This window comes from Halanaerobium kushneri, assembly GCF_900156285.1.
Taxonomy (GTDB): Bacteria; Bacillota; Halanaerobiia; order Halanaerobiales; family Halanaerobiaceae; genus Halanaerobium; species Halanaerobium kushneri.
The window spans coordinates 1-57,671 of sequence record NZ_FTNC01000010.1; the positions used below are offsets into that span (position 1 = coordinate 1).

General features: G+C 33.6%; 55 protein-coding genes, 2 pseudogenes and 1 riboswitch (1 of these 58 running past the window's edge). Of the genes and pseudogenes, 5 read left to right on the plus strand and 52 right to left on the minus strand.

The genetic code is table 11. The features are described from left to right. From BW929_RS08015 to BW929_RS08060, 11 genes are all read right to left on the minus strand, one after another. Window positions 1-278: transposase zinc-binding domain-containing protein (locus BW929_RS08015; protein ID WP_200805226.1), on the minus strand; the 278-nt coding region annotated here is incomplete at its 3' end. Window positions 279-515: 237 nt separating this feature from the next. Further along, window positions 516-616: riboswitch (purine riboswitch) on the minus strand. Between the two features lie 81 nt (window positions 617-697). Continuing rightward, window positions 698-1,915 carry an ABC transporter substrate-binding protein gene (locus BW929_RS08020; RefSeq protein WP_076544856.1) on the minus strand — a complete coding sequence of 406 codons (1,218 nt, stop codon included), beginning with the start codon at window positions 1,913-1,915 and terminating at the stop codon, window positions 698-700. Window positions 1,916-1,985: 70 nt separating this feature from the next. Continuing rightward, complete coding sequence (locus tag BW929_RS08025; RefSeq protein ID WP_200805227.1) at window positions 1,986-2,939, minus strand: branched-chain amino acid ABC transporter permease; 954 nt, start codon at window positions 2,937-2,939, stop codon at window positions 1,986-1,988. A 4-nt stretch (window positions 2,940-2,943) separates the two neighbouring features. Next, the gene (locus BW929_RS15465) at window positions 2,944-3,297 is read right to left on the minus strand and encodes a branched-chain amino acid ABC transporter permease (protein WP_234978080.1); all 354 of its coding nucleotides are present in this window, start codon (window positions 3,295-3,297) and stop codon (window positions 2,944-2,946) included. Between the two features lie 5 nt (window positions 3,298-3,302). Then, on the minus strand, window positions 3,303-3,878 hold the full coding sequence (locus BW929_RS15470; protein ID WP_234978081.1) for a branched-chain amino acid ABC transporter permease: 576 nt from the start codon (window positions 3,876-3,878) through the stop codon (window positions 3,303-3,305). A 4-nt stretch (window positions 3,879-3,882) separates the two neighbouring features. After that, window positions 3,883-4,581: an ABC transporter ATP-binding protein gene (locus BW929_RS08035; protein WP_084566132.1), complete on the minus strand. Its 699-nt coding sequence runs from the start codon at window positions 4,579-4,581 to the stop codon at window positions 3,883-3,885. A gap of 12 nt (window positions 4,582-4,593) precedes the next feature. After that, complete coding sequence (locus BW929_RS08040; RefSeq protein ID WP_076544858.1) at window positions 4,594-5,352, minus strand: ABC transporter ATP-binding protein; 759 nt, start codon at window positions 5,350-5,352, stop codon at window positions 4,594-4,596. Window positions 5,353-5,648: 296 nt separating this feature from the next. Then, window positions 5,649-6,530: a glycine betaine ABC transporter substrate-binding protein gene (locus BW929_RS08045; protein ID WP_076544859.1), complete on the minus strand. Its 882-nt coding sequence runs from the start codon at window positions 6,528-6,530 to the stop codon at window positions 5,649-5,651. Between the two features lie 232 nt (window positions 6,531-6,762). Continuing rightward, window positions 6,763-8,811 (minus strand): methyl-accepting chemotaxis protein, encoded by a 2,049-nt coding sequence (locus BW929_RS08050; RefSeq protein WP_076544860.1) that lies wholly within the window; start codon window positions 8,809-8,811, stop codon window positions 6,763-6,765. A 33-nt stretch (window positions 8,812-8,844) separates the two neighbouring features. Then, complete coding sequence (locus tag BW929_RS08055; RefSeq protein WP_076544861.1) at window positions 8,845-9,441, minus strand: HD-GYP domain-containing protein; 597 nt, start codon at window positions 9,439-9,441, stop codon at window positions 8,845-8,847. Continuing rightward, window positions 9,404-10,411, minus strand: a complete 1,008-nt coding sequence (locus tag BW929_RS08060) for a GGDEF domain-containing protein (protein WP_084566134.1) — start codon at window positions 10,409-10,411, stop codon at window positions 9,404-9,406. The genes BW929_RS08055 and BW929_RS08060 overlap by 38 nt, the downstream gene beginning before the upstream one ends. Window positions 10,412-10,601: 190 nt before the next feature. On the opposite strand from BW929_RS08060, the gene BW929_RS08065 reads away from it, so the two are divergent. After that, entirely contained in the window at window positions 10,602-11,753 is a 1,152-nt protein-coding gene (locus BW929_RS08065) for a PQQ-dependent sugar dehydrogenase (protein WP_076544862.1), read from the plus strand. 127 nt (window positions 11,754-11,880) lie between these two features. Continuing rightward, window positions 11,881-13,014 (plus strand): hypothetical protein, encoded by a 1,134-nt coding sequence (locus BW929_RS08070; RefSeq protein WP_076544863.1) that lies wholly within the window; start codon window positions 11,881-11,883, stop codon window positions 13,012-13,014. An 89-nt stretch (window positions 13,015-13,103) separates the two neighbouring features. On the opposite strand, the gene BW929_RS08075 is transcribed toward BW929_RS08070, so the two are convergent. From BW929_RS08075 to BW929_RS08105, 6 genes are all read right to left on the minus strand, one after another. Beyond that, window positions 13,104-14,795 (minus strand): glycoside hydrolase family 13 protein, encoded by a 1,692-nt coding sequence (locus BW929_RS08075; RefSeq protein WP_076544864.1) that lies wholly within the window; start codon window positions 14,793-14,795, stop codon window positions 13,104-13,106. A gap of 36 nt (window positions 14,796-14,831) precedes the next feature. After that, complete coding sequence (locus BW929_RS08080; RefSeq protein WP_076544865.1) at window positions 14,832-15,668, minus strand: carbohydrate ABC transporter permease; 837 nt, start codon at window positions 15,666-15,668, stop codon at window positions 14,832-14,834. Continuing rightward, window positions 15,668-16,552, minus strand: coding sequence for a carbohydrate ABC transporter permease (locus BW929_RS08085; protein WP_076544866.1), 885 nt, complete (start codon window positions 16,550-16,552; stop codon window positions 15,668-15,670). The genes BW929_RS08080 and BW929_RS08085 overlap by 1 nt, the downstream gene beginning before the upstream one ends. 91 nt (window positions 16,553-16,643) lie before the next feature. After that, window positions 16,644-17,909: an ABC transporter substrate-binding protein gene (locus tag BW929_RS08090; protein ID WP_076544867.1), complete on the minus strand. Its 1,266-nt coding sequence runs from the start codon at window positions 17,907-17,909 to the stop codon at window positions 16,644-16,646. A gap of 128 nt (window positions 17,910-18,037) precedes the next feature. Beyond that, window positions 18,038-19,195 (minus strand): LacI family DNA-binding transcriptional regulator, encoded by a 1,158-nt coding sequence (locus BW929_RS08095; protein WP_084566135.1) that lies wholly within the window; start codon window positions 19,193-19,195, stop codon window positions 18,038-18,040. A gap of 19 nt (window positions 19,196-19,214) precedes the next feature. Next, window positions 19,215-20,195, minus strand: coding sequence for a LacI family DNA-binding transcriptional regulator (locus BW929_RS08105; protein ID WP_076544868.1), 981 nt, complete (start codon window positions 20,193-20,195; stop codon window positions 19,215-19,217). Between the two features lie 221 nt (window positions 20,196-20,416). Here BW929_RS08105 and larE point away from each other — a divergent pair, with 221 nt between their 5' ends. Then, window positions 20,417-21,259, plus strand: a complete 843-nt coding sequence (gene larE, locus BW929_RS08110) for an ATP-dependent sacrificial sulfur transferase LarE (RefSeq protein ID WP_076544869.1) — start codon at window positions 20,417-20,419, stop codon at window positions 21,257-21,259. Between the two features lie 118 nt (window positions 21,260-21,377). Here larE and BW929_RS08115 read toward each other — a convergent pair whose 3' ends face one another. The 17 genes and pseudogenes from BW929_RS08115 to BW929_RS08195 all read right to left on the minus strand — a co-directional run bounded on the left by BW929_RS08115 (window position 21,378) and on the right by BW929_RS08195 (window position 37,319). Further along, window positions 21,378-21,782 (minus strand): MerR family transcriptional regulator, encoded by a 405-nt coding sequence (locus BW929_RS08115; protein WP_076544870.1) that lies wholly within the window; start codon window positions 21,780-21,782, stop codon window positions 21,378-21,380. Window positions 21,783-21,829: 47 nt separating this feature from the next. Then, window positions 21,830-22,816: an aldo/keto reductase gene (locus BW929_RS08120; RefSeq protein ID WP_076544871.1), complete on the minus strand. Its 987-nt coding sequence runs from the start codon at window positions 22,814-22,816 to the stop codon at window positions 21,830-21,832. A gap of 54 nt (window positions 22,817-22,870) precedes the next feature. After that, a complete protein-coding gene (locus BW929_RS08125; protein ID WP_076544872.1) occupies window positions 22,871-23,632 on the minus strand; it encodes a carboxymuconolactone decarboxylase family protein in 762 nt (253 codons plus the stop codon). A 20-nt stretch (window positions 23,633-23,652) separates the two neighbouring features. Further along, window positions 23,653-24,867, minus strand: coding sequence for an MFS transporter (locus BW929_RS08130; RefSeq protein WP_200805228.1), 1,215 nt, complete (start codon window positions 24,865-24,867; stop codon window positions 23,653-23,655). Between the two features lie 316 nt (window positions 24,868-25,183). Then, window positions 25,184-26,020 carry a carbohydrate ABC transporter permease gene (locus tag BW929_RS08135; RefSeq protein ID WP_076544873.1) on the minus strand — a complete coding sequence of 279 codons (837 nt, stop codon included), beginning with the start codon at window positions 26,018-26,020 and terminating at the stop codon, window positions 25,184-25,186. A 26-nt stretch (window positions 26,021-26,046) separates the two neighbouring features. After that, a complete protein-coding gene (locus BW929_RS08140; protein ID WP_076544874.1) occupies window positions 26,047-26,934 on the minus strand; it encodes a carbohydrate ABC transporter permease in 888 nt (295 codons plus the stop codon). Between the two features lie 80 nt (window positions 26,935-27,014). Then, complete coding sequence (locus tag BW929_RS08145) at window positions 27,015-28,265, minus strand: ABC transporter substrate-binding protein (protein ID WP_076544875.1); 1,251 nt, start codon at window positions 28,263-28,265, stop codon at window positions 27,015-27,017. A gap of 113 nt (window positions 28,266-28,378) precedes the next feature. Further along, window positions 28,379-30,334, minus strand: a complete 1,956-nt coding sequence (locus BW929_RS08150; protein WP_076544876.1) for a glycoside hydrolase family 127 protein — start codon at window positions 30,332-30,334, stop codon at window positions 28,379-28,381. Window positions 30,335-30,400: 66 nt separating this feature from the next. After that, window positions 30,401-31,441, minus strand: a complete 1,041-nt coding sequence (locus BW929_RS08155) for a LacI family DNA-binding transcriptional regulator (protein ID WP_076544877.1) — start codon at window positions 31,439-31,441, stop codon at window positions 30,401-30,403. Between the two features lie 136 nt (window positions 31,442-31,577). Continuing rightward, on the minus strand, window positions 31,578-32,465 hold the full coding sequence (locus BW929_RS08160) for a LysR family transcriptional regulator (RefSeq protein WP_076544878.1): 888 nt from the start codon (window positions 32,463-32,465) through the stop codon (window positions 31,578-31,580). A 76-nt stretch (window positions 32,466-32,541) separates the two neighbouring features. After that, a pseudogene (locus BW929_RS15625) lies at window positions 32,542-32,706 on the minus strand (alpha-isopropylmalate synthase regulatory domain-containing protein); the annotation flags it as partial. Next, a pseudogene (locus tag BW929_RS08170) lies at window positions 32,678-32,971 on the minus strand (iron-containing alcohol dehydrogenase); the annotation flags it as partial. The pseudogenes BW929_RS08170 and BW929_RS15625, both read right to left, overlap by 29 nt. Window positions 32,972-33,025: 54 nt before the next feature. Next, a complete protein-coding gene (locus BW929_RS08175; RefSeq protein WP_076544880.1) occupies window positions 33,026-33,574 on the minus strand; it encodes a cyclophilin-like fold protein in 549 nt (182 codons plus the stop codon). Between the two features lie 27 nt (window positions 33,575-33,601). Beyond that, window positions 33,602-34,039: a cupin domain-containing protein gene (locus BW929_RS08180; RefSeq protein WP_076544881.1), complete on the minus strand. Its 438-nt coding sequence runs from the start codon at window positions 34,037-34,039 to the stop codon at window positions 33,602-33,604. 127 nt (window positions 34,040-34,166) lie between these two features. Next, window positions 34,167-35,084 (minus strand): aldo/keto reductase, encoded by a 918-nt coding sequence (locus BW929_RS08185; RefSeq protein ID WP_076544882.1) that lies wholly within the window; start codon window positions 35,082-35,084, stop codon window positions 34,167-34,169. Between the two features lie 83 nt (window positions 35,085-35,167). After that, a complete protein-coding gene (locus BW929_RS08190; RefSeq protein WP_143414025.1) occupies window positions 35,168-36,190 on the minus strand; it encodes an alpha/beta hydrolase in 1,023 nt (340 codons plus the stop codon). Window positions 36,191-36,401: 211 nt separating this feature from the next. After that, complete coding sequence (locus BW929_RS08195) at window positions 36,402-37,319, minus strand: AraC family transcriptional regulator (protein WP_084566137.1); 918 nt, start codon at window positions 37,317-37,319, stop codon at window positions 36,402-36,404. A gap of 252 nt (window positions 37,320-37,571) precedes the next feature. On the opposite strand from BW929_RS08195, the gene BW929_RS08200 reads away from it, so the two are divergent. After that, on the plus strand, window positions 37,572-39,329 hold the full coding sequence (locus BW929_RS08200) for a glycoside hydrolase family 2 protein (protein WP_076544883.1): 1,758 nt from the start codon (window positions 37,572-37,574) through the stop codon (window positions 39,327-39,329). A gap of 112 nt (window positions 39,330-39,441) precedes the next feature. Here BW929_RS08200 and BW929_RS08205 read toward each other — a convergent pair whose 3' ends face one another. From BW929_RS08205 to BW929_RS15565, 12 genes are all read right to left on the minus strand, one after another. Beyond that, the gene (locus BW929_RS08205) at window positions 39,442-40,341 is read right to left on the minus strand and encodes a permease (RefSeq protein WP_076545005.1); all 900 of its coding nucleotides are present in this window, start codon (window positions 40,339-40,341) and stop codon (window positions 39,442-39,444) included. Window positions 40,342-40,394: 53 nt separating this feature from the next. Further along, a complete protein-coding gene (locus BW929_RS08210; protein ID WP_076544884.1) occupies window positions 40,395-41,408 on the minus strand; it encodes a DUF362 domain-containing protein in 1,014 nt (337 codons plus the stop codon). A 42-nt stretch (window positions 41,409-41,450) separates the two neighbouring features. Further along, complete coding sequence (locus BW929_RS08215; RefSeq protein WP_084566138.1) at window positions 41,451-42,314, minus strand: aldo/keto reductase; 864 nt, start codon at window positions 42,312-42,314, stop codon at window positions 41,451-41,453. Between the two features lie 99 nt (window positions 42,315-42,413). Next, a complete protein-coding gene (locus BW929_RS08220) occupies window positions 42,414-43,580 on the minus strand; it encodes a MalY/PatB family protein (protein ID WP_076544885.1) in 1,167 nt (388 codons plus the stop codon). Beyond that, window positions 43,577-44,470, minus strand: coding sequence for a DUF3737 family protein (locus tag BW929_RS08225; RefSeq protein WP_076544886.1), 894 nt, complete (start codon window positions 44,468-44,470; stop codon window positions 43,577-43,579). The genes BW929_RS08220 and BW929_RS08225 overlap by 4 nt, the downstream gene beginning before the upstream one ends. Before the next feature lie 106 nt (window positions 44,471-44,576). Further along, the gene (locus BW929_RS08230; RefSeq protein WP_076544887.1) at window positions 44,577-45,329 is read right to left on the minus strand and encodes a carboxymuconolactone decarboxylase family protein; all 753 of its coding nucleotides are present in this window, start codon (window positions 45,327-45,329) and stop codon (window positions 44,577-44,579) included. A 109-nt stretch (window positions 45,330-45,438) separates the two neighbouring features. Then, window positions 45,439-45,879 (minus strand): flavodoxin, encoded by a 441-nt coding sequence (locus BW929_RS08235; RefSeq protein WP_076544888.1) that lies wholly within the window; start codon window positions 45,877-45,879, stop codon window positions 45,439-45,441. Window positions 45,880-46,231: 352 nt separating this feature from the next. Beyond that, window positions 46,232-47,191 carry an NAD-dependent epimerase/dehydratase family protein gene (locus tag BW929_RS08240; RefSeq protein WP_076544889.1) on the minus strand — a complete coding sequence of 320 codons (960 nt, stop codon included), beginning with the start codon at window positions 47,189-47,191 and terminating at the stop codon, window positions 46,232-46,234. A 162-nt stretch (window positions 47,192-47,353) separates the two neighbouring features. Next, entirely contained in the window at window positions 47,354-48,589 is a 1,236-nt protein-coding gene (locus BW929_RS08245; RefSeq protein ID WP_076544890.1) for an anaerobic sulfatase maturase, read from the minus strand. A 19-nt stretch (window positions 48,590-48,608) separates the two neighbouring features. Further along, complete coding sequence (locus BW929_RS15475; protein WP_076544891.1) at window positions 48,609-49,067, minus strand: RNA polymerase factor sigma-54; 459 nt, start codon at window positions 49,065-49,067, stop codon at window positions 48,609-48,611. A gap of 6 nt (window positions 49,068-49,073) precedes the next feature. After that, the gene (locus BW929_RS15480) at window positions 49,074-49,478 is read right to left on the minus strand and encodes an RNA polymerase factor sigma-54 (RefSeq protein WP_327077769.1); all 405 of its coding nucleotides are present in this window, start codon (window positions 49,476-49,478) and stop codon (window positions 49,074-49,076) included. A gap of 11 nt (window positions 49,479-49,489) precedes the next feature. Beyond that, window positions 49,490-49,573, minus strand: coding sequence for a hypothetical protein (locus tag BW929_RS15565; RefSeq protein ID WP_327077770.1), 84 nt, complete (start codon window positions 49,571-49,573; stop codon window positions 49,490-49,492). A 285-nt stretch (window positions 49,574-49,858) separates the two neighbouring features. Here BW929_RS15565 and BW929_RS08265 point away from each other — a divergent pair, with 285 nt between their 5' ends. Continuing rightward, window positions 49,859-51,040 carry an IS256 family transposase gene (locus BW929_RS08265; protein WP_076544894.1) on the plus strand — a complete coding sequence of 394 codons (1,182 nt, stop codon included), beginning with the start codon at window positions 49,859-49,861 and terminating at the stop codon, window positions 51,038-51,040. A 315-nt stretch (window positions 51,041-51,355) separates the two neighbouring features. Here the strand turns inward: BW929_RS08265 and BW929_RS08270 are convergent, their stop codons facing one another. The 6 genes from BW929_RS08270 to BW929_RS08295 form a co-directional block, all read right to left on the minus strand. Beyond that, window positions 51,356-52,111, minus strand: a complete 756-nt coding sequence (locus BW929_RS08270) for an ABC transporter permease (protein ID WP_076544896.1) — start codon at window positions 52,109-52,111, stop codon at window positions 51,356-51,358. A gap of 81 nt (window positions 52,112-52,192) precedes the next feature. Further along, entirely contained in the window at window positions 52,193-53,107 is a 915-nt protein-coding gene (locus BW929_RS08275; RefSeq protein ID WP_076544897.1) for an ABC transporter substrate-binding protein, read from the minus strand. Between the two features lie 39 nt (window positions 53,108-53,146). Then, a complete protein-coding gene (locus BW929_RS08280; protein WP_076544899.1) occupies window positions 53,147-53,755 on the minus strand; it encodes a UbiX family flavin prenyltransferase in 609 nt (202 codons plus the stop codon). A 29-nt stretch (window positions 53,756-53,784) separates the two neighbouring features. Further along, window positions 53,785-54,648, minus strand: coding sequence for a 4-hydroxybenzoate octaprenyltransferase (locus BW929_RS08285; protein ID WP_084566140.1), 864 nt, complete (start codon window positions 54,646-54,648; stop codon window positions 53,785-53,787). Further along, entirely contained in the window at window positions 54,623-56,077 is a 1,455-nt protein-coding gene (locus tag BW929_RS08290) for a menaquinone biosynthesis decarboxylase (protein ID WP_076544902.1), read from the minus strand. Before BW929_RS08290 ends, BW929_RS08285 begins: the two co-directional genes overlap by 26 nt. Before the next feature lie 190 nt (window positions 56,078-56,267). Then, window positions 56,268-57,671, minus strand: the 3' portion of a protein-coding gene (locus BW929_RS08295) for a GGDEF domain-containing protein (protein WP_076544904.1). It continues 99 nt past the right edge of the window; 1,404 of the gene's 1,503 nt are visible here — the last part of the coding sequence; its start codon lies beyond the right edge, outside the window — the gene reads right to left on this strand; the stop codon is at window positions 56,268-56,270.

The following is a 57,671-nucleotide window of genomic DNA, read 5'->3' on the forward strand; positions in this document are numbered from 1 at the left end:
TCTACCCATTTATCTACATAGACTTTACCACATCTGGAGCAGAACCTACTTTTACAGCTGAAGCTGACAATATGCTCTTCACCACAGTCCAGGCATTTATATTTAGCATAACCATTTTCTGGTTTACCACATTCCATTGATTTTTCTACCTGGTCAATTACATGATTTAACATATCAGCAGGCACTCTACCTGGAAGATGTTCTATCTTAAACTCTTCCCAGTGATCATTCAATATTGTTTTAACTTTAATATGATTTCTTCTTTGTTTTGGGCTCATAATATTTTTATCCTTCTACAAAGTTATCCACATTCCTGCAAAAGCATAATTTCCTATATAATAAAAATAGCCCAGGTAGGAAGACTCTACATTCAATGAGTAGAACCTCCCCGCCTGGGCTTTTATCCCTTCGGTGTGATATATCCATACCTGTACCGCTCGGACCAGCCAGTATATTTAGAATAAATCCTAAACAGAATAAATTAGACTATAAATTATCCCTCTAATACTGCGGAAACCTAGGTACACTTCCCTCATAGTCGAACAATTTACGGTGTCCGGTAGAGACTTGTGGGCCATATTCCCACTATTATATGAGGTACAAATTTAATTTTTGACTTTACAACTCAATCTTAACAGATGGAATTTTTAAAGTCAAGCGGGATTAAAATGTCTTATTATTCAGAAAGAACATTAACTTATTGTATTTCTACACTCTCATTAACAATATCTCCATCTTCGATCTTCCAGATACCGATTGCTCCCATACTGTCTCCTACGTCATTAAAGATAACCGGACCAGATGCTCCTTCATAGCGTATTTTCTCTCCAGCTGCAATTAGATCTTTAGCCTTGTTCCATTCATTAATATTGACTACCATTCCATCTTCCGCCAAGACTTCATTAATCGCATCTCTAATGGCTGGACCTTCTGTACTACCGGCTTTTTCAATAGCTAAAGCCAGAACAAAGGTAGCATCAAAACTGGTATCAATATAGGGTTTAGGTGGAATCTCACCAAACTCTTCTTCGTAAAGTTCAGTAAATAATTCCGGCCCGTTTCCACCAGGCATAGAAGTTGGTGCGGTACCATACATTCCTTCTAAATACTGTTCCACACCTTCAGTAATTTCGGGAGCTTTAAGTCCATCAGTAAAAATAAATTTATTAAAATAACCATTTTCTAGAGCCTGTCTGATAATTGTAATTCCACCATCATCAGTATAAGCAATTAGTAATAATGCATCAGGATTTTCGGAAGCAGCCTCCATCAGTTCACTTCTATATGATACTTTATTTGGTTCAAAAGCAATAGAGGCAGTCACTTCTCCTCCTCTTTTTTCAAACTGTTCGATTACTGCATCATTTAAACCCTGACCATAATCATTATTAACATAGATTATCGCCAGCTTATCATTGTTTAAATCTGCTGCCAGGTTTCCTGCAACTACTCCCTGTAAACTATCTGAAGGTACTGTTCTAAATACATAGCCGTTATCCTCTAAAGTAGTCAGTACCGGGGAAGTAGAAGATGGTGAAATCAAAACTGTCTCACCAGGAACTGCAACACTCTCAGCAACTGGTATTGTAACACCACTTGATAAGGCTCCTACAATTGCATTAATTCCATTTACAGACACCAATTTCTGGGCTCCATCAACACCAGCCTGAGGGTTAGTTTGAGTGTCAACATTGACAAGTTCCAGTTCTTTTCCACCCAGCAGTCCCCCCTGCTCATTAATAATTTTTTGGGCCAGCAGAGTCCCGTTCCGGGTAAACTGACCATAGGAAGCAAGTCCACCTGTAAGCGGCATTAAAGTACCAATTTTAACAGTCTCCTGAGCAAAAACACCACTAACAGTCAGTGACAGAAACAACATAACCAGCATTGTGATAAATATTTTCTTTTTAAACATTATTTTTCCTCCTCATTTTCTCGCTACTCATATTTAAAATACTCAATTAAGAGTAAAATTATTAACTAATTTATTTGCTATTAGCAGTTGATTTACTGCTATATTTCTTTTCACCAAATAACCCCTGTGGCCGACTCAAAAGTATAACTTCTAAAAAGATACCAATCAAAATCACTCTAACAGCAGCGGCCTGAGTTGTATAAGCAGCCGGAAGCATTCCTGTTAAAAATTCAGTTCCGGTCCAGATTCCCCAGGTTAAAAAAGCTCCAATAATAGAACCAAAGTTATTGGCACTGCCACCAATGATCAGCATTATCCAGACTAAAAATGTAGCCTGCATCGGTCTAAAGGCCTCCGGTGAAATAAAGGAAGTAAAGTGAGCATAAAGTGCGCCTCCAACTCCCATCATAAAAGCACCTAAAATAAAAGCTTCCATTCGATAACGAACCACATTCTTCCCGGCAGCTTTAACTACTTCTTCGTCTTCTCTAATTGCTCGTAAAACTCTGCCCCAGGGAGAATTTATTCCTTTTTCACTTAAATAATAAAAAATAGCAATGACTATAATCACAATCAAAAGAAAAAACAAATTGTAATTTGAACCAAAAACACCGGCCAGCGGTTTAGGAATAGCCGAGATACCTCTAACTCCATTACTCAACCAGGCCTCATTTTTAATTACCAGCCTAATTATCTCAGCAATACCAATGGTTGCAATCCCAAGATAATCTTCTCGCAAACGAATTGTTGGGATCCCCACCACCAGTGCCAGTATGGAAGCTACAATACCAGCAGCCAGCAAGCCTATAACAAAAGGCATCCCAAAGCCTCCAAGATGATCAGGAGATGGAGCTTTAGTCATGATTGCCGAAGTATAGGCACCAACTGCCCAAAATCCAGCAATTCCAATATTAAAAAGCCCGGCAAAACCACGCTGAATATTTAAGGCCAAGGTCATTATTGCATAAATACCGACAAAGATTAAAAAGAAAACAAGATATGAAAAAATACCAGCCAAAGTCATATTTTTACACCTTCTTTCCCATTAAACCAGAAGGCCTGATTATTAACATTAAAATCATAATTGTAAAAGCAACTGCAGGTTTATAAGCTGCAGAAATAATCAAAGTTGACATTTCCTGAGAAATTCCAATCACCAGGCCACCAAACATCGCTCCATATGGACTTCCTATTCCACCCAAGATAACCGCTGCAAATAATGGGAGTAATAAATTCCAGCCCATTACCGGTGTCAAATGGGTATCAAAAGCGAGTAAAATCCCGGCTGCTGCTGTAAGAACTCCACTCATTGCCCAGGTCCAGATAATTACTCTCTCCGTATTAATTCCTGTTATCTGAGCTAAATCAATGTTATCAGCCATAGCCCTCATTGCCAATTTACTTGATAAAGTAGTTGAGGGTGATGAACATAAGCTAAATCAATGTTATCAGCCATAGCCCTCATTGCCTTGCCCAGTTTTGTTTTACTTAAAAATAAATGGACTGCAATGACAAGTGATAAGGCCAAAATTAAAATTATGATCTGATTTTGTTTTATTCTCAATAAGCCATCACCTATAATTATTGGCATCTGAATTGCCTTCTCGTAAAATTTATTCTGAGGTCCCCAGACTAATAAAACAAAATTTCTAATTATTAGAGCTGCTCCCACAGAAGAAATCATTACGATAACAGAATCTCTTTTCCTTAGATGTCTATATAAAATAAAATTTAAGAGTACTGCTGTTCCTGCAGTAAAAACTGCAGCTAAAACAAAAGCCAGCCAAAAAGGTAGGGCTAGCTGTACCTTAAATAAAAAAGCAAAATAAGCTCCAAGAGTCATTAAATCCCCATGGGCAAAATGTCCAAACTTTAAAATTCCATAAATCAAAGACAATCCAATTGCACCAAGGGCAATAATCGACCCCAGTATTACTCCATTCAAAAACAGCTGTGCGACCATAGACTTATCCTCCCAAAAAGAGCTGCGCTACTTCTTCATTCTCAAGTAAGCCTCGCCCACTATCCTCATATTTTTTTTCACCTGCTGCCAGAACATATCCTCTATCTGACATCGCCAGTGCTTTTTTCGCATTCTGTTCCACCATTAAAATCGAAACACCAGTTTTGTTTATCTCTTCTACCTTTTCCAAAATAAGATCAATATACATTGGTGCCAGACCTGCTGTCGGTTCATCCAGAAGCAAAAGTTTCGGTTCTATAACTAAAGCCCGACCAAAAGCCACCATCTGTCGCTGTCCCCCACTTAAAGTTCCTGCTTTTTTCTTCCTTTTCTCTACCAGTGGTGGAAAAAGATTATAAATCAAATCAAACCTTGCTTGAAGTTTTTTCTTTGAAACATAGGCACCCAGTTCCAGATTTTCTTCTACAGTCAGGGTAGGAAAAACATTATCAGTTTGCGGTACAAACGACAATCCTTTTTTAATCATTTGATCAGTAGTGATTTTTGTTAGGTCACTATTCAGATAATTTATTTGGCCACCCATAATATCAACAAGAGAAAAAATGGATTTTAACAGAGTGGACTTTCCAGAACCATTTGGACCAACAATTGAAACAATTTCTCCTTCATTTACTTCCAGAGAAATACCGTGGATGATTTCTATCTCACCATAACCGGCATAAATTTCATTAATACTTAACAATAAGACCACTCCTTAAGCCGTTTTCTCTCCCAAATAGGCTTCTAACACCTTCGGATTAGTTTTAATTTCAGCAGGTGTCCCCTCAACTAAATGCTTGCCATCATTCATTACAATTACTCGATCACAAATATTCATAATCAGATCCATATTGTGTTCAATTAAAAGAATGGTTTTTCCTCTTTCTTTTAATTTTATAATGTTTTCAGCAATTTTATTCAATAAGGTAGGGTTAACGCCAGCTCCAGGTTCGTCAAGTAAAATCAGTTCCGGTTCTGCCATTAAAGCTCTGCCTAATTCAAGCAGTTTTTTCTGGCCACCCGATAGATTAACAGCCATCTCATCAGACAGATGCTCCAGTTCCAGAAATTCAAGAGTCTGATAAGCCTTAGCTTCATTTTCTTTTTCTTCACTATCTACTTTACTTCCTCTAAACCAGCTGTTCCAGATATTCTCACCACTCTGGCCTGAAGGAACAAGCATCAAATTCTCAAGAACAGTCATTTTCTTTAAAGTTTTGGGAATCTGAAAGGTTCTTGCTAGGCCAAGCCGAGCAATCTTGTGGGGAGCAAAGTTATTAACTTTCTGCTCTGAAAAATATACTTCTCCCTGATCCAGTTTTAAAGAACCAGCAATTAAATTAAACATCGTAGTTTTACCAGCTCCATTTGGTCCAATTAGTCCAGTTATAGTATTCTTTTCCACTTCAAAAGAACATTCGTCTACTGCCCTGAATCCACTGAACTCTTTTACTGCACTTTCTACTTTTAACATAAAAGCACACTCCTTTCTACTCAATTCGCATTAGCTTTATGTTAATTTGTATTAATCTTAATCCTTTTTTTGTAAGGTGTCAAGTAGCCCAGTTACAATGGGAGCTTTAATCCCCTTATACAGGTATACAATAGTAATTAATAATCTATATTTTAAAAGAATTGCTGAACCATAATTGCAATTTTAATTAATCTGCTTGTTAAATTAAATATCATTAAACCCCTGCCGATTAAAAGCAGGGGTGTTAAATTAAATAACTAAATTTTTAGTTTATATTGGTTTATTAAGAATATAAGTTATTCAGAAACAACAACCGGATTGGTCCAGCCTCTGGCTTTTTCTTTATTTTCTTCAACCCATTTTTTTGCAGCTGCTTCCTTCTCCATTCCATCTTCAATCCAGGCCATAACCTGACCTACTTCGTCAGTAGTCATTCTAAAGTCATGAAAGAAACTTACTACTTCTGGGTGCTTCTGGGCTAACTGAGGATGATGGAAGGTATAGACATTTTCTTTAGATCCATAAACATTCTCAGGATCTTCTAAAAACTTTAGATCAAATTTAGCAAATTTATAATGAGGTCTCCAACCAGTTACAACTATCCATTCTTCTTTTTTAATAGCACTTTCTAAAGATCCTACCATCGCCGGACCACTGCTGGTTAGAAGTTCAAAATCTAAATCATATTCTTTAATTGCCTCTCTGGTAGCTTTCATCACTCCTGCTCCAGGTTCAATCCCGGTTATTTTACCATCAAATTTATCCCGATACTTGTTTAACTCTTCTACAGAATCAATGTCAACATATTCCGGAACTACAAGCCCAATTTTGGCACCTTTATAGTTAGGTCCTGTTTTAATAATTTCTTCCTGGTAGCGTTCAACATAATTTTTGTGAGTCAGGGGGAGCCAGACTCCCATAAAAGCATCGATATCACCTTCAGCTAAAGCAGCATAAATCGGACCCACTCCCACCATTGTTGTTTCAACATTATAATCCATTATATCTTCTAAAACCACTTTAGCAACCTGAGTTTCCGCAACTGTTCCTGCCCAATTAACATAACCAAGTTTTACTGTCTGATCCTGAGCCTGTGTCTCCTCCGGCAGTAAAGCCATCCCAGCTATGAGCAGTGTTATAATAATTAATGAAGCAAAAATTGTTCTAATTCTTTCCATAAGCAAAAACCTCCTCAAAATTTTAATCTTTTTAAGCATTTTTGAGCATTTTTAACTTTGTATAAGGTTGAACTATGTTTAGAAAAGATTTATTCTTTCAGAGAATAAATTGCTTCTATTTACTCCAGTTACCATAATTTATTATAACAAACCTTAAGATTATATCAAGTAAAAGTCAGAGATCAGATCTTTTATAAAATACAAATTTTAATAAATCAAAATTTGAGCAAAATTAATCTGAATATTTAATTTCACTGCCCATTTTAATATTTTTGATTAATTTCTTTAAACTATTAATTATCTGAACCAGCCCTTCAGACTGCTGATCAATTTCCTGAATTTCTTTTAACTGGTCTTTACTTTGAAGCTGAGCTTTAGCCGACAAGTTAGTATTCTCTTGCGAAATTTTAGAAATATTACCCATGTTTTTTAAAATGTTTTTAATATTTTTATCAGCATCTTCCGCTGAATTATATGATTTATCTATCGCCTGATTTACATTGTCCAGTGATTTTCTGATCTGTAAATAGCTTTGGGTATTTTTGCTAACCGTCTTAATCCCCGTATTTAATTCCTCTTTACCTGCTGCCATATTTTCTCCAGCTTTATGAGTTTCAGATTTAATCTCTCTAATCAATTTAGAAATTCTTTCTGCTGAATCTCTTGACTCTTCGGATAATTCTCTGATTTCTTCTGCAACTACTGAAAAACCTCTCCCAGCCTGCCCTGCCCGGGCTGCCTCGATAGAAGCATTTAAAGCAAGCAGGTTTGTTTGTTTAGAAATTCCATTAATCACATCTAAAATATTATCAATATCATCTGAAAGAGAAATTAAAGCTGAAATATCTTCAGAAACCATCTCTATTTTTTCTTTTATAACCAGCATCTGCTTTTTTACATCCTCTATACTTTCTCTACCTTCTTCAGTACTCTTATTCATTAAAACTGAACTTTCACTTAAAAGATCATTATTATTTTTTAATTTTTTAATATCTTCAGCAAGCAGCATTGTTTTTTGATGAATCTCTTCAATATTATTTTCCTGAATATCTGCTCCTTCTTTAACCCGAACAAATACTTCCTGATTTTCCTGAGTAGAAAGCATAATTTCTGAAGTAGCAGAATTAATGCTGTCAGAAGAAATTAATAATTCTTCTGACAGCTGCTCAACATTTTTTAATATTAGACTAATTTTTCTTAACAAATTTTGAAAACCGGAGGACAGTTTACCTATTTCATCCTGCCTGTTTAGGTCTAATTTAAGCTCAAAATTACCTTTTTCAGCTTTATCCAATTCCTGTTCAAGAAATAAAATCGGCTTAATTAAAGTCTTACGGATAAAAACAAATAAAAGCAGCACAAGCATTATCAGAATTACAAATGCAGAAGTAATAACAGTATTTCTAATCTTATTCATTAAACTATAAGCCTGAGAACTGGGAACCTGGGCCAGCAATGCCCCATTTATTTTATCTATTTTAACATATGACAAAAGAAATTCTTCGTTTTCATAATTAATTGTCTTAATTTCTTTACTTACTAATAATTCTTCCATATTAAGGTGCTCACTCATATCAATCCTGTTTTTTAATAATCCCTGATCAGTATGTGCTATAACTTTTCCGCTGCTATCTGTCAGATAAACAAACCCCGCTTCTCCGATCTGCCAGCTTATAATTTCACTTAAGTTTGTTGTAGAAATATTAGCTGCCACAATTCCAATAAAATTATCAGAATAATCGCGTACAGGTCTGACAGCTGTAATTGTCAATCTATCTCCACTGATATCAGAATGAGTAGCTGTCCAGAAAGTTTCCTTTTTTTCTCTAGCCTTAGCGAGCCATTCTTCTTTTTGAGAAAAATTATAATCAATACTTTCCCCTTCAGATAAAACTGTATAACTTCCATCTGCTCCTAAATAAAACATTGTGCTAAAGTAATCATAGTTTTCCATCTCTTCTCTAAATTTACGCTTTGCTACCAGCTCAGCCTGATTATTTGAACGCAGTCCATAATCTTCTGCTACCCTGCTGAGTGATTTTTCTGAGCCAAGAAAAAATTTGCTGCTTTCTTTTTTTATTAATTCCACAATATCTAAGTTATTTTGATGTGTTTCTTCCTTTAACCCCTTAGTTATTTCAGAGTTAATAATATAGCCGAGAGAAAAAAGAGAAATACTTACCACAATAATTACTACAGCAATTAATTTGAAATTGATGCTATGTATATACTTGTTTAATTTAAAGTCTTTTTTTAGCCACCTAAAATTAATCTTAATCATCTCCTCTATTTATATTTATGTTTCAGAGAAAAATCAGCTCATAGAGCTAGAGCAAATTAAATCAATAAACTTTTCTACTACCAGGGGATCAAACTGACTGCCAGCTGATTTCTTAAGTTCATTAATAATCTCTGCATCTGTCATTGCATCTCTATAATTCCTACCATATTTCATTACATCATAGGCATCTACAACAGCAATTATTCTGGCAATCAAAGGTATTGCTTCTCCCTCTATTCCCAAAGGATAACCACTTCCATTCCACCATTCGTGATGGGTTAAAATTCCTTCAGCAACATTAATTAAATTTAGCGAATTATAGGCCATCTGAAATCCGACCATTGGATGTTCTTTAATTTTAATCCACTCTTTATTATTAAGAGGTCCGTTTTTATTCAAAATTTCTTTATCTATAATGCTTTTACCTAAATCATGCAGTTCAGCTAAAAACAAAAGATCTCTTATATCCGGACGCGAAAGTTCCATTGCTGCTGCCAGTTTTAAAGCAGGTCGTTTTAATCTCTGACTGTGTTTATAAGTCTCTGGATCAGAATTTTTAATTATTTTTTTCAGTATTCCTGCATAATTGTAATCATACTTTAAGTTTTTTGCATAATTTATGTTTTGCATTATTCTTTTTTTGCCTCCTATTTTTAAAGTAATTACTTCCAGGTTTTTCTTTGACAATTTTTTTGAGTTCAGCTGCTCTGTCACTGACTTCAACATGGCTTTCTATTTTTTTAAATTCGTTTGTCACAATAGCTATTGAAACTGAAGTTAAGGGACAGTTTACTATCTCATGCTGACGGTTATAACAAATAAAATGGCCTTTTTCTAAATCTTCCGGTTTGAAATATTTTTTAATTCCTTTATCAAAAGAATCTATAATTTTATCTGCTACCTTTTCATCATTTTTAGTTTCAATAATTACCACAAAATCATCTCCACCAACATGACCCACAAATGCATTTTCTGAAACTTTAAGTGCCGATCTCTTTAATACTTCTGCCGTGAATTGAAGAACTTCATCTCCTTTTTGATAGCCATAGTTATCATTGTAAGCTTTAAAATTGTCCAGATCTATATACAATAAAGAGAACTTTTTTTCTTCATCTATCGCTTCTTCAATTTCCATTTTAATAGAATTGTTACCAGGAAGTCCTGTTAAAGGATTGGCATCTCGAGCTTCTTTAACTTTTAACTCAGAAACTTCTACTAATAAATCTTTAATTGAAATTGTTGAATAATAATCATTATTTTGAGTAACTATTACAGAATCATAAATATTTTCCTGAGATCTCTCTGTAACAAGTTTTGAAACCTCAAAAATACTCTGATTATAGTCTATAATTAAGGGGTTGGAGTCCATTACTTCTATAATACTCTTCTGCATATATAAGTTATAACCAAATCTGCTGCCCAAACGATAAAATAATTTATCTCTCATTACTAAACCAATAGGTTTAGATTTATCCAGTACAACTATACTCTGAATATTATTTTCATTAAAAATATTAACCAGAACTTTTGTTTTTGCATTTTTAGATGTAGTAAAGCCATTATTTTTTTCTGAAAGCAGACCCACTTTATCTAATCTCAAACTTATCACCTCTCTAGACAATATTTACATATTTACATAATATCATTTCTTAGTTTCCAGACTGTAAATTTTAGATTAACATCTGGTAAACAATTATCAGTAAATGTTTTTGAATATTTAAATAAATATCTGTTATAATTAGTTATAGATTAGTCTTAGTTTATAGGTTAAGGGAGGTATTAAATAAATTATGAGAAAAATATTGATCTTTATATTTAGTCTTTTCTTTTTAATCCTTTTAACTTTTTCAATTCAGGCAGAAATAAGAGTAGGCGAGTTTCCGCAAAATATAGATGACGAATATCTTCAATCACCAGACAATATAAATGTTGAAACCTGGCAGCAGAATTTAAATGTCCCTTGGGAGCTGGTTTTTTTGCCAGAAAGCAATAGAGCTTTAGTTACAGAAAGAGGGGGAAGAGTTCTTGAAGTCATTGAGGGAGAACTTCAACCGGAAAGTTATCTAACGATAGATATTGTTTCCAGAGGTGAAGGTGGACTGCTGGGGATGGCCCATCACCCTGATTTTTCAGAACATCCCTATATCTATTTAATGTACACCTACACTTCTGATTCAGGTGAACAGTATAATAGAGTTTCCCGCTTTAAAGACCAAAGTACTCAGGCTGGAGAGGAAGAAATAATAATCGATCAAATACCTGCTGGAAATTATCATGATGGAGGCAGAATAGCTTTTGGCCCTGATGATATGCTTTATATAACAACTGGAGATACTTTTAACAGAGAAATTGCCCAGGATTTAAATAATCTTGGTGGAAAAATCCTGCGTCTAACTCCAACAGGTGAAATACCTGAAGATAATCCATTTAATAATTCACCTGTTTACAGTCTTGGCCACCGCAATCCTCAGGGACTGGCCTGGCATCCGGAAACAGGAGATCTTTTTATATCTGATCACGGACCTTCTGGTGAAGATGGTCTGAGGGCAAAGGACAGAGTTAAAGTTGTAGAAGCCGGCAGCAACTTTGGCTGGCCGGATAAGATAGGATATTTTGAAAACAGTGAATATGCTAACCCATTAATTATGTGGGAAAATGCCGTTCCTCCTTCTGGTATGATCTTTTATCAGGGATATTTATATCTTGGAACACTGCGCAGTCAATCCTTAGTCAGAATCTCTTTGAAAATAGAAAATAATAATTATTCAGTTAAAAAGATTGAACATCTATTCAATGATGGCAGAGGTGATTCTATCTATGGAAGAATTAGGACTGCAGTTGTTGGACCTGATGGTTATTTATACTTTTTGACAAATAATCGTGACGGCAGAGGTAGTCCTCGCGAAAATGATGACAAAATTTTAAGGTTCAAATTAGATTAGTTTGTTAAATTTATTAATCAGATTTATCAGAATAATTTTATTTAGACATATTTGACTCGACTTTAATAATTCTAAAATATTATTTTTATTAATTAAAATCTGTAATCTTTAAACTGGAGGTTATAAAATGTCTTCACAATTGAAAAAAGCTATTATTGATCATGACCTGGACAAAGTAGAATCTTTTCTAGAAGAATTAAAACAACAGGAAAACTTTTCTCTTGCTTCACTTATTAATGATTTACTGGAACTAATGTTAATGGAATGCAGTCTTCGTTATGGTTCTTTCCACTTTGTCAAAATGAGCCTCTTTTTAAGAGAGTTTTCTTTAAAAAATTATTTTTCTCGTCAGACAGAGTTGAAAATTGCCAGAGTAGTACTGCTTGGTCTAGCTGAAAGACACTTTATTAATCTTGAAGCAAATAACGGTGGTTATAAAGAAGAAAAGATAAATCAAAAAACCTATGACAAGCTTAATGAAGAAATAAATCAGGGGAATACTCACAATGCTTTTTACTATGCTCTTGGAATTTTAGAAAAAGAACCTGAAAAGTTAAAAGAATTTCTTTTAAATCTGGGTATGGAAAGAATACCAGATAGTCTGGGCCACAGCGTCAGCTGCTTTTTCCCGGTAATGAGGGATATTGTTAGTCACTCACAGGATATTTCTGCAACTGCCATTTTAAGCTATGTTATGTACCTCAGCCGCTACAGCTATCAGAATAAATATAATTCCAGTCAGCCAGAACGAAAAGATCTATCTCAAACCGAGTTGGAAGATCTGGGCTTAAAGGCAGCCTCTGGTAGCGGAATAGTTAATCTGCACCACATGATAACCTACTATACATTTTCGATGCTGGAAGATGGCTCCTTTTATCAGCAGCTTCCACCTTATAGCATCTTAGAAAACTATTTTGGTAATAAGAATATTGATCAGTCAAGATTAGAACTAGCTGAAGTAAATAATGAAAAAACTGAAGTTGCGGAAAACTATCAGCAGTTTAAGGATAATTTTTCTCTAGATAATTATCAGGTTAACTTAAGTTTTCTCTTCAGCAGTTTAGATAACAACTATCAGGAAACGGTAAATTATCTCCACAGTTTATATGCTGAATACTATAATTCACACTGGAATCCTCATTATTATACTGGTCTCTATTGTGCTCTAGGTATTTATAAGTCTAAAAAAATTGCTGATAAAAAGGTAAAGAAAATGGCTGTTATTCAGGCAGTAGAATATTTTGCAAGTAACGTTCTTTAAAAAATAGAATTTCTAGTTTATAACATCAAATAATTAATAATAAGCTAAAAAGCCTTCTTTTATTTATTATAAAAGAAGGCTTTTCGATTTTATTCAACCTCCAGAACCAGAGTTTCAAAAGGTCTAAAATTGTATTTTATTTTATCTCTATCTGACTTCAGTCTCTCTTTACTATCAGGATAATTACTCAAAATTAACTTCTTTAATTTATAATTCAGCTCTAACTCTATATTTTCATCTCTAAAATTAGCGATAACCATTATCTTTTTATCATCTTTTATTCTTAAATAAGCCATAAAATCCTGGTTTTTCTCCAGAATTTCTTCGTATTTACCATCAATCAAATTTTTAGAATAGCCACTTTCTTTTCGGAGCCTAATTAAATCCTGATAAAAATAATATAAAGAATCAGGATCAGCAAGTACATTTTTAACATTTATATCTTTATAATTCGAGTTGACCTTAAGCCAGGGCTCAGCAGAACTAAAACCTGCATTTTTACTGTCATCCCACTGCATAGGTGTCCTGCTGTTATCTCTACTTCTATTCCAGACAGCTTTCAGAACCTCATCTTCTTGATGACCATTCTCTAAAGCCATCTTATATTTTCCAATCGAAGCTGCATCATTATAGTCTTCAATTGACTCATATTTAACATTGGTCATTCCAATTTCCTGGCCCTGATAAATAAAGGGAACCCCCCGCATTAGCATAAAGACTGCAGCCAGCATTTTTGCTGAATAACGGTTAATATTTTCTTCCGCTAAATATTTATTCAAACAGCGCGGCTGATCATGATTTTCTAAAAATAAAGCCACCCGACTGTCCTCATCATATGTCTGCTGAATTTGATTAAAAATCTTTTTTAATTTCATTAAGTTCCATTCTTTTTCCCGCATCCAGTTGCTGTCAGGTCTCATTACCAGATCAGTATGTCTAAAATCAAAGATAAAATCAAAAGGACCTCCTTCTCCAACAAATTCTTTCATTCTTTCACTTTTATCAGGATATATTTCTGCAACTGTCACAATTTTATAATTAGAAAATGTTTCTTGATTAAGCTCATTTAAATAAGCAAGTATTCCTTCTTTGTTGGCAGTCAGAGAATGAATTTCAGCCAGCCCATCTTCTCCATCTGGTGTCAGATTTTTATATTCACCTTTTTTGATAAAACTAATAGCATCAACTCTAAAGCCTGCCAGCCCTTTATCAAGCCACCAGTTAACCATCTTATATAATTCCTGACGCAGTTCTTGATTCTCCCAGTTTAAATCAGGCTGTTCCTCTGCAAAAGTATGGAGATAATACTGCTCAGTCTGCTGATCAAAAGTCCAGGCAGAACCTCCAAAAACAGAGCGCCAGTTTGTCGGAGGACCACCATTTTCAGCTGGATCTTTCCAGATATACCAATCTCTTTTAGGATTATCTTTAGATTTTTTTGATTCTTTAAACCACTGATGCTGATCAGAGCTGTGGTTAATCACTAAATCCATCATAATTCCAATATCCCTTTTTTTAGCTTCAGCAATTAATTTATCCATATCTGCCATTGTTCCAAACTGTTCTCCAATAGCATAATAATCAGCTATATCATAACCATTATCCTCCATCGGAGAACTGTAAACTGGACTCAACCAGATGATATCAATTCCCAGTTCAGCTAAATAATCAAGCTTTTCTATTATACCTGGAAGATCACCGATTCCGTCCCCATTACTGTCATTAAAACTTTTTGGATAAACCTGATAAATAACTTTGTCATGCCACCACTTTTTTTCCATATATAATCACCCTTATTTACTTATAATTTTTATAGTCTATTTTCCTGCTCCTTCAATTACTCCACTTATTATCTTATCCTGCATTGAAATATAGAATATTATTACCGGTATAATAGCCAGAATCAGTGCTGCCATTGCCTGGCCATAATTTGATGTATATTGACCGAAAAAGTAAAAAGTTGATAAGGGAATAGTCCGCATACTTTTAGATATTAAAACCAAAGAAGGTAAGAGAAAGTCATTCCAGATCCAGAGTACATCTAAAATTGCAATGGTTGCAGTCACTGGTTTTAAAATCGGAAAAATGATTTTCCAGAAAACCTGTAATTTTGTGGCTCCATCTATCTTAGCTGCTTCTTCTAATTCCAGGGGTATATTTTTAATAAAACCGTGGTACATAAATGTTGCCAGGCTGACTCCAAAGCCAAGATAATAAACAGCAAGTAATAAGCGGCTATTTAACATATTAAATGATCCGTAAATATTGACAAAGGGAATCATTAATGCCTGAAATGGTATAATCATTGAAGCTACCAGAATCATAAAAATTATTTTATTGATCTTCCAGTCCCATCTCACTAAAAAGTAAGCAAGCATTGAAGAAAATACAATAATTAAAAATAAAGATGCTGTAGTGATAATAAAAGAGTTAGTTATCGCCGAGGGATAGCCCATTGTATTAAAGGCATTGATAAAATTATCAAAGTTAATACTTTTAGGTAAAGCAATAGGATTACTTAAAATCTCCATTTTAGCTTTAAAAGAATTTATCAGCACTAAAAAGAAAGGGAAAATATAAAATAAAAATAAGAGAGTAGAGATAATCATTAAAGGTATATTACTTTTTTTTAGTTCTTTTAGCTTTGCTTTCATTATGCTTCAACCTCCATCTTTTTCATTATTGAAACCTGTGAGACAGCAATTACTGCCACTATCACAAATAAGATAAATGCTTTTGCCTGCCCTGAACCAAAGTTCTGACTTAAAAAGGCGTCATTATAAATATGAAGAGTAATTAACTCAGTCATTTTAAATGGTCCACCATTTGTAAGTGATATATTGATATCAAAAACCATAAAACTTCTCTGCAGGGTTAAAAATAAACTGATAGTAAATGAGGGAATCATCAACGGCAGTTTTATCTTAAGCAGCTTCTGAAGGCCTCCTGCTCCATCTATAGAAGCAGCTTCCATCACTGATTTAGGTAATCCCATTAGACCAGCAATGTAAATCAGCATCATATAACCTGAATTCTTCCAAACCCCTACAATAACCAAAGCCCAGAAAGCTTTATTCGGATCAACCAGCCAGGATTCGCTTAAAAAGGGAATCTGCATAAACTCACCTGCATGGATTAAAATTCTGCTGAAAACAAACTGCCAGATAAATCCTAAAATAACTCCACCGATTAAGTTTGGAGTGAAAAAACCTGCTCTAAAAAAATTTTTAGCCTTTATTTTACTGGTTACTATTAAAGCCAGAGTAAAAGCTAAAACATTGGTAATAATAACTGAATAAACCACATATTTAAAAGTTAATTTTAAAGAATTCCAAAAATCAGGATCACTAAAAGCTACCCGATAGTTTTCTAAACCAGTAAAATTAATTGTCTGTCCAAAACCTGTCCAGTCAGTAAAGGTCATCATTAAACCAAAGATAAAGGGGATTCCCACAACAGCAAAGAAAACTAATAGAGGTATCATAGCAAAAATTGAAAAAGATTTTAATTTGGCTAAAAAGGTATTATCATTATACATTATCTCACTCCCTGTTAGGTTGTTCTAAATTCAATTAAATTGAATTGATTTTTAAGGCTGCAGGCTTTGACTGCAGCCTTTTATTTTACTTTTATTCTTGCCAGAGATTCATAAACTCTTCTGCTAACTGTTCTTTATCAGAATATCCAGCCAGATATTTCTGTAAGGATGATCCCATTTCTGGAAAATATCCGGAAGGATAATAATTATTCATCCATTCTAAAGTATTTCCCTTGTTCATGTATTCTATAATCGAATTAGAAAGATTGTCCTGTGGTGAAATCTCAAAATTATCAAAGGCAGGTATGAAATTCAACTGATTGATATAGTAGTCCTGACCTGTCTCTGAAGTAACCAACCAGGTTAAGAATTCTTTTGCTGCCTCCTGCTCAGCTTCTGTAGACTGAGATTTATCAATAACCCAGTATGAAGGTACACCTACTGATATTTTGTTATTTCCATAATCATCAGGATTATTGCTGATTGGATAAGGTAAAAATCCATATTCAGCCTCTGCATTAACTTCATTTAACTGAGGTAGAGCCCAGTTGCCCATAAACCAGAAGGCGGCCTCTCCATTTGCTAATTCCATTACTGCATCATCATAAGTTGGAGATAATGGTGAACTCTGATGAAGATTATATTCTTTAATTAAATCAAATGTTTTTAACCAACCATCAAATTGTTTATTATTTACCAGATCTACTTCTCCCTTTTTCATTGAATCCAAAAATTGATGTCTTTTACTGCTTTCAGCTGATTGGGTTGTGAACATTATATTTGTTAGATGTGCTCCTAAAGACCAGTCCATTGGTGAGAGTGTTACTGGAGCAACTCCATCGGCAGCTTTAATTTCTTTAAATACTTCTTCCAGCTCTTTTCTGGTATTTACCTTGCTAATATCGTAGTCTGAGCCAAATACATCTTCTATAACATCTTTATTGTAAATTAAACCAAAAGCTTCTACTGTTAGTGGAAGAGCGACTAATTTGTCATTATAAGTATAGGCAGTACCTTCAACTAAATAATCAGCAATTTTCATATCACTTAGGTCGAGCAGCCTGTCACCAAATTCATCTATTTCTCCACCCATATTAATTATTGTTGCAGCATTACCAGATGAATACATAGCAGTCATTTTCTGATAGGCATTCTGTCCGGCGAGGGGAATTAACTCGAGATTAATATCATCCTTCTCCTGATTAAACTTCCCTACCATTTCTTCTAATTGTTTTGCAACCTCCGGTTTTCCTATTAAAAGCTGAATCTCTGTCACATCATCCTGAGCCATAACTCCTGCATTAATTGAAAAAACTAAAGCTAAAACTAATACTACCATTGATAATTTTTTTAACATTTATATTCCTCCTAGATATTTTTTAATCCCTTAATTATTTAATCCCCAATAATAATTCAACTTTTCTTTTTACCACCACCTCTCAATGATTATAAATGTATGAAACGCTTTACATAAACTTTAAAATATTAAACTGACTCCCTTAAAAGTATCTGATGCTCAAATAAATATTCATCTTTTTCCAATTTTTGTCCTTTAATTAATCTCAAAAGCAGTTCTACTGATTTTTTTCCTATTTCAAAATACGGCTGATCAACTGTACTTAGTTCCGGAACTGAATCCTTCGAAATATCTATATTATCAATACCGATTAAAGCGATATCTTCTGGTATTTTTAAATTTATATCCTGAGCATAGCGCATGGCTCCTAAAGCCATCTCATCATTTGCTGCAAATACTGCTTCTGGCACTGAATAATTTTCAATAATTCTTTTTAAAGCCTGATAGCCACTATCTAAATCGTATTCTCCTTTTTGTACGAAACCTTCTTTAATCTCCAGATCCAGATCTGTCATTGCCTTTTCATAGGCTAGAAGTCGACTTGATTTATGTTCCTCAAGAGGAGATCCACTGATAAAGGCGATCTTTCTGTAATTATTTTTATAAAGTAGATTTACTACCTCATAAGCCATCTGATAGTTGTTAATATTAAGATTTGGTATTGTTAAATTTTCATGGTTTCTGTCTCTAAAAATTTGTATTAAAGGAAGATCAAAGTTCTTAATTAACTCTTCTTCTTTTTTATTATATTCTCCACTGATAAAGATCAGTCCGTCTGCTCTCCTTCTCTCTAAAATATTAAAGAAATTCTCCAAACGAGAGTATTTAGAAGCATAATTAAAAATTAATAGATCAAGATTATTCTGATCAGCTATCTTTTCTATTGCTCTTAAAGTCCTTCCAAAAACTGTGTTTAGAATATCGGGAATAATAACCCCAATTAAATTTGTCTGTTTTTTTCTTAAGTTTCTGGCATTAACATTTGGAGTATAGCCTAAACTCTTAATTGAGTCCAAAACTTTTTCTTTAACTTCTTCAGATACATATGCATCTCCATTTATCACCCGGGAAACTGTGGCTGTTGAAACTTCTGCTGCTTGAGCAACATCCTTGATTCCCGGCTGAGAAGATTTTTTCTTTTTATTTTTGTAATATCCGAGTTCTTTTATTTTTTGCTTAATTATTTTTTCTTTAGCAGCAGAAACATTTCCCTTATTATTTATCACTCTAGAAACTGTCGCTGTCGATACTTCTGCAGCTTCTGCTATATCTTTAATTGTTACCATTTTAATCACCTTTTTCAAATCACTTTGTTGATTCTCTGACTATCAGCTGATGTTCAAGAACAACATCTTTAAGCTTTAGTTCTTTTTGAGCAATCAATTCAATCAGCATCTCTGCCAGTTTTGTCCCTATTTCATTAAGTGGATGACTGATAGTCGTCAGACGCGGATTAGTGAAACTAGCATATCGGATATTATTAAAACCTGCAACTGAAATATCTGCCGGTATCTGAACTCCATTTTTCTGCAGATAATTCATTAATTCAATTGCAATCTGATCTCTGCTGACAAAAACCGCATCAATCTCTTCTTTCCTTTCTAAAATATAGCCAAAAGTTTTATCTTTGTCCTGCTCCAGTTCTATTATCTGATCTTCCCCTACTTTTAAACCATTCTTTTTATGAGAATCGAAAAAAGCATTTTTCATTATCTCTTTTAAATGCTTATTTTGATAAGTATTAAGAAATGAAATATTTTCCTGCTTTCTCAGCAAATAAGAATTCATCTCATAAACTGCTTTATAAAAATCTATCCCAGCTGAGGGAAAAGATTTTTTTTGCTGAAAATTTGCAAATTGAACAACTGGAAATTCACATTTAGATAAAATATCATAATATTTGTCAGGTAAATTTTCTGAGATGTAAATTAAACCATCGACCCTTCGCTGCTGCAGGATTCTAATAGTTTTATCAATAAAATCTTCTTTTTCTATTTCATTAAATAAGATTACATTATAATTATTATTATCAGCCTCATTTTCAATAACTGCTGCCAGTTGATCATAAAATGGATCCGAAATATCTGGCATCACAAGTGCTATCAGCTTTGTTTCATCTCTTCTTAAATAGCGGGCATTCATATCCGGTTTGTAATTCAATTTCTCCATGGCTGCAATTACTTTCTTTTTAGTTTCTTCCCTTACAATTTCTTGATTATTTAATACTCTAGAAACTGTACTTTTAGAAACACCGGCTAATTTAGCAACATCATTTATATTTGTCATAACTATTTATCACCTTTTGTATGAAACGCTTTACATAAAGTATAAACTTAAATTTGTCTTTTGTCAAGTGATTATTCAGATTTTTTTGTTATTTAGCAAATTTAATGACCTCAGGTGATAATAATAAATTTTTAATGCAGTTTTACTTTTCAATTTTGACATCTGTTAGTTAGATATGATATATTTTTATTAATACTATAGATTTATTCGGTTTTATTGTTATGTCATTACTCAGGAGGTTAAATAAATTGGAAAAGTTAAAAAATAAATTTTTAAAGCTTAAGGAAATATTAAAAGAGCTTGATTCAGCTGCCATCGCCTTTTCTGGAGGTGTAGATAGTACTTTTTTACTGAAAGCAGCTTTAGAAGTTCTGGGAAAAGATAATGTGCTTGCTGTGACTTCATGTGCAGAAACTTATCCTTCCGAAGAGGAAGAAGAAGCAAAAAAACTTGCTCAGGATATGGGAGCTGAACATCATTTAATTTACACTACAGAATTAGATAATGAAAGCTTTGTCAAAAATGATCAAAAAAGATGTTATTACTGTAAAAAAGAACTCTTTTCTGAAGTTATTAAAGTGGCTGAAGAAAAAGGGTTTAATTATGTTTTGGATGGTTCTAACTTTGATGATCATCTTCATGATTACCGTCCAGGAATGCAGGCAGCCAGAGAAATGGAAGTTAAAAGCCCGCTTAAAGAAGCTGAAATGACAAAAGATGATATCAGAGCTTTATCTAAAGAATATAATTTGCCCACCTGGAATAAACCTGCTTTTGCCTGTCTTTCTTCTCGTTTTCCCTATGGTGATCAGATCACTATAAATAAATTGGAAATGGTGGACAGAGCAGAAAAATTTATGAGAAAGATGAACATCAATCAATTCAGAGTTCGTCATCATGACCAAAATACTGCAAGAATTGAGGTTCTTCCTGAAGATCTACCCTTAATGTTAGAAAAACGGGATAAACTGCTCTCCAAATTTAAAGATATTGGTTATACATATGTGACTCTTGATTTAGAAGGATATAGAAGCGGCAGTATGAATGAAGTTCTGGAGGGATAGTTCTGGGGTTAGTTTTTATTATTAATAAAAAAATCCCAAAAGCACTTTACTATTCAGCTAAAAGTAAAGAACTTTTGGGTAATTAAAAGAATAATATCAGCATGTTAATTTAACAATTTTAACTTACCTCAGCCATAAACTCTTCTCTTGACATCAAATCCTCTTCTGCGTCTAAAATTTCTTTTTCATAAACATTAATCTTATAATCCAATCGCTCCAGTGTTTCCTGAAGCTCATCTATTTTATCAGCAAGTTTATCTCTCTCTTTTGTCAGGAGTTCTTTTCTGGCTTTAACTGTAGAATCACCCTGCCGATATAATTCTATATATTCTTTTAAAGTATCAATGTGGAGACCAGCACTGCGCATACATTTAATAAATGCTATCCAGCCACAGTCCTCTTCTCTATAATCACGGTTACCACTGCTGTTGCGTCTTATTTCTGGAATCAAACCAATTCTTTCATAATAGCGAAGAGTATCTTTTGTTAAATCAAAACGTTCACTAACTTCTGAAATCTGCATTATATTTCACCTCTTTTAAACTGTCTATTTTAAACTAAACCCTAAAACTATTCAAATTCATCAAACAATACTTCAGCACGGTCAGTAGCTGGGGCCGGTGTTGGTGAAAGCTCAGAGATTTCTTTTCTCATTTCAGCAGACATTTCAAATTCTGCCGCTGCCAGAGAGTCCTTTAACTGTTCTAAATTACGACCAGCAATAATTGGAGCTGTAACTGCAGGATTGGATTTAACCCAGGCGACAGCAAGTGTAACTGGGTGAACATTCTTATCAGCTGCATATTGAGTAAATTTCTCTGCTACCTCATAATTTATTTTGTCGTGATAGCGAGCAGAATAACGCTCCTGATCAACCAGTCTTCCTTTGGCTGGCTTTTTATCTACTCCATATTTACCTGTCAGCAGACCACCACCTAGAGGACTGTAAGAGATAACTCCAAGATTATGAGCTTCTGCCAGGGGCAGTATTTCGGTTTCTGCCTGACGTTTAGCAAGATTATACATTGGCTGAATAAGCTCAAATCTGGCCAGAGATTCCTTAGCTGAAATCCCCAGAGCAGTTGCTATCTGCCAGGCTGCCCAGTTACTTACTGCAGGATAGAGGATTTTGCCATCTTTCTGCAGCTGGTCAAGAGCTCTTAAAGTTTCTTCAATTGGGGTGTTCTGATCAAACATATGCACAAAATAGAAGTCAATATAATCAGTACCAAGTCTTTTTAAGCTGCCTTCTACTTCTCTAATAATATTGCGCCTGCTTGCTCCCATAGCATTAAGATCTTTAGACATTGGATAAAACATTTTGGTAGTTAGTATAATTTCTTCTCGCTTATCTTCTGAAATACATTCTCCCAGTATCTCTTCTGATTTACCACCACTGTAGACGTTCGCAGTATCAAAAAAATTGATTCCAACTTCTCTGCTTGCTCTATACATTTCTTTAGCAGTTTCTTTATCAGCATCTCCACCAAATGACATTGTTCCCAGACATAAATCAGAAACCTTAATACCTGTTCTACCTACTGTAGTATAATTCATAATTACCTCCTTATAATTTTAAAACACTTTAATAATCTTAGTCATTAAACTGAATTAGCCTTCTTCAGGAATTATTTCGTTTACACAACTTAAAGCATTTAAAGTTCTGGGATATCCAATGTAGGGAAGCAGCTGGGTTAAGACACTTAAAAGAGTTTCTTTGCCATTACCAACACTCTGATTACCTCTAACATGTCCCTTAATCTGTGATTCACAGCCTCCAAGAGCTGCCAGCATAGCAAAAGTTATCATTTCTCTTTCTTTTAAATCAAGTCCATTCCGGGTGTAATAATCTCCAAAACAATTTGCTGATAGATAGTTCTGAATGTGTTTTTGGTTTTCTGGAGCTCCCTGATGCATTTTATCAATTACATCACCAAAAATAGACTTCTGAACGTTAAGCCCCTTATCAAATCTTGTCTCCTGATCTGTAGTTGACTGTCCTTTTAAAGGTAGTTCTATTCCTTCTTCTCTAAATATTTCATTAGTGATTTTTAAAAAGTCATAGCTTTTAGCCATCCCAACGTAGGCAGTGGACTGATAAACTACTTCTTTAATCTTAACAGCTGTTACTCCAGCATTAAGAGCAGCCTTTAGCATTAGCTTATATTCTCCCTGAGTCTGAGCAGCAATTAAAGCTGCCAGAATTGACAACATTCTCTCTTCTTCAGTTAAATTTCCATATTCCAGCACTTCATCAAAAGCAAAATTATCATATATCTCCATCATCTCCGGATCTGTATTTCTAAGTTCAGACTGATAATTTTCACCAAAAAGTTTTTTTAGTTCCTTTTCCGCTTTTTCTGTAATATTCATTTATATTTCCTCCTTTTAAATCATGCTGCCCGCTGTTCTTCTTTTTCACCATTATCCTTTCCATGCACAAAGTAATATAAAGCCATGGCTGAAATAACTATAACTGACATGGTCAGATAGAGACCGCGGAAACCCACTAATGGAATCAGCATTCCTAAAAAGAATGGCCCCATTCCAATCCCCATCTCTGAAATTGAGATAAATGTCGAGGTAGCTATTCCCATCCTGTGTTCCGGAACTAATTTAATGGCAATTGCCTGACCACAGGAGGCAAATGTTCCAAAACCGATACCCATAAAAACTGCAGCTGCTAAAATTGTAAAACTGTTATGTGCCTGACTAATAATAATTAAACCAAAAGCAAAGCTTAAAAAGGCCGGATACATAACAAGATTTTCTCCTTTGGAATCAAACCAGCGCCCGGTTATTGGTCTGGAAATCAGCATTGCTACCGAATAAACAATAAAAAACACACTACCTGCCCTGACTAGATTAACCTCATTTACATAAGAGGAAAGAAAACTTATAATACTTGCATAAGCAAAAAATGTCATTAAACCAACTACTGCCAGAGGCAGTACTTTAACTTCAAATAACTTATTTAGCTTAAAACTTGTCATCTCTGCTATCTGTTCCGAGCTAAGTTCTACCTCAGGAACTTTAAGAAATAATGTAGCAAAAAATCCTGCCACAAGCAAGATGCTACTTATTAATAATATAATAGAAAAACTGCTGTAATCATAAAGATATATCCCCAGTGATGGTCCTATGGCTGAGGCAAGAGTTATACTTAAATTAAAGTAACTCATTCCCTCTCCCCTTCTTGAACTGGGAATAATACCTGCAGCAATTGTCATTGCAGATGTGGTGGCTATTCCAAAACCAATACCATGGATTATTCTAATAATAAATAAGAGAATTAGATTTTCGGCTCCAAAGTACAAAGCTGTTGCAAACAAATAAAAAATAATACCAGCTAAAAACATCCGTTTTCTTCCCACATATTCTATAAATTTCCCTGAAAAAACACGAGCAGTAAGAGCTGCCAGCATAAAAATTCCTGCAGCCAGTCCAGCAGAACTGCTTGAAGCACCTAAATTATCTACTGAATGCATTGCTATTATTGCCATTAACTGATAATAAACCAGCATTACAATAAACATAATCATCGAATTAATTAAAAACTCTTTAGTCCATAGCTTATTTTTATTGATTTTTTCATCATCCTTCCTCAAAAACTCTACACTTCAAAGGAAAAACCTTTATTAATAACTCTATACTTTCTAAAATTTAACTTTAAAATATAAATAATAACAATTATTTAATTCTATAAATAATTATAAGACCTTAAGTTAACTCCAGGTCAAATCTTTTTTTACCCAATTTTATTTTACCATTTCAGTTTTAATATTACCAATACTTATTAGTTATTGTTTATGATGCTTAAATAGTATACTTTAGCTATAAATAAAACTCTATTGCCTGTTTCACAACAATAGAGTTAAAATTTATTAGATATATATTATTATTTTTAAATTAAAACCTCTTTATTTAATCTAGAGATCCACTTGTCAGTCCCGAAACTATTCCCTTTTGAGCAACAAAGACTAAAATTATCATTGGTAAAACCATTGTTACACCAAGGGTACTAATTAATTCCCAGGGTCTACCATAGGGAGTTCTAGCCTGAAAAATTTCGGTAATACTAACCGTAAGTGTTTTTGCTTTAATTGAAGAACTAAAAACAAGAGGATAAAGCAAATTATTCCAGGCATTGATAAAATTAATGATTGTTACAGTTACTAACGAAGGTTTCATTGCCGGAATTACAATATAAAATAAGACCTGTGGTAAGGTGGCACCATCAACTATTGCTGCTTCTTCGATCTCAACAGGAACTCTTTTAACAAAAGTAACTAAAACCCAGACAGAAAAAGGAATTAATACACTTCCCATTACTAAAATAAGTCCTCTAATTGTATCTATCATATTAAAGTTTCTGAGTATCTGAAATAGTGGAACAACTGTTACAATTTCAGGAATAGCCATTGTTAATACCAGGGCAAATAATAAAATATTGCTCCCGGGAATTTCAATTCTGGCAAATCCATAAGCTGCCAGAAAACTTAAAATAACTGAAACCAAAACTGCTCCAACGGAAAATATCATGGAATTAGTTAAGTATGATAAAAAAGGTACCTGTGATGCTAGATTAATAAAATTATCAAAAGTAAAATCCGGAAAATAATTGGGAGGAACACTAAACAATTGTGTTCTAGGGGTTAATGCAGTTAAAAATAACCAATATATTGGAACAAGTATAATAAATACAAAAACTGAAATTCCAAAATACAAAAGTATTTTATTACGGGTTTTCTGAGACTTCATCTTAAGTCCTCCTAATTCTTTTAATTTTATGAAGTAAATTCAAATTTTCTATATAAATATAAAGCTATTGAACTTATAACGGCTACAATTAATAATAGATATACACTCAATGCTGAAGCTCTACCCCAGTTAAACCATTGCATACCCAGCTGATAAATTCTATAAGCAATCACTGTAGTTGAACTTCCAGGCCCCCCTTGAGTTAAACCTAAAATTATATCAATATTTGCTATCTGCCAAATTATATTAAAAAGACCTAATGTTACAATTGTAGAACTGCTTGCTGGTAAAGTAATATTTAAAAATCTCTGAAACCAGTTAGCCCCATCAATTTTAGCTGCTTCATATAATTCTTCAGGAATACTTTGAAGTCCAGCCAGTAAGACTATTGCCATAAAAGGAGTATTTCTCCAGACATTTAATAATATTAGTGATCCTCTGGCCAGAAAAGAGTCAATCAAAAATTGAACTTCCTTACCACTTAAACGGAAAACCCAGTCAGTTATTAACCCGTAATCAGCATTTAGCATCCATCTAAATACATAGCCACTTACAATTACAGGGATTACCCAGGGCAAAAGATTTAAAGTCCTGACAATTTTTCTCCCAATAAATTTGGTATTTAATAAATTGGCAACAACCATTCCCAATACTAACTGCATAATCACCGAAATGGTAATAAAAGCTAAAGTAAAACCAATAACATCAATTATTGTTTGATCATTTAGTAAAGAAGTATAATTATTTAGACCAATATAACGGTGAACCTGTTCCATCAAATTATGATCAAAAAAACTTAAATATATTGTTCTAAAGATTGGATATAACGAAGTTGAAAATCTTAGTAAAACCGCTGGTCCAACTAAAATAGCAAAAATCAAATATTTCTTTAATTTACTGTAATTCGTAAACAATTTTATCCCTCCCACTTAAAAATATTGATATCCCCCGAAGCATAAATGATCTGCTTCGGGAGGATAATCATTATCTAAAGTTATTCTTCAAGTGCCTGCATCTGCTGCTGTCCTCTTTCAATTACCTCATCTAACGAGATTTGATTGGTCAAATAAGCTGAAGAAAGTTCTTCTACTATGCTTGATGCCTGTCTAAAATTAGGATGGAAAGGACGTGAAGATATTACACCTGCGTCAGAATATTTCTTTAGATTTGAAGCAAGTCTGCTTTCTTCAACATTAATTTCCTCCATTATAGAATGTCTGGGGCTTAAAAACCAGGTATTCATTTCAGCTAGTTTAGGTGCATTTTCGACTGAAGTCATAAATTCTATAAATGTCTTAGCTGCATCAATTTTATCTGATGTATTTGGTATTGCCCATCCCCAGGAAGCTACAAAAGTACTTCTGCTTTCTGGTCCTTTAGGAGGTAAAGCAACTCCAACTTTATCATCACTGTACCAGTCTTCCTGTGCTTCCTGATAATCAAAGAAGTAAGGCCACATTCTCATCATAGCAACTCTATCATTTACAAAGTCATTATTAACCTGGTCAAAGTCCTTATTTAAGGCAGAACTTGGGAAAATTTCATACTCATAGATCATGTCATGAATAAACTTTAAAGCTTCTCTTAGTTCTGGGCCAAAATCAAAAGGATTTCCCCCAGCCTGCTGGGTTAAATAAGAAACATAAACTCCCAGATAGCCGCCTTTTGCCAGACCATCAGAGAATGCATACATTTCATCTGTTGTTAACTCTTTCCCTACTTCTATCATTTCTTCCCAACTTTGAGGAACTTCCAGTCCTTTTTCTTCTAAGATATCTTTACGGTAGAAGAAATACTGAGTTTCATAGTTATGAGGAATTCTAAAAAGTTCACCCTCATATCTATTCCAGGTATCTACCATCTCTAACATGCCAGGTGTCCAGTCATCCCAGAATTCTTCGTCATAAATCGGATCAAGATCCACCAACCAGCCTGAGCGTGAAAAGTTAATGGCTGCATCATCTTCTAAATCAATTACATCATATGGAGTTTGACCACCAAGAATTGAGCTTGTCATCTGAGAAATAAATTCTGGAGGTGAACCCGGTCTTGTAGTAACTGTTACTTCTATCCCGGTCTTTTCTGTAAAATTAAGTTCTTCCAGTGCTCTTTTTGTAGGTTCTACAGCCCAACCACCAACACCAACAACTAATTCATCAGCCGCAAAAGTTACCAGATTAACCGAGACCAATAAAATAGCTAAAACAACTAAAGTTACTAAAAACTTGCCTTTTCTTTTAAACATCATTACCCTCCTTAAGTTTTTATTACATCAATTATCTCAACCCTTAATTCCTGTTATTTATCCCTCCCTCTTTAAATTAATTTGTTTTAGAATTGATAATAATCTTCTAAAACTTATTTATTATATTCTCGTAACCAGACCCTCATTTGGCCTGGATCACGGTGATCCCAGAGATAATAAGGAACTGCTTTAAATTTTAATTCCTCATAAACTACTTCTCTTTTTTCTATATATAATTTATTTTCCCAGTTAGAATGTTTTTCGGTAAATGCTTTTCCCTCTAAATAATTAAATCCGTCAAGATCAGCGTCATATTTAACTTTAATTTGAGAATCACCAGGAATGATAATTTCATCTAGAGAAACATTATTATCTACCTCTTCTAAACAGTAAACTAGAGGACCTCTTATCAAAGCAAAATGATTTCTGTTCTCCTTGACTGCCGGATGAGATTTTACCCTTTTTACCGGCATTTCAAATACTATTTTTAATTGATCATTATCTTTCCAGTTCCTATCTATAATTAAATAATTATTTTTAACTTTTACTCTCTGTTCTCTACCATTCACAAAAACATCAGCTCCATCAGCCCAATCCGGAAAACGAATATTAAGCTTGAAATCAAAACTCGTTTCCAAACTGATTTTATAATTCATAGTACTGTCCCAGGGATAATTTGAGTTTTGCAGTAAAGTAACTTTATGTCCCATTATTTCAGCATTTAATTTACTGGAAATAAATAAATTAACAAATATATTTTTTTCTTTTTGTAAAAAAATATATTTCTGTAATGAAGCAAGTAATCTTGCAATATTTGGAGGACAGCAAGAGACATGGAACCAGCCTTTGCGGTGATGATCTCCATCACTGGCCAGTGGATTAACATAAAAGAATTTATCACCACTTAATGCTACACCCGAAAGCAAACCATTATACAGAATTCTTTCAATTAAATCTGCAAACTTAGCGTCTTTCTTTAATTTTAGCAGGCGGTGATTCCACATTATACTGCCAACTGCTGCACAGGATTCTGCATATGCACTTTTATTTGGAAGATCATAATTTTCTGTAAAGCCTTCAAAATCATGAGTAGAACCGATACCACCAGTAATATACATCTTCTTTTTAGTCATGTTATGCCATAAATTTTCTAAGGCTTTTAAAAGTGACTTCTCGCCTGTTTCTAAAACAATATCAGTAACCGCAGAATATAAATACATTGCCCGAACTGCATGTCCTTTAATTTCATTTTGTTCTCTAACCGGCAGATGGTCCTGGGCATAACTTCCATCATATTTATTATTCTCATCTAAAAAAAATTCCTGATAATACTTACTCATCGTAAAATTGTCAAAGTTCTCAATATTCTGTTCAAAATTTATTCCAGCTACATTGCTTAGATTTTCAACTTCTTTTTTAAAATAATGCTTCCCTCTATTATTAATAAAATATTCCGATAGTTTTAAATAATTATCATTTTCTGTTACTCTATATAGTTCTACCAAAGCTAATTCAATTTCTTCGTGTCCAGGAACTCCTTTGTGTTCAGATAGTCTAAATTTTGCATCAATTAAATCTGCAAATTTACAGGCTATATCTAATAACTTTCTTTTCCCGGTAGCCCTATAATTAGCTGCTGCTGCCTGAAATAAGTGGCCTGCACAATATAATTCATGCATCATTCCAAGGTTTGTCCATTTCTTATCGGGTTCTTCTAAAATAAAATAAGTATTTAGATAGCCATTATCTTCCTGAGCCTCTGCCAAAAGTTCAACTACATCTTCTACCCTTTTAGAAAGTTTTAGATCATTTATATTAGCAAGAGTATAACTCGCAGCTTCCAGCCATTTATATACATCAGAATCATTAAAAAACATTCCGTAAAAATTACCAGTTTCCAGACCGGCTGCTTTTTTGAAATTTTCTAATCTTCCTGTCTTTACTAGCTGTTGATATTGATGTTTCAGAGTTACAGTATGATTTTTTTCCAAACGTCGATTCCAAAACTGGTCATCAATTCTTACATCTTTCAGAGAAACTTCTTTTAATATTTTTTCTTTATTTTTCATTAATAACCTCCTTAATTTATTTAATCGATTAAATAAAGTTTAAAATTATATTTTTGAAATATTAATTTATTTAATTATACCGCTTACTGAATCCCTTTCAATTAAACTACACTCTATTTTGCAGGGATTTTCTTTAATTTTATAGCCATTAATTAAATCTATTAACATTTTAGTTGCTTTTTCTCCCATTTTATTTAAAGGGAGATCTATTGTTGTCAGCTTAGGCTTAAAAAAATGACTAAATTCTCTATTATCAAAGCCAATTACTGATAAATCATTAGGAACCTGATATCCCATTGAACTAACACCATCTATTACCCCAACAGCCATTAAATCATTAAAGGCAAAAACTGCTGTAGGAGGATTTTCACTCTTTAATAATTCCTTGCTTAAATTAAAACCAGTATCATATTCCCAGTTACCTGTTCTAATCAATGCTGGATCTAAATTTAAATTATTATCAATTAAAGCCTGCTGATAACCCTGCAGCCTTTCGTGAGAAGGCCTGGAATTAATCATACCACTAATTACAGCGATTCGCTTATGACCAAGACTAATTAAGTGACTGGTTGCCCTATACGATGCTAATTTATCATTATAATTAACAGAATAAGTATCCTCTTTTGAACTATAACAATAAGTATAAACAACGGGCTTATCAATATTATTAATTATACCGCTTACATCTCTTGGATGTTCTCCGATATATATAATCCCATCAATTTGTCTGGTTAATAAAACGTCAATTGTTTCGTTGATTTCTGCAGAATACTGAGCTGCCTTTTCAAAAGAGTTTCCAATTTTTTTATTTAAGCGCAAATTACTTAAAATAATATGAAAACCATGCTCTTCAACATATCTATTAATTCCATCTATAATTTGTGGGGAATTAAAAACAGTCATATCTTCTACTATTACTCCAATAGTATTTGTTTTATTTGTCCGCAAGCTTTTAGCTATATTATTTCTCTTATAGTTCATTTCATCAACAATTTTGAGTACTTTTTCTCTTGTTGCTTTGCTTATTTGAGCACTATCATTTAAAACATAAGAAACTGTAGCTGTAGATACACCAGCTTTTTCTGCAATATCTTTTATAGTTGCCATTATAATTCTCCTTAATCGATTAAATAAGCTCTGTTATATATATTAAAGACAATTTAAAGAATTCCTTCTTTTTTTTAAAAGAAATTTATTTTTTTGAGAAATTAGAACTTTTTTATATACAAATAACTTTAATATATTATTTTATAAATGTCAAATACTCATTTTTTATCAAATCTATAAATGCAGACGCAGTGGAATTAAAAATCTGTTTGTTTTTCCAGATAAAAACACAGGAAGAATTTAACTCCGGAGATAATGGTCTAAAACATATTTTATTACTCTGACCAATTTTAATTGAACTTTCGAGAGCCAGTGCATACCCGAGACCGCTTTCTACCATCGTAAGAGCATTATATATCAAGTTATAGGTAGCTATAAAATTAAGTTCAGAAAAAGAACCAGCAAAAAAATTAGCCATTTTGTTTTCAATAATAGATCGTCTGCTGATAATTAAATTTTCATCAATTAAATCTTCAGCTTTGATTACTTTTCTTGCAGCTAAGGGATCATCTTTTAAAAGAAGTATCCCCCACTGCTCTTTTTCTTCTAATTCTATTGAGTAATATTTTTCTGTATCTACTGGATTAATTAACAGACCAATGTCAAGAAGTCCTTTATCAACTTTTTCCTTAATATCACTTGCATTTCCAGTAAATAAATCAAATTTAACTCTTGGATATTTACTGTGAAATTTTTTTATTAACCTGGAAAGCACCTGAGAAGTCATTACTGACTCTCCACTACCTATAGAAACCTGACCTGTTACCAGATCAGAAGTGATTTCACTCTCTGTTTTATTTACTAAAGATATTATTTCCTCTGCTCTTTTAACAAGCAATCTTCCAGCTTCTGTTAATTTGATTTCTCTTTTACCTCTCACAATTAGCTGGGTATCCAATTCTTCTTCAAGCTGCTTTAACTGCCTGCTTAAAGTCGGCTGAGTAATATGCAGAGTTTCTGCCGCCCGTGTTATATTTCCTTCCCTCACAACTGTTAAAAAATAACGCAGTACTCTTATTTTCATCTTTTTACCTCCAGACGAAATTATAAGTTTAAAAATAGATCATATAAATTTCAATAATAAAAGCAATTTATAATTTTTAAGCTGATATCATATTATTTACAGCACTGAAGAGAGCTTTAACAGAAGATGTCATAATATCAGTTTCGATTCCACAACCCCAGTAAATACTGTCGTCTTCGGCTGTAATTCCTACATAAGATATAGCTTTTGATTCAGAACCTATTTCCGGAGCATGCTGTCTTTAAAATATCCAGTATTTCTTCCTCTGTTAGTTTTTTATAGCCGCCAAGAATAACTGTAGAATTCGCAATCTTAGGCAGCATTTCTTCTGTTGCTCCAAGTTCTTTTAAATTAAGAACTATACCGCAGTCTCTGGCAAATTCTTCTAAAGCATCAATACCAGCAATAGTAGAACTCCACATCAGATTACTTCTTGCTTCATAATCTTCAGGATCCTTCACTGCAGCTCTGGCGCTATTAATAATAGAACGGAGTAATCCTTCAAGTTGTTGGGTTTTGATATGTGAAATCAATATTCATTTTTCCAACTCCTCATTTTTTCATTTTAATTCTTTTTTTATTTGGTATCTTTCTATTTTAATTATACCCGATAAAGAAGCAATATTTTCGCCACCAGAAACAACCTTACCCAGTTCATATAACCCTGATGCTGAACCGAAATCACCATAGAACATAATTACGTCTCCCCAGGGCGCATAATATCCCAGTGTACCATCTTTGGCGTCGGCAGCTGGAGTATCGGATACATCAAGTTTATTCTCTGGATAAAAAATCTTTTCATTATTACTATAATTTTCTACCTCAATAGTCATTGGGAGCTGTTCATAGAGTGATCTGGCAGCTGTACTTTCATTTAATTTAAATACTATAGTTTTTCCATCTGACTCAACTCGAATACCCATCTTAATCTCTTCCTCCTCATTAGTTAATGAAACTTCTTTACTTTCTCCACTTAGCTGCTCATCTTTTGTAATTCTCTGCTGAGCATGGACTTTCTGATTAAGACCTACCTCAGTAAATCCAGCTAATAAAATCACAGCAGCTGCAATTAACAAAAATAGATTTGAATTTCTAAACATTTTTAGCATATCAAATCACCCACTTTATTATTTTTCTTATTTCAAATTATTATATTCTTCATCACTTACAGGCTCACACCACTCATTGCCTGTATCTTCTCCAGGGACACCAAAAGCAAGATGACTGAACCAGGAATCTGCCTTTGCTCCATGCCAGTGTTTCACCCCGGTAGGTATAGTGATTACCATACCTGGTTCAAGACTTACTGGCTCTTCTCCTTCTTCCTGATACCATCCACTTCCAGCTGTACAGATTAAAATCTGTTCTCCACCTTTTGTCCCGTGATGGATATGCCAGTTATTTCTACACCCTGGTTCAAAAGTGATATTTGCTATAAAAACTGGGTCTTTTCCGTACTCTGTCAGCGGATTTAAAAAAGACTCCCCGATAAAATACTCAGCAAACATTGAATTTTCCTGACCTTTGCCAAAAGTATTTTCTTTATTAAATTCTTCTTCATTCATAATTTTCATAATTAAATTTATCCTCCTTTAAATACTTACCTTTTTCTAATATCGTTAATATTTAGATCCAAAACTTCTACTTGACCTGTCTATAAAATAATCATATCACCTGGAGTTAACTTCATGTCAATTATTTTTAACGGAAGATAGAAGCAATTCTTTGAAAAATATATGAAATAATTGATTTCAAATTAAATCCTCCACCATAAACAGGCATTATACTGGCAGCACCATAATCTTCAATTTCTTTCAGATTTTTTAAAATTTCCATATCTTCTTTAGAAATAATAAAATCAACTTCTGAGTTATTTTTAATATGCTCCGGATTTTCACTTTTTGGCAGAGGCAGAAGTCCTAGCTGAAGGTCATAACGAATACATAACTGTGGTACTGAAACACCATATTTTTCTGCCATTTCTACTATTTTTTCATTTTTAAATAATTCGCCGTGTCCAATTGGCGAATAAGCCTCTACAAGTATATCTTTATTCTGTGTATATTCGATCAGTTCTTCTGGTGTATTGCTTATATGGGCCAGTATCTGATTTACCATCGGTTTAACTGAACAGTTCTCAATAATGTTATCAATATCTGTTTTGTTAAAATTTGAAAGCCCAATTGCTCTTAACTTTCCATTCTTATATGCATCTTCAAGAGCTCTCCATGCTTCCCGATTTCCTTCCAGATAACGATCATCACCACCAAATTTTGACCACGGTTGAGGACTATGAATTATCATTAGGTCAATGTAATCCAATTTCATTTTTTTCAATGACTCATCAATTGAAGATACTGCCTCTTGATATGACTTTATACCTGCATCAAGTTTTGTAGTCACAAAAATTTCTTCTCTTTTAACTCCACAGTTTCTAATTCCTTCGCCAACTCCACTTTCATTACGATATGCCTGAGCTGTATCAATATGACGATAACCAATTTTCACAGCTTCTTTAACTACCCCTGCTGCATCTTTATTGCTGATAAACCAGGTCCCAAGTCCTAATTTAGGAATTTCAACTCCATTAGAAAGAGTATAGTTCTCATCTAAAACCATAAATATTCTCTCCTTTCTCCATTCTAAAGACAAATGGAATCAGAGAATAGATATACACCCTGCTCCCATTTATCATAGATATCTTAGATATTACCTTTAAAGAATGTTTCCAGTTTATCAAATGGTATTACATCTATTCTGTCATATAGATCTACATGATTTGCTCCTGGAACTACATATAATTCTTTTGGCTCTGCAGCCTGTTCATAAACACTTTCACTGAAATAATTTGAATGTGCATTTTCACCTATAACAAATAATATTGGTCGCGGTGAAATATCGTCAACATAACTTAATAGTGGAAAATTCATAAATGCCATCTGACTCACTTTAGTAAAGGCTCCGATTGAATTTGGATGAAATCCACGTTCAGTTGCATAATAATCAAAGAACTCTGCTGCCACAGGATTGAGTCCTTCTGGAACTTCAGGTACGGGCTCATTAGGGAATTGACCACTCAATTCTGCCCCTCCACTCTCAAAATCTTCCCAGCGCTGCTGTGAAAATTCTGCCAGAGTTTGATCTCTTCTTTCTTCAGTCATTGTTTCTCCCAGTCCATCACGAATATATCTGCTTATATCATACATACTAGCTGTTGCTACAGCTTTAATTCTTTTATCAACCTGAGCTGCAGTTAGAGCAAAACCACCACTGCCGCAAATACCAACAGCACCTATTCTTTCTCTATCAACATAAGGAACTGTTCCTAAAAAGTCTACTCCAGCACTGAAGTCTTCTACAAAGAAATCAGGAGATGAAGTATGTCTTGGTTCCCCACCGCTCTCACCATTAAAAGATGGGTCAAATGCCAGTACTACAAATCCTCGCTGTGCCAGCTGATTTGCATAGACTCCAGGACCCTGTTCTTTAACTCCTCCATATGGAGGTCCAATAACTAAAGCCGGATGATCTTCAGACATATCTAAGTCCTTTGATCGGTATAAATCTGCAGCAATTGTAATATTATATCTGTTCTTATAATTTACACTTGTCCTGGTTACCTGGTCACTTAACTCAAATGTGTAATAATCTGTTGAATCTGCAAAAGCATTCCCAGCAAAAATCAATAACAGCGCCATAACCATCAAAACAATAGTTTTTTTCATCTTTTACACCTTCCTTTTCTTATTTAATTATTTTAAAAACCTTTAAATATCGAAGTTCTTAAATTTACTATACCACTTTAAGTTAACTCTAAGTCAAATACATTTTGTTATTTTTTAATATTTATTCCTAATAATCTGACCTCTTATCATTTTGAGCACATACTTAGTTTATTATATATCTTAACTTAGTGTACTATAAATTTTGAGAATTTCATAAACTATTTTTTCTAGAATTAACTTTTCTATATTTAGAAGGTGATAAGTCATTATGCTTTTTAAACATCCTGCCAAAATGAGATAAAGTATTAAAACCTACTGCTTCACTAATTTCGGTAATGTTTAAATCAGATTCTTTAAGTAGTTTTTTAGCCTCTTTTAATCGGATCAGGTTTAAGTACTCTATAAAAGAAAATCCACTTATCTCTTTAAATTTAGTACTTAAATAACAGGGGTTTAAAGAAAATCTATCAGCAGTTGAGCCTAAACTAATCTCATTTTCGTAGTTTTGCCCAATATATTTTGCAATATCCGAAATTGTTTTATGAAGTGAACTTGTATGTTTAAAATCTCTATTTTCACTTTTCCTGATCTTTTTTATCCTGTAAAGAAGTTCTGCCAGCATAATTTTTAAGTGGAATTCATTTTCTTTTTTACTATCACTAGTTATTTGATCAGTCATAATCTGCTGGCTATTATTTTTAACCGCTAACTTAAAGCTGTTATATTCAGCCAGTAATTTTAATAATAGCTGCTTTATAATTTCCTGATTTTTAATATCCAGGCTAATAATATTACTCTGATGCTGGAAAATAGAAAATAAATCTATCATCTTTTCGGGATTAAACAAACTGCTAATATATTCTTCTTTAAAATAAATCATAATTTTTTCATGCTGGAAACCATTGGCATTTGAAGTGTGATGGAGAGCATTTTTATTTATCAATACAAGATCCCCACTTCTAACATGATAACTTCTATCTTTAATAAAATAGTATCTTTCGCCACTGAGAAGGTAATATAATTCATAATGATTATGATAATGTCGATTTTCCATTTCATAAGATTCTTTAAATTTTTGTTTCTGGATCCAAAATGATTTATCCTCCATAGGATCATATAACTCTTTCACAAAACCACCCCTAAATTTATGCAGAAAAATTACTTAATATTATCTTAATATGTTAATACTATGCATATATTTATCTTACAGTTTAAAAAGAAAGATTTCAACTCATTAAATTCCACATTTCTAAAAATATGCGGAATAATCTCTTAATAACTAAAAAAATACAGAGATTTTCTGCTTATATTTATGATAAAATAAAATTGAGTAAATATTTTAGGACTTTTATTGATTTAAATTATTTAGGGAGGTATTGATGTGATAAGATTATTTGACCGTCATCAGTTTAGAAAACAAAAAGAACTTACAGGTTTATGGGATTTTTCTCCTATTGACAGCAAAAAAGAATGGCCGGAAGACTATAACTATCAATTAAATGTACCAGGCTGCTGGGAAACACATCCGGATCTTTTGAATTATAGAGGTCTGGGAGTATACAGGAAAAAAATTAATGTTTCTGAAAAAACTAACCTGCGCCTAGTTTTTAAGGGAGTCAGTCATACTGCAGATGTTTTTTTTGATGGAGAAAAGGTTGCTCACCATTATAATGCTTATACTCCTTTTACTGCAATTGTAAAGGATGTCGAAGCAGGTGAACATGAGTTAAAAGTCAGGGTAGATAATTCTTTTTCTAAAGAATCTGCTCTGCACACTCCAAATGATTACTATACTTATGGTGGTCTGATCAGAGCAGTTGCTGTAGAAGAAATCAATGATGCTTATATAAAAAGAATAGAATGCACATCTTATCAGGAAGACGGCAGCTGGAAAGCTCAGGTGGCAGTAGTTTTAGAAAATCTGAGTGAAAAAGCTTTAAAGTTTAAAGTTGAGGCTGAACTGAATAAGCAGAACTTAGATTTTGCAGAAGTTGAAATTGATGGAATGAGCCAGCATAAACTCGAAAAAGAATTTTCTTTCCCGGAAGTAGAAAGCTGGTCTTCAGAAAACCCAAGTCTTTATTTATTAAAGACCCGCCTTTATTTAGCTAATCAATCTTCAGGGCAGGGAAGCAGCTCAGAAGATAAGATTCAGCTAATTGATGATCTAATAGAAAGAGTAGGTTTTAGAGAAATTAAAGTTGAGGGAACTAAGCTGCTGTTGAACAACGAAGAAATTGAACTGCTTGGTTTTAACCGGCATGAAGACCATCCAATGGTTGGTGCATCATTTCCTTTTTCTTTAATGAAAAAAGATCTGGATCTACTGGAAGATATGGGATCAAACACTGTTCGTACTTCTCACTATCCTAATGATGAGTTGTTTCTTGATCTCTGTGATGAAAGAGGAATTTTTGTCTGGGAAGAAAACCATGCCCGTGGACTTAGTTTAGAACAGATGTTAAATCCCAATTTTGACAGACAGTGCGAAGATTGTAATCGAGAAATGGTGCAGAATCACATTAATCATCCTTCAATTGTAATCTGGGGAATTTTAAATGAGTGTGCCAGTGCTGCTGAAGAAGGAAGAGAAATTTATAAAAAGCAATTTGAACAAATTAAAAAAATGGATCAGAGCCGCCCTTTAACTTTTGCTACCAGAGAACACTTTAAAGATATCTGCCTTGACCTTGTTGATATTGTATCTTTAAATATCTATACTGGCTGGTATGACTGGTTTTCAGATGACGTGGCTGACTACTACCAGCGGGAAAAGAAGTGGATAGATAAAAATGGAGGAGCTAATAAACCAATAATCATCAGTGAGTTTGGAGCCGGAGCAATTTATGGTTTCCGTGAACCCGGTCGAGTTAAGTGGACTGAGGAAAGACAGCAGGATCTTTTAGATGAACTTATCTCCTATTATCTGGACCAGGAAGAGATTGTAGGTACTTTGATCTGGCAGTTTGCCGACTGTAAAGTTAGTGAAGACGGTATCCCGGGAGAACCTGGCACTGCAGGTACAGCCTGGTTCCATACCAGACCACGCAGTAAAAATAACAAAGGTATCGTAGATGAATACCGCAGACCAAAACTTGCCTATGAGACTGTTAAAAAGCTTTTTAGAGATAGAGACTAAATATATTTTTAAAAGCTTATCTGTAACTATTAATCTATTATGACAGGCAAAAGGCACGTATAAATTATTTATACGTGCCTTTCCTGGCTTAAAAATAATTAAAAAAATCACTTCAAAATATATTTACCACTAAACCTGTAACAAGTGCAAATAAAATATTATATGCTAAATACATAATAAATTTATTAGCACCAAGGACAATTTTAACCGCTCCAAGATTGGTAAGTTTTGTTGCTGGCCCGGTTATCATAAAAGAAGCTGCTGCTCCAATACTCATTCCACTGTGCAGCCACTGCATTAAAAGCGGGATAGTTCCACCACCACAAAAATAAAGTGGTACACCAAGTGTTGCTGCCATTAAAACACCAAAGCCTTCATTACTCCCAAAAAGATTTACAAAGGAATTTTCCGGTACATAACGCTGAAACATTGCTGTAAGCAAAATCCCGAAGAAAAAATATAAGCCGGTTGCTTTTACATTTCGACCAAAGTTTTTTAAAAATCGAAACAGGGAATTAGGATCTGTATCTCGATTCCTGGCTTCTCCAAAACTTGAAAAATCAAAAAATGATTTATCTCTATAAAAAATATAGACAAGTAATCCTGCAGTAATCCCTGCCAGAAAAGCAGAAATAATGCGAATAAAAAAAGCATTATTTCCCAGAGCCATACTGTATACTATAAGCTGTGGATTAAGCAGAATAGAAGAAATCATAAAAGCAGCCAGCCAATCATCTCTCATTCCTTTTTCCGAAAAAGAAGCGGCAATTGGAATGGTACCGTACATACAGAGAGGTGAGGCAATCCCTAATATACAGGCTGGTACAATACCAAATAATCCCCATTTCCTGGACTGCATATTTGAAAGCAAAAGCTGTATCTTCCCTTTGCCAAATACTGAGACTAGAGATCCAATCATCATCCCGATAATCCAGTAGGGGAAAATCTGTTCTAATAGTACAGTAAAGTAGTACCAGAGATAAATAAATTCACGCTGTAATATATCAAATATGGGATCACCTCCTTTACTCAATAATTACCTTACTTTCAATTTAACTATTAATCTTAATTGTCAATTGAAACCAGCCTATAATTACGTCTTCCCAGGTTAATTTCAGCAGCATGTTCCAGAATATGAGTTCCGTTTCTGGATTCTATTCTCTCAACCACTGATCCACCATCTGGTGCAGCATAAATTAAATCAACACTTGCCTGATCCAGGGCAACAGGATCAAGCGAAGCTAAAATACCAATGTCATGCATATCCGGTTCTGCAGGATTTGCAACACAATCACAGTCAACTGAAATATTATTGACTACATTGATATAAAGTATATTGTTTCCATTATCCAGATAATCAGAAACAGACTTTGCTGCTTCTGCCATAGATTCTGTAAAAACATCAACAGGGGTATTCCAGCCAATTCCTGATCTTTCAGCACCACCAGTATGAATCAGAGATTTTCCTTCAGAAGATGCAATTCCAATTGCAGTATTCTTTAAAGCACCACCAAATCCACCCATGGCATGTCCTTTAAAATGAGAAAGGATCAGGAAGGAATCATAATTGTCAAAATGCGACCCTACCAGATTTGTCTGCAGATGGCTTCCTCCCTGAACTGGAATCTCCATTCCTCCATCAGCATCCATAATGTCAACTTCAGCAATTTCTGTATAACCGCGATCTCTAGCAACCTGCATATGCATAGCTGTGCTGGCGCGATTACCACCATAAGCAGTATTGCTCTCAACTATAGTTCCATCTACCGTTTGAATAAGTTCTTCTATAAAATCTGGCCTGAGATGATTACTGGCTTCTCCTTCACCAGTATGCAGCTTTACCGCTACATTTCCAACAGGAGTACGACCTAAAGCTTCATAAGCTGCCATCAAACCTGCTGGACTAATATCTGTAGTCATATAAACAGCAGGTGCAGCTTCTGAAACTACAAGATGTTCTAGCTCTCCAAATTCCGGCAGTATTGATTGTAAAGATTCCTGTGTAATTACCTCAGCAGATACTGGGACTGTTAGAAAAATTAACAGCCCCACCAGCAAACAAATAACTTCCTTTCTCATTTATCAACACTCCTTTTTGTCTTTTCTGCTTATTTAATCATCCTAGTCTAATTCTCCTCCATATACCGGGAACATACTGGCATCTTCATAATCTATATTTTCTATTCCTTTTAAAACTTCCATATCTTCTTCAGAGATAGTAAAATCAAGCTCAGCATTACTTTTAATATGATCCGGGTTTCCACTCTTAGGTAAAGGTAAAAGTCCCAGCTGTAAGTCATAGCGAATACCAAGCTGTGGTACAGAAACATCATATTTTTCTGCGATTTCTACAACCTGATCCTTATTAAATAATTTTCCATGTCCAATTGGAGAATAAGCTTCAACAAGAATTCCCTTATCCTGAGTATAGTTAATTAGTTCTTCTGGAGTATTACCAATATGAGCCAGTATCTGATTTACCATCGGTTTTACAGAGCAGGATTCAAGAATGTTATCGATATCTTCCTCTTCAAAGTTAGAAAGTCCAATTGCCTTGACTTTTCCAGCTTCATATGCATCTTCAAGTGCTCTCCATACTTCCTGGTTGCCTTCCAGATAATGATCATCACCATGGAACTCTTTCCAGGGCTTTGGACTGTGAATAATCATCATGTCAATATAATCCAGTTCCATTTTTTCAAGTGTTTCATCAATTGAGGCAGCTGCTTCATCATAGCTTTTCAATTCTGCAGCAATTTTTGAAGTCACAAAAATATCTTCTCTTTTCACACCAGATTCTCTAATACCTTTTCCAACTCCACTTTCATTTTGATATGCCTGAGCTGTATCAATATGACGATAACCAATTTCTATAGCTGATTTAACTGTCTCCACAACATCATCATTGTCAATAAGCCATGTTCCTAAACCTAACTTCGGAATTTCCACACCATTAGCTAAAGTATAGTTTTCATTTAAAATCATAAATAACATCTCCTTTTTGAGTATTTTATCTAATCCCATAATTATTAAGCTAACTCTTATAGGGATAAATTAAAATTTACAATTATTAATAATTGATTACTAAACATTCTTATATAGTTTCACAGCTCTTTTAAAACGCTGCAGCCCATCTTTTAATCTTTCTCTAGGACAGGCTATATTCATTCTGACAAATTTCCTTCCATCTCCACCATAAATTTTTCCTGCTGAAAGATACAGACCAGTTTCAGCTCGAATAAAGTCACATAATTCTTCTGTATCCTGAGTAATAGAACTGCAGTCTATCCACAGTAAATAAGTTGCATGTGCAGGCAGCAGGTATAAATCTGGAAGTTCTTTTTCTAAAAAATCACCTGCTATTTTTTTATTTTCTTTCAGATAAATGCGTAATTGATTCAGCCATTCTTCTCCAGATTCAAAGGCTGCTACAGCAGCTTCCACAGCAAAAACGTTCGGTTCAGCAACCTCATCTGTATTTAAACCCCTATCCACCCTGTGGCGCAGAGCCTGATCCGGCACGACTACAGCTGCTGTATGAATTCCTGCCAGATTAAAAGCTTTCGATGGAGCAAGACAGCTAACACTGTTCTTTCTGCATTTTTCCGAAACTGAAGCAAAGGGAATATACTCATATTCCGGATCTGTCAGATCACAGTGTATCTCATCTGATAGAACAATAACATTATTCTCATAACAGAGTTCACCTATTCTGGCAAGTGTTTCTCTATCCCAGATCCTTCCAATAGGATTATGTGGATTACAGAGTATCATCATTTTGGTTTCAGGATCAGATAGTTTTTCTTCCAGATCTTCAAAATCAACTTTATATTCTTTTCCATCAAATATTAATTTATTTTCCAGTACATGTCTGCCATTATTGACTATAGAGTTAAAGAATATATTATAAACTGGAGTCTGAACTACAACATTTTCTGCTACTGTTGTCAATTTTCTGATCACACTTGAAATAGCAGGCACAACTCCAGTAGAAAAAATTAGCCAATCTTTTTCAATCTTAAAATTATGTCTCCTATCCCACCAGCTGCTGACAGCCTGATACCACTCGTCAGGTACAATTGTATAACCATAAATTCCTTTTGCGACCTTTTTTTGAATAGCCTCAGTAATCTCTGGTGCTGTCTGAAAATCCATATCTGCTACCCACATTGGAAGTTCATCTTCTTTTACATTCCACTTTAAAGAATTACTTCCTCTGCGGTCAGTCATTTTCGAAAAGTCATAACTCATACTTTAACTCCTTCTAATATATCTAATTCGATCTCTTCCTTAAAATTTCCTTTATCAGCTGTAATTATTTCTGTCTTTTCTGGATCAATCTCCTTTTCATCCATAATCACTTCCCCAATTGCCTTTGCTTTAATAGTACCACCAAGTGGATTTTTTATGCTTTCAATTTTTGTACTCACATCTACCTCGACAGTTGAATATTCAAAAGCAAGATTGGTATTTAATAAACGACAGTTTTCTAACTTCAGGTTTTCAACATAACAAAAACCCTGTAAACTCTCAATAGTACAGTTAACAAAAGTAATATTCTTAGAATTCCAGGCTATATATTCACCTGAGATAAAAGAATCATAAACTGTGACATCTTCACAATTCCAGAATGCATCTTTTGAAAGCATTTTGGCATTTCTGATTTCAATATTCTTACAGCTATCAAAGGAATAGTTGCCAACTAGATCAAAATTTTTGATATCAAGGTCATTACTATTCATGGCAAAGTAATCACCCTTAGCTGTTACATTATCTAATTTGATTCTATCACAGTTCCATAAAGTTTCTTCAGCTTCCGGAATTGTTACATTTTCTAATTTGATATCACTGGAACGCCTGAATGTTTTTGGGGCTCGAATAGTACTGTTTTTAATAGTGATATCATTTGAATACCAGATACCTGCCCGTGCCATTTCAAAAAGAGTGCTGTTTTCAATCTCTACCTTATCACTATACCACAGAGGGTATTTCCATTTAAACAAATCATTTTTTAATTTTAAATTACTGCTTTCTTTAAGAGGAGATTCTCCATCAGCAAAGGTTGAATATGATATTTCTAAATCCTGACTTCCAAATAGGGATCTCTCTCCTTTAAACATCTTTTCTTTTATTTCTTTCATTACTTTCTCTCCTAACTGTTGCATTGAACTATATTTATATCAGTGAACTAATATTTAGGCAGGCATTAATTATTTTTTATACCTGCCTATTTATTAATTTTTATATTTATTGATTTATCCGACTTAAGAACTGGCTTAAAATTTCTCCAGCATTATCTGCTTCTTTCTGTCCTACTCTGGCTTCAATTGTAGATACTATCCCTTTAAGTTCCTCCGGAGTTACTCCTGTATTAAAAGCCATGAAGAAATGTGACTGCAGCTGAGAATTAACTCCGTTCATACTTGCAAGAGCTGAAACAGTAACAATTTCTCGGGTTTTATAATCCAGAATATCGCGGCCAAAGAGGTCACCAAATAAATGTCCTTTTAAAAACTTGTCCATAGCAGGAGCAAATTCGTAATCAAAAGGACGCCCTACTAATTCAGTCTGAACTTCTCTTCCCAGCTCAAAACTACTTTTATCTTCTGGTAATGGACTTGCTGTTTCTCCAGCTTCATCGTTAACTCCCCTTGCTTCTCTTGCTTCCAGAACAGATTGTAAAGTACCTAAAGCATTTAAACTGCGTGGGAATCCTGCATAAGCATAGACATGAACTAATACTTCCTTTATTTCATTAACAGTCAGCCCAACATCTAATCCTTCATTTAATACTGTTCTCAGATTTTCTAAATTACCACTGGCTGCAAAAGAAGAAATCAGTACAATTTTCTGCTGTTTGGAATTCAACTCTCCTACCTCTAAATCTATTTTTTTAGCACCCTCACTCTCACTTTCCTGAGCAACAGCTACCCCACCTACAAAAATCATCATTGATCCAAGCAGAAAAAATGCTAAAAGTATTGTTATTATTTTTCCCATTATATTCATTCCTTTCAATTTTATTTTTGATATCTACAAAAATCTTTTAAGCAATTTTCTATTTTTATAATATTGCTATTTATAAATAACTGATACACATTCATTTAATTTAATAATTTATATTAAGGTCCTTCAACCACTGCAGTAAATCTGGTCTCGCTGTTTCTACATAAGGTCGATAAACATTAAATTCTTCTCGAATATCAGCCTCACTTAAAATCCTATTTAAATCTCTGATACTTCTTCCTATTCCACCTGTTCCATGAGTACAAAAAGGAACTACAATCTTGTCAGAAAAATCATGATTATCTAAAAATGTTAAGACAGGCATTGGTAGTGTCGACCACCAATTGGGGTAACCCAGGAAAATGATATCATAATCTGCTATACTGTCTAGATTATTGCTTAATTCAGGTCTTGCATTATCTGCAAGTTCATCAGCAGCTCTTTCCAGGCATATATCATAATTACTGGAGTAGAGATCCTCTACTACTATTTTAAATACATCTCCTCCTGTTTCTTCTTCAATATGCTGGGCCAGTAATCTCATTTTTTAGTCACCATTTCTTTAACTATTATTAGTTATCTGACATAAAAACACTTTAAGTTAACTCCAGGTGGAATAACTTTTTATCTACTTTAATTTTAACAATTAAAGCTATGCATTACTAATACTTATTTGTAATCGTTAAAAATACTTAAAAAGCATATTTGGTTTGAATTCAATTCTTTTATTATTTCTTATTTAACAGCTTAACACTTTAAGTTAACTCAAGGTCAAGCTATTTTTGAAAATAATTTTTAAAATTGCATAAAAAAATCCCAAAAGTCCTTCATAATTTAATCAGCAATGAAGTTCTTTTGGGAAAATAGTTTTATATAAATTTATATTTTATTATAATTTATTTTTCTATATTAATAACGTCTCTTTCCAGATAACTTTTAATGCTTATTTCTACAGTTTCTCTGGTTGAATATTGAGGCTGATAGTCAATTAACTGTTTTGCATTCTCAATTGAGAAAAATCCGCTTCTGGCCAGATGATAGTAACTCTGTTCAGTCTGTTCTTCATCATCTATATAATCACACCATTTTCCCCAGTCTAAAAAGTCAATATCTGCTTCCTGACCAAAAAATTCGTACATAGCCTTTGCATAACCATATAAAGTGAAGGAATCTTCAGCAACTGCATGAAAGCTTTCTCCTAAAGCCTGATTTCTGTGAGTAATAGCCTTAAAAAACATCTGAGCAACATCAGCAGCATGGACATGATGCAGAGTCTCCATTCCGAAATTGGGCAGATGAATTTTTTCTCCCCGGGCAATCTTTTCAAATACTTCTGGATCTATATTACCAAAGGGACTAATAATTAACCAGCCTGGGCCAGAAATTTGTCCGGGCATAATAATTGTTGCCGGGAAATCATTTCTGCGATATTCTTCTTTTAAGTACTGCTCACTGTGAAATTTATTTAAGCCGTAATTATCCAGAGCTTCTTTTTTAACGGTATTTGGATCAGCTGCCAGTAACTCTGTTCTTCCGTGAGCCCAAATAGATGAGCAAAATAAATAATGTGATAAATTTGTCCCTTTTAAAGCTTCTACCATTTCCTTTGTCTCTTCTAAGTGAAAATTAATTAAATCAACAACAATATCGGCATCCATTGCAGCAATTTCTGCCGCAAAATCATCCTCCTGATCCCTGTCCATAAAAACCTGCTCGACTTTATCCCAGGCTTTATCCTCAACATAAGGATCACTTTTACCTCGAGAAATATTTATAACTTGATGTCCGGCCTTAACTAAATCTGGAATAAGATAGGAACCAATGTGACCACTACCACCGATAACTATAGTTTTCATAGATTATTCCCCTCTCTTTAATTAAAAGTGTTTCTGTACCAAATTACTGCTCTGGATTATAATAAATGCTCTAAAGTATATTTAGTCAGAAATTTCATTTAATTTAATTATAACAGAGACAGAGAATTTAGTTAAATTTTAAAAAATAAAACAACTCTTTTATTATAAACAGCACTTCTTATACTTCTTCCCACTACCACAGGGACAGGGATCATTACGCCCCACATCCCATTTTTCTTTGTGAATTTTCTGCAGCTCTTTTTTCATGACAATTGGTGATTTCCTCTGTTTAACCAGCTGAGCTAATTTTTTCATAAACGGATCTATATAAGCAAAAAATAGCTTATATCCCTCACAGAGGTAATTGAGTTTGTATTTATCACCTGTATCTATAATCCTATTTTTAGGACAACCACCATTACAGATAAATCGGTAGTCACATTCAATACACTTTTGATTTAACTCTTTTCTTTTATCTCTGCCAAATTCCTGCTGCTGATTAGAGTTCATCATTTCTAAAATGCTTTTATCATTAATATTACCCAATTTGTATTCAGTCTCAACAAAATGATCACAGGAATATAAATCTCCATTATACTCCATTACTGGCCCCTTACCACATTCCTTACTAAATACACATAAATTGGTTCCAAAACCTGACCAGGCTGATACTGCCTCTTCAAATATCTGCACATAAACATCTCCGAGATCATTAACCCACTCATTGAAAACTTTAATTAAAAACTTTCCGTAAGCTTCTGCTTTTACTGATCGGGAAGATATATCCCCGTTTTCATCCATTTCTACTATCGGAATAAACTGAATAAAATCAGCTTCTATATCTCTAAAAAAATTATAAACTTCTTCTGGTTTTTTCGAATTAACATTATTAACTACTGCCAGAATATTATATTCTACACCATATTCTTTTAACTTTTTTATTCCGGCCATCACTTTTTGATGTGTTCCTTCAGCTTTTTTATCTTTTCTGTATCTATTATGCAATTCTGCTGGTCCGTCTAGACTTACCCCCACCAGAAAATTATTTTCCTTTAAAAACTGTGCCCACTGATTATCAATTAAAACTGCATTAGTCTGAATTGAATTTTCTATCTTCCAGCCTTCAGGTGCATATTTTTTCTGTAATTCAACTGCTTTTTGGAAGAACTCCAGGCCTCTCAAGGTTGGTTCTCCGCCCTGCCAGCCGAAATTTACCACCGGACCAGGCTGAGCCTCTAAATACTGTTTAATATATTTTTCCAGAGTCTCTTCTGACATCTGAAAATTATCTGTATTTGAATAAAGTTCTGTTTTTTTAAGATAATAGCAGTATTCACAGTCTAAATTACAGATTGGACCTGCAGGAAAAACCATTACATTGAAATATTTACTAAACATTTTAAAGCTCCTGATAAAATCATTTTCTGTTTCTGGAATTATTTATTCCGATAGATTTTCTATATTTAGCTATAGTTCTTCTATTAATATCAACTTTATACTTATTAATCAGGACTTCTGCAAGATCACTGTCAGTTAAAGGACTTTTTTTATCCTCCCCTGCTATTCCCTTACTTATAATTGCCTTAATACTGACCGATGAAAGATCTCCAATCCCACTATTAAAAAATATCTTTAAACTAAATGTCCCATGTGGAGTCTGCATATATTTCCCGGTTCTTGCTCTACTTACAGTTGACTCATGCATTTCAATTTCCTCTGCTATGTCCTCCATTGTCATAACATGTAAATATTCTAAACCCTTATCAAAAAATTCTTTTTGTTTTTCTACTATAGCTTCTGCAATTTTTTTGATTGTTTCTCTTCTTTTAACAATACTTTTTATTAACCAGATTGCAGCCTGATGTTTTTGCTTCAAATATTCCTAACATTCCTGATCCTCTGAATTTTTAAGTAAGTTGTAATAATAATTGTTTATTTTTAAAGTTGGAGAAAATTTTTCTTTATAAATTATCTTATATTTATTATCTGCTTTTTTCACAACTATATAAGGATCAACATAATCAACCTTATTTTCGAGAGAATTCAGTTCAGTAAAATCAATATCAAGAGTCTTAATTTTATTATAAATTTCTTCAATTTCAGCTAAACTGAAAGAAAATAATTCAGCAATAACTTCCAGTTCAAGAGTAAGCTTCCCCTTTTCATTAAAACTACCAATAATAAATTTTCCTGCTTCAATTTCATTTTCATTCAAAACTTCAAATAATTGATTTTCTAATGATTCATAGAAGCCAGGCTTATAAGAAATAAATTTTTCATATTCTATTCTGTCTTTAGTTACAGAAGAATTATAACTCTTATTTTACTGTTATAATCTTCTAATCTTTCAAGTAAGGGATTTTCCTGTATTTCCTTGTCTATAAATTCACTTAATTCTAAAGTGCTTTATTGTAATATTTCAATTGCCATCTTTAACTGTGGGTTAAAATAACTTCCTGTTTTTGCTCTAAATTGATATTATAATCTAAATTCATATAAATCCCCTTTTAATTATAAAGGATTAAACCAAAAACAAAGTAATGTACAATAAGTTGTGTAAATTAAATATCGATACTTTTTTAAAATAAAAAAAGAGGAATCCTTCTTTAAGTGGTTGAATATATTTATCGACGAAAATAAAAAATCAAACCACTAGGAGGACTCCTCATGAAAAGTATAACTGATAACCCCAATAATGGTCAAGGTAATTTTGACGATATGATCAATGATTTGATCAAAAATTTTATCGAAAAGCTTCTTAAAGGTGAATTAACTGAATTTCTTAATTACGATAAATATGATTCTGCTGGTAAGAACTCTGGTAATAGCCGCAATGGCAACTATTCTCGTAATTTCCAAACTAAATACGGTGTCATTGAAAAACTAGAAGTCCCAAGAGACAGAAATAATGATTTTCAAACTGCTCTTTTTGAGCCATATAAACGCCGTGATGACTGGTTAGAACAGACTGTAATCCAGATGTATGCCAGAGGTCTATCTACTCGTGATATAGCTAATTTGATTGAGCAAATGTATGGTCAAAAATACAGTGCTACCAGTGTCAGCAATCTGACAGATATAGCAGTTAAAGAAATTGAGCAGTGGAAAAACAGACCCTTAGAAAAACGCTATAGTGTGCTCTTCATTGATGCTCTAAGCATCAAGATTCGACGAGAACATGTTGGTAATGAATCAGCATATATCATCATTGGAATCAATGAAGAAGGCTATAGAGAGATTCTGGACTTCTACATTGGTGTAACAGAATCAGCTGCACTCTGGGAAGAAGTACTGATGAACCTGAAATCCAGAGGCGTAGAACAAGTGCTTCTGGGTGTTATGGATGGCCTACCAGGATTAACTGACTCATTCCTGAAAGTATATCCAAAAGCTGATGTTCAACGCTGTGTAGTTCACAAGGTTCGCAATACTCTTCATAAGGTTAAAAAGAAACATACAGATGAAATTGTTACAGATCTTAAGAAAATTTACAAAGCTCCCAGCATAGAGTTTGCAGAGCAGGCCTTAAATGATTTCAGCTCAAAGTGGGATAAACTCTATCCTCGCTTAGCTCAAAGCTGGTTTGAAGATAAAGATGAACTATTTACTTTTTATAAATATCCCGATAGTATTCGGAAGTCAATTTATACAACTAACTGGATCGAAAGAGCCAATAAAGAAATCAGAAAAAGACTTAAAACAATGAATAGTTTACCAAATGAAAAGGCAGCAGAAAAAATACTATATCTTAAAATCTTAGACTATAATTCTAAGTGGTCAGAACGAAGACTAAAGGGATTTTTAGCTGCTAGAGATAAACTAATTCAACTATTTGAAGAAAGATATTAATTTATTTACACAAAATACTTGACGTTACCCCAAACAAATCCCCGCCTCATTAATTATCATCGACTACTTATAATTATAAGTAGGTTAAAATTAAAATGCAAACTCTATTTATTTTAGATAGTAAAATTCGCTTTAAATAAACACTTTTTATATAGAACGCAAAAGAGATTTATATATACGTATTGAGTTATAAATTATCATTATTAAAATATATCAGTTCTTCGCTAATTAACAAGGTCTCTTGATTATACAAACAAAAAAAGCTTCCCTTCAAACTAATCTTAGGAGAAGCTTTTATCTTCAATCTTTTTAATTTTATACCTTATTTTCAGGATCATTTAAAAATATCCAGGGACAAAAAATTCTTTCCACAAAATCAACAAATAAAAATAAGATCAGTCCTAAAAAACTTAAGGCCATTATTCCTGCAAACATTTCACTGTAATTCACTCTTGTCCAGGTATCCATGATAAAAAAACCCAAGCCTTCAAACGTTGCAAAAGTTTCTGTAAAAAATAAGACAGCTACAGCAGTTCCTAAACTTATACGAATTGCTGTAAATACTCTGGGTAAAGAAGCAGGTAAAATAAGGTGCCAGAATAACTGTGTTTTGGAAACTCCCAAAGATTTTACAGATAATATTAGTTCTGGGTCAATAGACTTTGCCGCATCTCTTGTATGAACCAGAATCTGAAAAAAGACTATAATTGCTATTAAAAAAACTTTGGACAGATCTCCAAGCCCAAAAAACAATAAAACTATTGGAAGAAAGGCAATCTTGGGTACTGGATAAGCAAGATAAATAAATGGAGATAAATACTTATCAAGAGATTTAAACCTACCAATTATTAAACCAAATGGGACTGCAATTATCAAAGCACTGCCTACACCAAAAATAATCCTTTTCAAACTGGCAAGCATATGAAATAATAATTCAGATTTTAGTTCTACAACTGCCTCAAATACCTCAATAGGAAGAGGTAAGATTTTACTACTGATAATTAAAGCAGCCAGCCACCATAAAAACACAACAATAATTAGCGATAACAGATACTTCAAAACTTTATTCATAATGATCACCAACTTTAAGCAGGGAACCAGCTTTTTTAATTAATTTAAACAATCCAATCCCCCTTAATAAAATACAAATAACTATTCAACAAAACCTTTTTCAATAAGATCCTGATATGTATATTGCCCTTCAATTAAATCTTTTTTCTCCATCCAATTTATCACTAATTGAACAGTACTTTCCTGAGGTAAATGCGGTTTGTCATACTCTGGAAATACAAAGCTTTCTTTTACTTCTTCTGGAAATCCTGCTTTATTAATCAGCAGATCACGATAGCTGTCAGATTTATTATTTAGAAGTTCCACCGCTTTTGAATAAGCAGCATAAAAATCTCTAATTTCTTTCTCCTTTTTTTCTAGTGCCTCATCTTTGAAAAGCATAATTCCGGGTGCCTCTCCTAATTCTGTACTTTCTCCAATTTTATTGGCTCCGTTCTTTATTAAAACACTTGCTAAAGGTTCAGGTAAACAGGCTGCTTTAACCTTTCCTTCTTCAAGCATCTGAAGCCTAACCGGTATTTTAGGAATAGCAATTTTTGCAATTTCCTCATCCTCTAAACCATTACTTTTTAAAAGTCTATCAGTTATGTATTCAATTATTGTATTTGATGAAATAGCTATTTCAACATTCTTTAGATCTTCATAACTTTTTATATTAGAGTTTTTCCCTGATAAAAGAACATATCTACCATTTGTAAGTGACGTTATTTTAACATTCCGCCCATTATCAACAGAAAATAAAACTGCCAGTACATCAGAGATTGCTCCATCTATGGCCCCTGCCTGTAAGGCACTATCTCTTTCAATAGGATTATGAAAACTAACAATCTCTATTTCTGATCCAGTTTCAGAGAAAAGCCCTTCTTCCTGAGCTACAATTAAAGGTATCGAATCTGCGTCTGGTAATATTCCAACCTTTAAAGCTGCAGCAGCCGGATAAGTAATTATAACTAGTAAAATAAAAATAATAAAACTCATATTTAAAATTTTCTTCATTTTTGTATTCCTCCTAATAATATATTTATCCATTAATATCTATTTAGATCCATTCCACTTTTTATATAGTGAATGGTTAATTCCAAGATGTTCTAAAACTCTTCCTACTAAAAAATCTGCCAGATTAGATATGGAAGCAGGCTTTTGATAGAATGCAGGCATAGCAGGAATAATATCTACACCCAGTCGACTTAATTTTAATAGATTCTCTAAATGAATCTGGTTTAATGGAGTTTCTCGGGGAACTATTATAACTTTTTTCTTTTCTTTTAACATCACATCAAATGCTCTCTCAATTAGATTTGTTGATACCCCCTGAGCAAAACGAGCTGCACTTCCCATTGTACAGGGTATTACAACCATCACATCAGCTGCATTTGATCCACTGGCTGCAGATGCATTAAATTTATCTACTTCTGCAATTGTTATTAAATCAGGATTAGGAATATTCCATTCTTCTATAATATATTTAAAAATCTTGTCATTATTCTCCGGAAATTTAGAACTAAGCTCATGTTTCAAAACTTCTTTACCAGGATTACTAATAATTATTGTCTGTTGATTACCAAAGTTATTAATTATTTCAATAAATTTCTTAGCATAAAGAGCCCCACTGGCTCCAGTAATAGCTGTCAGTATTTTTTTCATCTATTTTTTCCTCCTGAAATTTTAAAATATTAAAGTAAAATATCTATTGCTCCCCCTAAAAAAAGAAGAGGACTTATTATCTGATTAATACTATAAGAAGCTATCTTAACCTGGCTTAGATCATCAGGACTTACAAGACGATGTTCATAAATCAAAAGAAACGTTACTAAAATTACTGCTATTAAATAAACAAATCCTAGATCAGGGAAAAAATATACTAAAGAAAACATTATTATAACAGTTAAAAAATGTAACCCTCCTGCAATTTTAAGAGCTTTTTTAATCCCAAATTTAGCGGGAATAGATCTGATAGAATTTTCTCTATCAAAATCATAATCCTGAGTTGCATAAATAATATCAAAACCAGCAACCCATAAAGCATGAATTGAAGCCAGCATAACTGATCCCAGGGTTAAGCTGCCTGTAACAGCAATCCAACTCCCTAATGGTGCCAGAGCAACTGCTGCTCCCAAAACTAAATGGCAGGCCCAGGTGAAACGCTTGGTATAAGAATAAAACAACACAAATAAAACAGCCAGCGGCATTAACTTTACAGCTATTGGATCTAAATTAAGTGCAGCAAGCAAAAGTAAAATAAAACAAAAAACTGTCAGTAAAAAAGTTTCTTTTTTACTCACTTTACCCACCGGAATTTCTCTATCTTTTGTTCTTGGATTTAATTTATCAATCTTATAATCTGCAACTCTATTCCAGGCATTAGCACCATTCCTGGCCCCAATCATTGCAACTGTTATCCAAAAAAAATTATTTAAAGATGGCCAGCCACCAGAAGCTAAAAACAAAGCAAAATAGGCAAAAGGAAGGGCAAAAATTGTGTGTTCAAACATAACTAGTGAAGAATAATCACTAATCTTCTTTCCAACTGATTCCATACTCATCCCACCTCTTATCGACAAGATCTTTTATATTATCACTCATTTCGATTTCTGGCGGCCACTCCCTTGTATGCCCTTCTTCCGGCCATGCTTTTGTAGCATCAATTCCCATTTTATTTCCAATTCTGGCTCTGGGTGAAGCATGATCAAGAGCATCAAGTGGACCTTCAACGATTTCAACATCTCGCCCGGCATCAATATTATTAAAAACCTTCCAGGCAACTGTTGATAAATCATGTACATCAACATCACTATCAACTATAATGATCATTTTTGTGTACATCATCTGTCCCATTCCCCAGAGTGCATGCATTACCTTTTTGGCCTGACCGGGATAACTTTTATCAATAGATATTATCGCACAGTTATGGAAAACCCCCTCTAAAGGCAGGTTCATATCAACTACTTCTGGCAGAGTCATTTTTAAAAGCGGAAGAAAAATCCGCTCTGTAGCTTTAGCAATATAACAATCTTCCATTGGTGGCTTACCCACAATCGTTGCATTATAAATAGCATTTTTGCGGTGGGTAATTGTTTTAACGTGAAAGGCCGGATAATCATCTGCAAGAGAATAATATCCAGTGTGATCACCAAAAGGACCTTCTCTTCTTAGTTCTTCTGGATCAACATAACCCTCCAGAATAATTTCAGCATTAGCAGGAACTTTTAGGTCCACAGTTTTACATTTTACCATTTCAACAGGTTTTTTTCTTAAAAATCCTGAAAATATCATTTCATCAATCTGAGCTGGCAGTGGTGCAGTTGAAGAATAGATAGTTGCAGGATCAGCTCCAATTGCCACTGCGACTTCCATTTTTTTGTTTTCATTTAAGTAATTCCTGTAATTTGCTGCTCCATCTTTATGAATATGCCAGTGCATTCCAGTAGTATCCTTGTCGTAAACCTGCATTCTATACATTCCCATATTCTGCTGTCCTGTTTTTAAATTTTTTGTAAAAATAAGGGGTAGAGTAAAAAATTTACCACCATCTTTCGGCCAACACTTTAAAACAGGAAGCTCTGCCAGATCAACATCTGTTTTTATAACTTCCTGACAGGGAGCGTTTTTAACAGTCACTGGAAAAAAATCGCTGACTTCTTTTAAAAGCGGAATAGTTTTCAGTTTATCAAATATATTTTCTGGCACTGGGGTATTTAAATATTCTTCTATCCTATCAGCAATTTGATCTAAATTTTCTACTCCAAGAGCCAGTTCCATTCTTTTATATGAACCAAAAGCATTAATTAAAACCGGCATATCTGAATTTTTGACATTCTCAAAAAGCAGTGCTGGACCATTCTGCTTTACTACTCTATCAGCAATTTCGGTTATTTCTAAATCAGAATCAACTTCAGTTTTAATTCTGATTAATTCATCATTTTTTTCAAGCACTTTAATAAAATCACTAAGACTTTCAAAACTCATAAATACTACACCTCTTATTCTAATAAATTTTTTATTTAACTACAGATTATGATATTTTTTTCACGTATATTACTAGATTCAATATAAATTTTGTTTTTCCTACCTAAAAATAGAAAAAGCCTCAAAAAGATTCTATTTCTTTAAATATAAATCTTTTTAAGACTTTGAAATATTATACAAAGTTATTTAGTTAAAAACTTATCTCTATATCTTTTTTCTCTCTTTTGGCTTTATACATTGCAGAATCGGCATCTTTAATTAAAGCTTCAAGTTCCTGACTATCATCTGGATAAAAACTAACACCGGCACTAACATTAATAAAAATTTCTTCTCCGTTCACAATTAATGGCTTTTTAAGTTCTTTGATGAGTCTTTTAGTTACCTTAATTATTTTATCTTTAGAACTTAAATCAGCCAGAGCAATAACAAATTCGTCTCCACCCATTCTAGCTTTTAAGTCTTTTTCTTTTAAATTATTTTCCATTCTAAAAGCAATATTTTTCAAAACCTGATCTCCGATATCATGGCCATGATTATCATTAATTGTTTTGAATTTATCAATATCAATAAAAACAAGTCCAATATTATTCCCAGCAAAATCAGCTTTCTCTTTTAATTTTTTAAATTCTTCTACAAAATATTTTCTATTTGCTAAACCAGTTAGTTTGTCATGATAAGCTTGATGTTCAAATCGCTTTAGCAAGTAAACTACAATAGCTATAAAACTGGCAAATAATGCTGCCAGTAGAACTATGTTAACTGCAAATAAATTTCTGTGACCGCTTATTTCTTCTCGCATAACCTGATCATTATATACGATTCCTACTACATAAGAATTCCATCCCTGCTCAGTTTTTTTATCACTAACTAAAGCCGGAAAAAAGCGATAACTATAATGAACACCAGCTATTTCCTTTGAATTTTCTTGAAGTGAATTGTTGAGCACAGCCTCTCTTGCCAATTCTTCTTCAAACTCAGGTACATCTGGATTTAAATAAGGCTTTTTACTGTTTCTGAGTTTTGCTACCTGGTGATTAACAGGCTCTACACTGTAAAAAGCAATGTCTTCTACCAACTCATATTCTTCTGTTAAAGCAGTAGCATCTTTAAAGAGATTCAAACTATGAAAAGAGGGGTACTGATCTTCAATACTAACACTGAGCTCAAATAAATATTGATTATCTGGACTTGGCATATAACTATACTTCTTGATTTCTCCAGCTTGAGTAGAAATATCAATTCTATCGACTTCAAATTTATCGCCTGCCATTCTTTCTCTTAAAATAGTGGCAAAACTCCCAAATTTAGAGAAGTCAAGACCTAGATCTTCCTCATAAGTGGTTTTTATAATTTTTAAATCTTTATTTACAATATATATATCATAGCCACCAAAATTATTCTGCACCCTATCTAAATCCCAGTTCATTACCTCTGGATTTTCCCGATATTTTGCCACCAGCTGCTCAGAATATTCCTCCATCTCCCCATTTAACTGCTGCTCGGCAATTTTATAAGCATTATTAATATAATTGACAGTCTGCAAAATATTTTTCTCGACCAGCTGCTGCTGACTGTTATATTTACTCTCTACTAC

Coding starts and splice junctions, on each gene's coding strand:
- BW929_RS08020 (WP_076544856.1), bottom strand. CDS start 1,915: ATGTTTAAAAAGAAAATATTTATCACAATGCTGGTTATGTTGTTTCTG.
- BW929_RS08025 (WP_200805227.1), bottom strand. CDS start 2,939: ATGACTTTGGCTGGTATTTTTTCATATCTTGTTTTCTTTTTAATCTTT.
- BW929_RS15465 (WP_234978080.1), bottom strand. CDS start 3,297: ATGGCTGATAACATTGATTTAGCTCAGATAACAGGAATTAATACGGAG.
- BW929_RS15470 (WP_234978081.1), bottom strand. CDS start 3,878: ATGGTCGCACAGCTGTTTTTGAATGGAGTAATACTGGGGTCGATTATT.
- BW929_RS08040 (WP_076544858.1), bottom strand. CDS start 5,352: ATGTTAAAAGTAGAAAGTGCAGTAAAAGAGTTCAGTGGATTCAGGGCA.
- BW929_RS08045 (WP_076544859.1), bottom strand. CDS start 6,530: ATGGAAAGAATTAGAACAATTTTTGCTTCATTAATTATTATAACACTG.
- BW929_RS08050 (WP_076544860.1), bottom strand. CDS start 8,811: ATGATTAAGATTAATTTTAGGTGGCTAAAAAAAGACTTTAAATTAAAC.
- BW929_RS08055 (WP_076544861.1), bottom strand. CDS start 9,441: ATGCAAAACATAAATTATGCAAAAAACTTAAAGTATGATTACAATTAT.
- BW929_RS08065 (WP_076544862.1), top strand. CDS start 10,602: ATGAGAAAAATATTGATCTTTATATTTAGTCTTTTCTTTTTAATCCTT.
- BW929_RS08070 (WP_076544863.1), top strand. CDS start 11,881: ATGTCTTCACAATTGAAAAAAGCTATTATTGATCATGACCTGGACAAA.
- BW929_RS08075 (WP_076544864.1), bottom strand. CDS start 14,795: ATGGAAAAAAAGTGGTGGCATGACAAAGTTATTTATCAGGTTTATCCA.
- BW929_RS08080 (WP_076544865.1), bottom strand. CDS start 15,668: ATGAAAGCAAAGCTAAAAGAACTAAAAAAAAGTAATATACCTTTAATG.
- BW929_RS08085 (WP_076544866.1), bottom strand. CDS start 16,552: ATGTATAATGATAATACCTTTTTAGCCAAATTAAAATCTTTTTCAATT.
- BW929_RS08090 (WP_076544867.1), bottom strand. CDS start 17,909: ATGTTAAAAAAATTATCAATGGTAGTATTAGTTTTAGCTTTAGTTTTT.
- BW929_RS08095 (WP_084566135.1), bottom strand. CDS start 19,195: ATGGTAACAATTAAAGATATAGCAGAAGCTGCAGAAGTATCGACAGCG.
- BW929_RS08105 (WP_076544868.1), bottom strand. CDS start 20,195: ATGACAAATATAAATGATGTTGCTAAATTAGCCGGTGTTTCTAAAAGT.
- larE (WP_076544869.1), top strand. CDS start 20,417: ATGTCATTACTCAGGAGGTTAAATAAATTGGAAAAGTTAAAAAATAAA.
- BW929_RS08115 (WP_076544870.1), bottom strand. CDS start 21,782: ATGCAGATTTCAGAAGTTAGTGAACGTTTTGATTTAACAAAAGATACT.
- BW929_RS08120 (WP_076544871.1), bottom strand. CDS start 22,816: ATGAATTATACTACAGTAGGTAGAACAGGTATTAAGGTTTCTGATTTA.
- BW929_RS08125 (WP_076544872.1), bottom strand. CDS start 23,632: ATGAATATTACAGAAAAAGCGGAAAAGGAACTAAAAAAACTTTTTGGT.
- BW929_RS08135 (WP_076544873.1), bottom strand. CDS start 26,020: ATGAAGTCTCAGAAAACCCGTAATAAAATACTTTTGTATTTTGGAATT.
- BW929_RS08145 (WP_076544875.1), bottom strand. CDS start 28,265: ATGTTTAAAAGAAAAGGCAAGTTTTTAGTAACTTTAGTTGTTTTAGCT.
- BW929_RS08150 (WP_076544876.1), bottom strand. CDS start 30,334: ATGAAAAATAAAGAAAAAATATTAAAAGAAGTTTCTCTGAAAGATGTA.
- BW929_RS08155 (WP_076544877.1), bottom strand. CDS start 31,441: ATGGCAACTATAAAAGATATTGCAGAAAAAGCTGGTGTATCTACAGCT.
- BW929_RS08160 (WP_076544878.1), bottom strand. CDS start 32,465: ATGAAAATAAGAGTACTGCGTTATTTTTTAACAGTTGTGAGGGAAGGA.
- BW929_RS08175 (WP_076544880.1), bottom strand. CDS start 33,574: ATGCTAAAAATGTTTAGAAATTCAAATCTATTTTTGTTAATTGCAGCT.
- BW929_RS08180 (WP_076544881.1), bottom strand. CDS start 34,039: ATGAAAATTATGAATGAAGAAGAATTTAATAAAGAAAATACTTTTGGC.
- BW929_RS08185 (WP_076544882.1), bottom strand. CDS start 35,084: ATGGTTTTAGATGAGAACTATACTCTTTCTAATGGAGTTGAAATTCCT.
- BW929_RS08190 (WP_143414025.1), bottom strand. CDS start 36,190: ATGAAAAAAACTATTGTTTTGATGGTTATGGCGCTGTTATTGATTTTT.
- BW929_RS08210 (WP_076544884.1), bottom strand. CDS start 41,408: ATGAGAAAGGAAGTTATTTGTTTGCTGGTGGGGCTGTTAATTTTTCTA.
- BW929_RS08215 (WP_084566138.1), bottom strand. CDS start 42,314: ATGATTTTAAATGAAAACTATACTTTAGCTAATGGTGTGGAAATTCCG.
- BW929_RS08220 (WP_076544885.1), bottom strand. CDS start 43,580: ATGAGTTATGACTTTTCGAAAATGACTGACCGCAGAGGAAGTAATTCT.
- BW929_RS08225 (WP_076544886.1), bottom strand. CDS start 44,470: ATGAAAGAAATAAAAGAAAAGATGTTTAAAGGAGAGAGATCCCTATTT.
- BW929_RS08230 (WP_076544887.1), bottom strand. CDS start 45,329: ATGGGAAAAATAATAACAATACTTTTAGCATTTTTTCTGCTTGGATCA.
- BW929_RS08235 (WP_076544888.1), bottom strand. CDS start 45,879: ATGAGATTACTGGCCCAGCATATTGAAGAAGAAACAGGAGGAGATGTA.
- BW929_RS08240 (WP_076544889.1), bottom strand. CDS start 47,191: ATGAAAACTATAGTTATCGGTGGTAGTGGTCACATTGGTTCCTATCTT.
- BW929_RS08245 (WP_076544890.1), bottom strand. CDS start 48,589: ATGTTTAGTAAATATTTCAATGTAATGGTTTTTCCTGCAGGTCCAATC.
- BW929_RS08265 (WP_076544894.1), top strand. CDS start 49,859: ATGAAAAGTATAACTGATAACCCCAATAATGGTCAAGGTAATTTTGAC.
- BW929_RS08270 (WP_076544896.1), bottom strand. CDS start 52,111: ATGAATAAAGTTTTGAAGTATCTGTTATCGCTAATTATTGTTGTGTTT.
- BW929_RS08275 (WP_076544897.1), bottom strand. CDS start 53,107: ATGAAGAAAATTTTAAATATGAGTTTTATTATTTTTATTTTACTAGTT.
- BW929_RS08280 (WP_076544899.1), bottom strand. CDS start 53,755: ATGAAAAAAATACTGACAGCTATTACTGGAGCCAGTGGGGCTCTTTAT.
- BW929_RS08285 (WP_084566140.1), bottom strand. CDS start 54,648: ATGGAATCAGTTGGAAAGAAGATTAGTGATTATTCTTCACTAGTTATG.
- BW929_RS08290 (WP_076544902.1), bottom strand. CDS start 56,077: ATGAGTTTTGAAAGTCTTAGTGATTTTATTAAAGTGCTTGAAAAAAAT.